Genomic DNA, 57350 nt, shown 5'->3' on the forward strand with positions numbered 1-57350 from the left:
TATGGCCCCTATTATCTTTGGACCAGAAAAGTTCGCGGAACAACCGTTACGCGTGCGCTGGACGCCCAGACGGCCAACGTCGTTCGTGATGCCATTCGTCGCTATCGCGAATTGGCGCGAAAGCTGGATCAGACGCGCGTCTTGTCTGAACGCATCATACTATTTTTCGGCTCAGGGGTTCCGAAACGAAAGAGCGGGTCATAAAACCGCTGACTGTTACGTGCGGATGGGATGATCGAGGCAGGAATAATCCTGCGCGCGGATAGACGGCTTGCCCTTTTCTTGCTATACATTGACACAGTGATGGTTATGGCGGGTTATCATGGGCTAAGTAAGCGCCATTCAGGTCTGGCCCTGAATATTAACGCATGATTCCTCGGACTGTGTTGCACAGCATTGATCATGGTTGTTGATCAAGGGTGATGTCGGCATCGTCACCTGTGATCTTAATCTGGGCGCTCTTTTTTCAGGTATGACTAGCTTTACACTCTTCTGCTTTAGTTGGATATCAACGTTAGGCTTATCGATCTTGCCACTGCTCTGACCGGTACCGATAGTGTGCAGTGTGATCACCCCGAGCAAGACAAGTGCGCACACGAAGGAAAGAATCTGTAGCACAGCAAGCCACTTCAGGATGCCCGTGTATACATCATAATTATGGTGCTGATTTACATGAGCGACTACGCTCCCGAGATACAGCAGGCCAAATCCTACACTAGCTATCAGAAACCCACTAGCCCAATACCAAGAGACATTTACTGTGCACTGCGACTGCAGTGCCATACCAACAACAAAAGCAACACCGGCCGAGCCTAACGTCAGAAACTGCTTGGCAATTTCAACGCTGTATGCACAGGAATCTCGATGATGTTGTCCATCTTTTATTGATTTTGGAGAAACGTCAGTCATCTATCACTTCCTCTAACCACAGAGAGGCCAAACCATGCAAAACTTGCTACTATGCGCCTGCTGCATATCTTCTATCTCAATGGCCTTGCTACCACGGGCTCTTGCATATCTGGCTGCCTCTTTAACTAGCAAATCTACAGAAGCAAATGCATCCGATTGAGTCCTTCGTTCAGAAGTCCTTTTAACCAATTCAGACTGTTTGCTCTTTTTGCGGTACCTCTCTAAGTAGACGGTCAAGAGAAACGGAACATCGCTCTCCATATCTAATCCTTCGTTTCTAGCATTTTCTTTCACCCTTTCCCACATAAGTTGCACGAACTCCTTGGTGCTCAGCCAATCATATTCAGGCATTGTACACCTCCTCTAGTTGTACTAACTCTGGTATATAGATTCTTCATGACAATTCTTATAATTTTAACATCTCATTGCTAATCTATCAATTAGCAATGAGATAAAAACCATCATGCCATATCATGGTGATTATAAGATCGCTTGTTCTGATCCACGAGGGATGATCCTCTTCTCAGATAGATAATGTCATCGGGGTCGCACCACGATATCTCTTTGCAGTGGAGAATGATACGGATATTTAGGGCTTGGAAAAAGGTATTAGGAGCGATTATGGGGCCTATTATCTGCCTTTAAGATTTGAAATAACGTTGGATCGTTCTCTTTAGTTTCGGAAGATCGCGCTGGATTGCCTCCCACGTCAAATCGATATCGATATCGAAGTAATCGTGTACCAGAATATTTCGCATGCCTATAATGTCCGACCAAGGAACCTCCGACATACGGTCACGCACATCCTGCGGAAGTGCGCGTGCGGCTTCACCGATAATCTGCAAGTGGCGAACACACCAGCTTTGAATGAGCTCGTCATTTTTGAATGCTTCTGGCCCACGCTTCGCATATCGCTCGATGAAGCTGATCGCATCGAGAATATCTTTTAGCCTTTCTTGCGGCTCTCTCATAAGGCAACAGCCTCACTGATAACACGATCCCGGATACGTTGCTTCAGGCCGCGCGGAGTGACAACGTCTACCTTACGGTGGAGCAATGTCTGTAGATCAAATGAAAGCCCGCCCATGTCAAACAGGCTCCTGCCAGGCTCCATTTCAACAAGGAAATCGATATCGCTCTTCTCATCCGCATCTCGTCGAGCGACCGAGCCGAAAACCTTGATCGTTCGCGCTCCATGCCGGGCGGCTATCCGAAGGATCTCCTCGCGCTTTTCTTTCAATATCTTTTCCGTTTTCATAAGTGAAATACCGCTGCTCATTTTATCATTAACTCACTCTATTATAATATTAGCTTAGTCTATCACATGGCACATATCCAGGCCACCACAACCAATGACCCAGAGTAATGCGTCAGTTATGGGGTGCTTCTACCCCCCACCCCGACCCTCCCCCTCAAAGGGGGAGGGGAATAGTGAAAAAAAGATTCGGGGTCTTCTACTATGCATTGAGAATCGCGGTCCTGCTTAACGGAGGATATTTGTACCAAGATTTCATCATGGATATTGTTGAGTTATGAAGGACTATCGGCCACATGCGTGACTTGTTAAACGAGTTTGACCAGATTGTCAGGATGCTCCACGAGAACCGGATCCGCTATGCCGTCGTGGGCGGGCTGGCGGTTGCGGTGTACGGGGGCATCCGGGAAAAATCAGGCCTCATCTATTGACAAGTCTTGACCTTGACACTGTACCATTCGCCTGCGTCATACGCCATATTGATTGCCGGATGATACTATGATATATTGGCATCGATAATGGGAGATGTGGTTATGACCCAAATATTGATAAGAGAAACAAATCTTGGCGGGAAATATGTTGCGCTTAAAGAGTATGGAGATCACAAAGTTATCGGCTCCGGCGCAACCCCTCAAGAAGCACATGCCCAAGCCGCCGGGAAGGGCTGCAAAAATCCCGTTATCACTTTTGTGCCTACAAAAGACATGGTGCAGATTTATTAATGGCTATACTCAAATTCCCCTTCCTGAGACTGCACAAATACGATCTGCCGAGACCGTGGCTGCCGATTGTTATAGAGAATCCTCACACCGATCCTCCCAAAATAATCAGAACATACGGCTTGATAGATACCGTCGAATAACGAGGCGCACTGGGGTCAGGCCTCTACGGGCTGTTGCCCAAAGGGCAGAAACTAAAAACTCGTCATTTCGAGGAGTCCCGTTTAGCAGGACGCCGCGGCAATCTCACTCTAAATGGCATAAAAAGCGAGATTGCTTCTCCCACCCTCCGGGCGGGATCGCAATGACATGCTGATCGGGATTTGGGCAACAGCCCGTCTACTATACACTGAGAATCGCGGTCATGTTTAACGGAGGATTTTATACCAAGATTTCATCATGAACCTGATTAAGACATGAGGAACTATCGGCCACATGCGTGACTTGTTAAACGAGTTTGACCAGATTGTCAGGATGCTCCACGAGAACCGGATCCGCTATGCCGTCGTGGGCGGGCTGGCGGTTGCGGTGTACGGGGGCATCCGGGCGACGAGGGATATGGACTTTCTGGTTCACCCGGATGACATGGCGGGACTGGCCAATGGGCTGGAGCAATTGGGGTATCATAAGGGGGAATTATGGAAACTCAAGGATTCCCCCCTGATACTCCACCGGTGGTGGAAAACCCGGGGAAGGGGGGAGGACCTATCAATAATAGATATCCTGGAATCCGGTTCTCGAAAATACACGGGCATGATCAGTCGTGCGTGTGTTGAGAAATGGCGGGCAGGCCTCACCGTGCGTGTCGCGCAACGGAAAGACCTTATCATGATGAAAACCGACCGCAAGTCACATGTGGATCAGGCGGACATCGAATTCCTCAAGGAGTCCGGAAGCGATGAGTAAAAGCAGGGCCTGGCGTGCCATAGAGAAGGTGGCCGGACTGAACGAGCTGGTCTACGCGCTGAACCGGTTCGGCGAAAATTCCGGTCTGAACAAGGGTGAGTACCGGTCTGTGAATGGGATTGGGATTGTGGGCAAGGTTATGGAGGGGAAGGGAGCATGGAAAAAGAGACTTTCCGCCCGCAGCCTTAAAAAGAAGTAGAAACATTGTAGACGCTTTACGTATCATGTTGTGAATGAGTAAATTACGGCTTAAATATTCTCAGGCCAGGGAATTAGAAAGATCGGGTTTATTCAGGGATGGGGATAATTAAGTCATAACAAACTTGCCGGCAAGGTATTATCTAAAACGTCTGTGCGCCGTAATGGGTTCTTAAAGAAGAGTGGAGCGGGTGAAGGGAATCCTAGAGATTCAGCGACTTAAAGGAGCGAAGCGACATTAAGTCGCATGAAGCTCTTGGGGCCTGAGGCGTAGGCCGAAGGCTCTTGAACCCTCATAGCGCAGCCTTAAGGGTGCGCTACACCTGGATTCAGCAACTTGTGGAACAAAGTGAACGCACATTGCATGAAGTCCTTGGATCCCGAGGCGAAGCCGCCGAGGGAGAGAGATACATAAGTTATCCAGGAGAAAAGAGTGGAGCGGGTGAAGGGAATCGAACCCTCGTGGCCAGCTTGGGAAGCTGGAGCTCTTCCATTGAGCTACACCCGCTTGAACTACAGTGACTCGTCGCGCGTCACTCGTATCTCGGAACAAGAAAGAGGAAAAACCATTTACTGAACGAATAATACCACATCCACACGATCGCCCGCAATCGCGCTCACTCGAAATGCGAGAGGGGCATGAACTCGCGGTAGCGCTCGCCTATCGCTTTCTCCGTGAGCGTCTTCATCCTGTCGAGGCTGAAATCCTCGACGTTGAACGAGGCCATCACGCTCCCGTAGATCACCGCCTGGCGCATGGTATTCCATTCAGTGTTCCCCGCCCGCGACAGGTGCCCCATGAATCCGCCGGCGAATGTATCGCCTGCCCCCGTGGGATCAATGATGTTTTCCATCGGGTACGCGGGCGCCGCGAAGATGTGGCCGTCGCCGAACAGCAGCGCGCCATGCTCGCCCTTCTTGATGACCACCCACTCCGGACCCCACTCCCTGATCATCCTTCCCGCACGCACGAGGTTCGGCTGGCGCGTGAGCTGCCTCGCCTCCGCCTCATTGAGCACGGCCACATCCACCATGCCCAGGAGCTTGAGGAGGGTATCCCGCTTCCCGTCGATCCAGAAATTCATGGTATCGCACGCCACGAGCCTAGGCCGCTCGATCTGCCCGAGCACTTCCATCTGGAGATCGGGATCGATGTTGGCGAGAAAAACGCACTCGCTCTTCTTGTATTCCTCGGGGATCTCGGGCTTGAAATTTTGGAACACGTTGAGGCATGTCGAGTGGGTTATCGCGGTGTTCATGTCATATCCGTAGGCTCCCACCCAGTGGAATGTCTCGCCGTCCAGCACCCGTAACCCCCGCGTATCTATCCCGCGGGATTTGAGGAGCTCGATGTGCTCACGGGGGAAATCCTTGCCCACCACCGCGACCATATTGACCCGGTCAAAAAAGCTCGCCGAGAAAGAGAAGAACGTCGCTGAACCGCCGAGCGTGCGCTCCCGCTTGCCGAACGGGGTTTCCACCGTATCGAGGGCCACGGAACCGACCACGAGAATGCTCACTCAACCTCCTCAGTTTGGGATTTGGGACCCGCCTGAGGCGGGTAAATTTGGGACTTGCCCGCCGAATGGCGGGTTTGGGATTTTTTAAAATATTCCTCGACCAGCTTTATCGAGCAGTAGTCACCGCACATGGTGCAGACATCCGAGCTGCGCGAAGGGCTCGCTGCACGTATCGATTCGGCCCTGCGCGTGTCCAGGGCGAGCGCAATCATCCCCTCCCAGTCCCTCTGCTTGCGTTTTTTTGCCATGGCCAGGTCCCAGCCGGCCGCCCCGCGGATGCCCTTGGCGATGTCCGCCGCGTGCGCCGCGATTCTCGTCGTGATGACTCCCTCCCTCACATCCGCGGGCCCCGGCAGGCCAAGGTGCTCCGTGGAGGTTACGTAGCAGAGGTAATCCGCGCCGGCACTCGCCGCGATCGCTCCGCCGATGGCCGAGGTGATGTGATCATACCCGGGGGCCACATCGGTCACCAGCGGCCCGAGGACGTAGAACGGCGCGCCATGACAGACCTCTTTCTCGAGCTTGACATTTTCCTCGATCTTCCCGATCGGCACGTGCCCCGGTCCCTCAATCATCACCTGCACGCCCTCCCTCAGCGCGTACGTTTGGAGCTCCCCCAGCGTGATCAATTCCTGAAACTGCGCCCGGTCGTTGGCGTCCGCGAGGCAGCCGGGCCTCATCCCGTCGCCGAGGCTCAGCGTCATGTCATGCTGCGCGGCGAGCTCGACCAGGCGGCTGAAATCGCTGTAGAGCGGGTTCTCTTTCCCATTGGCGATCATCCATGTCACAAGAAACGCTCCCCCGCGGCTCACCACGTCCAGGATGCGCCCCTCTCGCTTGAGCCGCTCGAGGGCCGAAAGGGTCACGCCGCAGTGGACAGTGATGAAATCCACTCCATCCACCCCATGCTCCTCGATGGCGGCGAACATCTCGTCAGCGGTCATGCTCCCGATGCCGCCCCCGGCCCTGGCGCGACGTACCGCCGCCTGATATATGGGGACCGTCCCGAGCGGAACGGTGCACGCGGCGAGCAGTTTCCTCCGTATCCCGGGCAGGTCGCCCCCCGTGGAGAGATCCATCACCGTATCGGCGAGCGCGTCGAGGGCCGCGTCGAGCTTCTCGCGTTCACGCGCCTCGTCCGCAACATCCATCGAGGTGCCGATGTTCGCGTTGACCTTCGTCCTCAACCCCTTCCCGATTCCGCACTGTCGGGCGATCCGATGGCGTCGGTTGTGGGGTATTACCACCGTGCCCCCGGCGACGGATTCCATGAGGGCCTCTGGAGGCACACCCTCGATCTCGGCCACCGCCCGCACCTCCTCGGTCAGATTGCCGCGCTTCGCCTCGACAACCTGCAGGATTTTTTTGTTCTTCATATATCAATTTTCACCACGGACCTGCCTGCCGGCGGGCAGGGACACGGAGTGCACGGAGAAGTAGAATTTAAGATGTTTTTATCTCCGCGTCATTCGTATCTCCGTGGTGCATATTATTTCTCTCTAAATGCTCTTATTTCTTCCAGGAGGGCGCGGGCGACCGCAGCGGGATCAGGGGCGGATAGTATTGCCGAAGCCACCGCGATTCCCGTCGCGCCCGCACCCAGGACGTCGCTTACCCGTGGGCGCGTGATGCCCCCGACGGCGATCACCGGGAGCTTTACCCTCCGGGTTATCTCGGCGAGCCTCGCCACTCCGACAACGCGCGCATCCGGCTTCGTGCGCGTTTGATATATCGCGCCGACACCAAGATAATCGGCCCCCTCGGCCTCAGCCCTCTCTGCCTCTTCCACCAGCCGCGTGCTGCAACCGATGATCTTATCTTTCCCGAGGGTGCGCCGCGCCGCGACGACGGCCATATCGCCCTGGCCGAGGTGAACCCCATCGGCGCCGAGACGTGATGCGATATCCGCGCGATCATTCACAATGAGCCGAGCGCCAGCCTCTCGGCAGAGGGGGAGCATGCTGCTGACCGCGCGAGCGATTTCACCGTCTCCCGAGCACTTGTCCCTGTACTGGAACCACCTCACACCGGCATTGATGAGGGAATAGACTAGATCCTCTAGTCCCTTTTTAATGTATATTCCCCTATCGATAATCACACATAGATTAAAGGAAGGCACTACTATCATATCTCGATTTTTTACGCGACACCGTTGAAGCTTTTTCACTCGCCTGTAGGGGCTTGATTTATCAAGCCCGTCACCCATATATAATGCGGGTTCGATAAATCGAACCCCTACAATGAGAGACATATAATTCTGAAACAATAATCCCTAATCTATTTCTTGGTTTTGATCACAATACCTATATCTTTAATTTCCTCTATGATACCTGTGGTGGACCGCCCTTTCACGAGAGGGATAATCGCCACGCGCCCTCCTGACGCTTCAACTATTTCTTTCCCCACGACTTCCTCCGCCCGATAGTCCCCCCCCTTTACAAGAATATCCGGCCTGAGTTCCGCGATGAGCTCTGCGGGGGTATCCTCGCCGAAAACCGTCACGTAGTCAACCATCTCAAGCGCCGCGAGCACCTCCGCCCGCTCACGCTCCCCGACAAGGGGGCGGCCTGCGCCCTTCAGCCGCCGCACCGACCTGTCGCTGTTCATGCCGATCACCAGGATGTCACCCAGCGCTCTCGCCTCACTGAGATAGCGCACGTGCCCCACGTGGAGAATGTCAAAACAGCCGTTGGTGAACACAACGCGCCTCCCCGCACGCTGGAGTTTCCGCACGATGGCGCGGAGCTTCGTCCTACTCGCTATTTTATCCTTCATGGGTTTATTACTCGGACACATGAACGCGCCTAGATAGCTGGAACACGATGATGCGGGTAACAGCGTGGCCACTCGTAGATTACAATCCCCGATGTCCCCCCTGTATCGTAGCGCACCCTTAAGGGTGCGCTACAGACTTAAACGATGTGAGAGCCCGCGCCTATCGATTCATGATCCGGGGCACCACCGGACATTTCTGCTTTTAGAAGAGCGCCTTCTCGATCAGGGAGCAGAGTATATGACCGATCGCCCCATGCACCTCCTGGATGCGGGGAGAGACGTCTGAGGGGACCATGACACAGAGATCGGCGGCCCGCGCGAGCCTTCCGCCGCCCTTGCCGCTCAAGGCGATCACCTTCATTTTCAATCGCCTGGCCTGCTCGACAGCCTTGAGGATGTTGGGAGAGTTGCCGCTCGTGGATATCGCGAGCAAGACGTCCCCCTCCCTGCCGTGGGCCAGCACCTGGCGCGCGAATATTTCCTCGTACCCGTAGTCGTTCCCGATGGCGGTGAGCACCGAGGTGTCAGTGGTCAGGGCGATGCAGCTCAGGGGCTCCCGCTCCTTGAGGAACCGCCCCACCAGCTCACCCGCCAGATGCTGTGCGTCAGCGGCGCTGCCTCCATTCCCGCAGATGAGCAGCGTGCCGTTCTGACGGTACGATTCGATTACGAGTTCGGCCATCCGGCAGATGGTATCAGCCGATTCCCGCGCCACCCTCGACGCGAGAGAAGCCGACTCCTCGAGCTGTGCCGCTATGTCCTTTTTCATCTCAGATGAAGAACATGCGCGCTTCGTCATAGAGCTCCCTTGGCACCGTCCTCAGCTTTGCAACCGCGTCAGCGAGGGGGACGGACACCACCTCGTTACCCCTCAGGCTCACCATCCTGCCGAACGCGCCCTGCATGATCAACCCGACGGCGTGAACCCCGAAGCGGAGGCCGATGAATCGGTCGAGGGCGGTCGGGCTGCCTCCGCGCTGGAGGTGCCCCAGGACCACGCAGCGGGTCTCGTACCCCGTGCGCTTCTCTATCTCCCATGCCAACCGCTCACCGATGCCGCCGAGCCTGACATGGCCAAAGGCGTCCCGTTCCTCGGTCTGCAGCGCCACGCTACCCCCGAGCTCAGCCCCCTCCGCGACGGCCACAATGCTGAAATCGGCGTAGTGCTCGTGCCGCTCCCTGAGCACGCGGCAGAGATCATCCAGATCGGCCTTGACCTCGGGGATGAGGATGTAGCTGGCGGCGCCCGCCAGGCCTGCCCAGATGGTGATCCACCCCGCGTGCCGCCCCATAATCTCAACAACCATCACGCGCTCGTGTGATTCCGCGGTTGTCTTCAAGCGGTCGCACGCCTCCATGGCGGTGTTGACGGCGGTGTCAAAACCGAATGTCCTGTCCGTCCCCGACAGGTCGTTGTCGATTGTCTTGGGCACGCCCACCGCGGGAAGGCCTGCCTCAGACAACCTCTTGGCGGCCCCGAGCGTGTCATCGCCGCCAACCGCCACGAGGGCGTGAAGCCCCATCTTCTTGAAGTTGTCCATTACCAGGCGAATCTGATCATCGCTCTCGCATGGATTGGTGCGTGATGTACGGAGGATTGTCCCGCCCTGGCACACAATGCCGAGGATGTCCTTCATCGAAAGCTCAACCCGGTCACACTCCAGCATGCCTCGCCAGCCGTGCCGTATCCCCAGAACCCTGTACCCCTCAACCGTGGCTCTGCGCACCACCCCCGCGATCACCGCATTCAATCCGGGGCAGTCGCCGCCCCCCGTCAGAATCCCTATTGTCTTCATGCCAACTCCCCCTACTGGATAATGACAGATGACAAAGCGCAAAGAACAAATATTATTTGATCCGTTGTTCTGTCGCTCGTCAGAGCTGCTCATCCGCTGATTCGGCTGCCTCTTCGCCGCTGCCCACGATCTTCCCTATGCTCACGCCCACATAGCTCACATTGATGCCCAGGGAGTCCTGAACCTTCGTCTTGACGGCATTCTGCATCTCCTCGCTCAGCCTGGGGATGTTCGTTCCCGCCCACACATCGAGGCGGATGTCGATGCCGATCCCCTCCGGCCCAGCGTGGATCCTCGGCACCAGACTCTTTATCCCATGGAACTCGCTCCCGCTGCGCTTGATAAAGTCCTCAACCGCATCCATCGAAATGGCCACCTCGCCTCCGGGGTTGTCAAAAGCGATGCACTGCTCCCGCCTGAGCTCCCTCATCTTCAGCATAATCATACCGGCACCGATCGCAAGGAGCGCCAGGCCCAATCGCCAGTTCCAGGGGCTAGAGCTGAAAAGCCGCACCGTGGCCACGAGATCAAAGGGCATCGCGACGATACCCTTCTCAGCGAGGAACGCCCAGATAAAAATGACGCCGAGGAAGAGTGAACCCGCGATAAATATCACCACAATGACCGGCCGTATCAGTTTCATTTCGCCTTCTCCCGTTGTATAGTATCACACACCAGAACGCCCGCGTGCCTGCCGCCGCGGTGCGCACGGAGTGCCCACGCGGCGAGACCACCTACGCCCTCTTCTTCTTCTGCACCTCAACAAGTTCGTCGACAAAATCCGTGTAATATTTGCCTCTGCGGAACCGTGGGTCGCTCAGGATGAGCCGGTGCAGGGGGATCGTTGTCTTCACTCCTTCAATGATATACTCGTCGAGCGCCCGCCGCATCCGGTTGATCGCGCTCTCCCTGCTGTGCCCGACGCAGATGACCTTGCCCACCATCGAATCGTAGTATGAGGGGATCTCATAGCCGGCATACACATGGGAATCCACGCGAACCCCCGGTCCCCCGGGGGCACTGTAGGCTGTTACCCTCCCGGCACAGGGAGCAAAGTCTCTCTCCCAATCCTCAGCGTTGACGCGGCACTCAATCGCGTGGCCGAAAAGAACCACGCCACTCTGCTGGAGCTTGAGCGCCTCGCCCTGGGCGATTCGCACCTGCTCCTTCACAATGTCAACCTGCGTGACAATCTCCGTCACGGGGTGCTCCACCTGAATGCGCGTATTCATCTCAAGAAAATAGAAATAGTCATCCCTGTCGAGCAGGAATTCAACCGTCCCCGCGCTCACGTACCCGATCGCCTCCGCCACGCGCACCGCCGCGCGCCCCATCTTCGCGCGCAGCCTGGGGGAGAGCCTGGGCGATGGCGATTCCTCGATGAGCTTCTGGTACCGCCGCTGAATGCTGCAATCCCTCTCATTGAGGTGAATCACGTTCCCGTGCGTATCCGCGAGAATCTGCACCTCTACATGCCGGGTACGATCGAGCCGCTTCTCGATGTAGACGGCGGGATTCCCGAAGCCGGCCTCCGATTCCGCCTGGGCAGTGAGGAACGCATTGGCGAGGCTCACGTCGTTATGAGCCATCCGCATCCCCCGGCCGCCGCCGCCGGCGACCGCCTTGATCATTACCGGATAGCCGATCCGCCTGGCCACGGCGAGCGCATTGTCGCGATCGCTCACCACACCCTCGCTGCCCGGCAGTATGGAGATGCCCGCTTTTTTCACCGTCTTGAGGGCTTCCACCTTATCGCCCATCAGCCGCATATTCTCAGGCCTCGGCCCGATGAACCTGATGCCGCAGCTCTCGCATATTTCGGCGAAATGCGCGTTCTCCGCCAGGAAGCCGTAACCCGGATGGATGGCTTCGACATCCGCGATCTCCGCGGCGCTGATGATCGCGGCGATATTCAGATAACTCTTCGCGCTCTGCGCCGGGCCGATGCATATCGCCTCATCGGCCTGCCGGACATGCATGGAATTCACATCCGCTTCTGAGTACACCGCCACCGTGCGGATCCCGAGTTCCTTGCACGCCCGGATGATCCGAAGGGCAATCTCGCCACGGTTTGCGATCAAAATCTTTTCGAACATACCCTCACCTCAGCGCGGCGCTCGCAGATTACTTCGAGCGCGCAATCGCGCTCATCCCACGCTGATCCTGAAGAGCTTTTTCCCAAACTCGACCGCCTCTCCGTTTTCCACGAACGCCTCGAGGATTTTACCCTTCCTCTCTGACTTGATCTCGTTCATGACCTTCATCGCCTCGATGATACAGACAACCGTCTCTCCGTCAACTTCCTGGCCGACCTCCACAAAGGGGCGGGAGTCAAGGGAGGGCGCAGAATAAAAAGTCCCGACCATCGGTGAGACGATGAACGCGCCCTCCGGTTCCTTGGTCCCCACGGTCGGAGGGGGGGGAGACGACACCCCCGGTGCGATCGGCAATGCAACCTGCGTGATCGCCGGGCCCTTTTCGAACTGCGGCCCCTTCCTGATAGAGAGCTTGAAACCCTCCCGCTCGATCACAAACTCGGTAATCTCATTCTCGTTCATGAGCGTGACAATATCCTTGATCTCTTTTATGTTCATAGCACACTTTCCTCTATCCCTTTCGCCGAGGACGTCAACACCCTGCAACCGCCTGCTTCAACCAGCACCATATCCTCGATCCTCACGCCTCCCCACCCGGGCATGTAGATTCCCGGCTCCACGGTGCACACCATGCCCGCCTCCAGCGTTTCCAGGCTCTTGCGGTTGAGCCGGGGGGCCTCATGCACCTCGAGGCCAAGGCCGTGCCCGAGACCATGCCCGAAATGGCGCTCGAATCCCCTCGAAGCGATGTGCTCGCGGGCGCAGGCGTCAACGGACGAGGCTGCTGCCCCTGGTCTAATTTCTTTCAGCGCAAGTTGTTGCGCTTCCAGCACTATCCCGTAGATCTCACGGTACCGTTTCGTTAATTTACCCAATTGAAATGTGCGAGTCAAGTCGGAATTATACCCGCCCACCTCGAGGCCGAAATCGATCAGGAGCGGCTTCCCCCGGCTCAGCCTGTACCTGCTGCATCTGTAATGCGGCATGGCGGCTCTCGAACCGGACGCGACAATAGGACGGAATGCCAGCGCGTCAGCGCCAGCTGTTCGGGCGTTGTATTCCAGGCGCGTCTCCACCTCTCGCTCCGTCATGCCTGCCCTGATCTCCCCGAGACAGCAGGAGAGAACATTGTCTGTCATGCGCGCCAGCCGGAGGATCAGTGCGATCTCCTCTTTGTCCTTGAGCATCCTCAGGCGCTCCACCATCGCCCCTGCGGGATAGAGCCGGCAGGCCCCTGAGAGCGCGCGTTTCATCTCACGGTAACTCCCGTAGGAGAGCGAGGCCGGTTCAAATCCAAGCTGCGTGAGATTAAGACTGCGCACCCGCGCGGCGAGCTGTGGGAACAGTTCACCGGCGCCCACCGTCGCCACGTCAAATCCCCGAATCTCTCCGCGGGCCTGAAGCTGGTAGCGGAAATCCGTAAAGAAGAGGCAGCCCGCTGAGGAGACGAGGCAGCTCGCCGAGCTCCCGGTAAAACCGGTGAGGTAGCGGATATTCGGGATGCTCGTGACGAAGAGGCTCTCCAGGCCGTGCGATTCCAGAAGCGCGACGAGGCTTTTGAGACGCCTATTGTGTGCCATGCGCACGATCTCTCAGGAGGGCCGCGGCGGCTCTAAATCCGAGGTAGTAGCTCAGCGCCCCGAATCCGGACACCTGCCCGACCGCCACAGGCGCGATGAGCGAGGTGTGGCGGAATTCCTCCCGCGCGTAGATGTTCGAGAGGTGCACCTCAACCGTGGGGATTTTTACGGAGAGAATGGCGTCCCTGATCGCGACGCTCGTGTGGGTGTAGGCCGCGGGGTTGATGAGAATCGCATCGCACGCGCCCATCGCCCTGCCGATTCTGTCCACGATTTCACCCTCGTGGTTAGACTGGAAGATTTCAACGCCAATCCCCTCCTCGGCGGCGATCTTCTCCAGCGTCGCATCGATCTCCTCAAGGCGCGCATCTCCGTACACGTCCTTTTCCCTCACGCCGAGGAGCTGGAGATTGGGCCCATGGATAACCAGAATTTTCATATCGTTCTCCCGCGTTTCGCTTCGGTAATGTCAAAAGATATTGTAAAGCAACCACAGATTTCTCTGATTATTTATGCCTTTTCTGAGTAAATCAGTGGTGATTCATCTGTGGTAACATCCGTATAATTAAGCCGCTGTATAGAAATTCTTTCCTTTCTCCATTTATGCTCGATCTCAGCCACCCGCTCCCTGACCATCGCGTCCAGCCTCTCGTACTCGGCGGGGCTGTGGCGGCGGATTCTCTTCGGTTTCTCACGCGCGACATGGATCAATCCCAACCCGCGGCGGTATTCACCCAGGGACTCCGCCGGTCTCCCTGTCGTTTCGAGCCAGTAGGCCAGCAGGAGGTGATAGTCAACATCGTGCGGACTGCACGCGATGGCCTTCCGGAGCTCATCCATCGCTGCGGCGGCTTTTCCCTTGTCAGAGCCGCCGCCCGCATGGCGCCAGTAGCAGGCCGCGAGACGGAAATGGTAGGCGGGGATGCCCTCCCCGCGCACCGCAGCCTGCCGATATGCGGCCAGGGCGCCCCCGACATTCCCTGCCCTTTCCAGTATTTCCGCGAGGGAGTTCCAGTAGACCGGGTTATCACCCTCGAGTGAAAGCGCCTTGAGAACCTCTTCGCCGGCCCGGTCCCGCATCCCCCGTGTTTCCAGTTCTTGAGACCTCAGGCGGTGCCACTCAGCCCCGGCACGCGGCCCGATCCAAAAAATCGCGGCCCCGAGGACGAGAAACCCCAGGAGCACACCGGACAACGCGGGCAGCCGGCGCGCGCGCGAGTGCGCCGTGGAAGCGCCGATTCCGAGCCCCGCGAGGGCCCAGAGCGTGAGACTCGTTTCCGGCACGCTCAGGTTCACGTCTATCGCGCCGTGCACCAGGAAGGCGCAGATGGAGATTGTCACTGCAAACGGGATAGCCTTTTCTGCCCGCGCCTGGTCGCATGAACAATTACTCTGGGATTTGGGATGCGCTTGTCCCGAGCGAAGCCGAGGGAAGATTTGGGATTTAATAAGTGCCCGGATGCAGGAAACCCAGAGGCATATGAACGCGGCGAGGCCGATGGCGCCCATTTCTGAGGCGAGCCCCAGGTAGATATTATGGGGTAACCTCCCCTCCTCGGACCCCGGCGCCCTGAAACGCGCGTACGCGCCCGCAAAGCCTCCCGGCCCAAGTCCGCGCACCGGATTCTCCCGCCACATCCCCAGTGCGGCCCGCCAATAGTCAACGCGCGCCCCGGCGCTGTCTTTCATACCGGCTGGAACCATGTCCGCGAGCACCGCGACCACCACCAGGGCGAGCACCACGAGTCCTATGGCAGACGCGATCTTGTACCTCCCCCGCAACAGGAGCGGGGTGAAAAGGACGGAAAATAGTAACGCGAGCCATGCCCCTTCGGACGCGGTGAGCGAGAGCGCCCAGAGGGGAAGGATCACCAGCGGGAGGGCGCACAGGTTCAGCAAGAGCCGGCTCCCTTTTCTCTCGGCGATGGCGAGCCCCGACAGGACGGTGCTCGCGGCGGCAAAGAGGCACACCAGGAGGAGCGGCCTGGCGCTGAGATCGCTGAAGAATCCCCAGGCGACCGATGCGGCCAGGAGCGCGCCCAGGTACGTGCCGTAGCACGCGGCCAGTGAATCCGCCCGCGGCCAGAAAAATATCGAGGCGACGAACGGGATCGCGATGATGAGGTACCCCGCAAGTGCGTTCGGATAGAAAAAGGTTGAAAAAATGGCGTTCGAAGAAACTCTGCTCACGAATGCCGAACTTTGGTCGCCGGCCATCATTGCCCCGCTCAGGAGCGCGCGGGTCTCGCTCAAACCATAGAAGTATTGATGCAGACCGTACAGCGACACAAGGATAACGCCGGAAGCCACGCCGATAGAGAGGGCAATCCTTGCGGGGCGCGAGGAGCCGAGGTTCTCCGCGAGGAGGTACGCGGCGGTACAGGCGGCGGTCTGAAAAAAGAAATCCCTCGCGAGCCACTGCCGGCCCGAGCACATGGAGAGCAGGAGTACCACAAGGAAATAGAGCAGGACAAAGGCGCCGGTACGGGTCACACGCCATGGTATTCCGCCCCTGAGGGCAGAGCTATACAGGGAGAAGGCGAGGAGCATGGCGAGGATGAGGAGGATGGCCACGTTGCTCTCGGGGTAGGTCACTCCAGACCAGAGGACCCTCAGGACAAGGACTGCGCCAAGCGCGATGCCCAGTGCGATCGGCGCGGCTGATCCACTTTTTCCCGCTTCGCTGCTCACCTCTTACCCCTGCCGAAGTATTCCAGTATCGCGATTACTGAAACGATGAGAATCGTCTGGGCGAACACAATCATTCCCCCTCCCCACCCCACCCGGGGGAGAAGCAGGGCCGATAACCCCGTGGCGAGCGTCACGAGATAAATGAAACAGACCGCCCCCCGCTGCGACATTCCCAGCGTGACGAGCCGATGCGAGAAGTGGCGCCTGTCCGCTGTGAATATGCTCTCGCCGCGCGAGATCCTGATCGCGACCACCGAGAGGGTATCGTACAGCGGCACCGCGAGGATCACCAGCGGCATGAGCACGGCGAGCGGCCCGCCCTCCGCGGGACTGTAATAGGTCTGTATGACGGTCATGACCGCGATGAAGTAGCCGATGAACATGCTCCCGGCATCACCCATGAAGATTGTCGCCGGGTGAAAGTTATAGCGGAGGAACCCAAGGAGGCTCCCCGCGAAAACCAGGAGCATGACGGAGATGAAATACTGGCCCCTGGATGTCGAGATCCCCAGGAATACCGCAGACGCGACGAGCGCCACGCCCGCGCAGAGGCCGTCCATGTTGTCGAGGAGATTGAACGCGTTGGTGATCACCACGATCCATGCGATGGTGACTGCCGCGCTCAAATAGTAGTTCGGCATAAATAAGGTGACCCGTATGTCGAGGCAGACGAGGCTGATCGCCACGAGGAGCTGCCCGAGGAGCTTGACGCGCGGCTTTAGATCAGTCACGTCGTCCCAGATCCCGATACAGAAGATCGTGAAGCCGCCAATCAGGATAACCGCGAGTTTGGGAAAGACCGAACGTGCGCCGCTCAGGTACGCCGCGAGCGACGAGGGGATGAGCGAGGCGCGCGCAGCGCAGCGGGAGACCAGAAATACGAGCGCCGAGTTAACGAGGAGCGCAATGGCCACCGAGGTGAAAATGGCGGCACCGCCGAACAAAGGTATCGGGCGCTGGTGTGGCTTTCTCCCGCCGGGCAGATCCAGCATGCCCGCGCGTCCGGCGATCCTCCTGGCGATCGGCGTCAGGACGAGGCTGAGCGCCAGCGCGAGGACGAACACGTAGCAATAGACAACGATCCACATGGCGTGGATAAGTGTAAGCTCCGGGATAAAACTTGTAAACAAGGATTCGCACACGTGGATTCGCACACGCATTTCGTCGCTCGATAGAGGTGGTACACCCAATCCTACAAAGAGTCTACAGACGTCACCTTGAGGGAGGGAGTTGTATCACTGTTTGAGTCAAGGGGATACCCCCATCAGGATAATTGTATCTGAAAATAGCGTCTGTGGAATCCCCCTGTACGGAAGAGAATGCTCGGGAGCATCACGACGGCGACGAGCAGTAACAGCAGCAAAATGATGGCGATTCCTTTGCCCATCTCCCTACTATCCTTTCGCATTCTGCTTGAGGAAGAGGTACTCCGTGTTCGCCTCGCCCGTGCTGATATTGATCAGCTCCAGATTAAGTTTGTTGCGGCAGAATCGCAGCACGTCTTCGATCTTCGCATCCTCGTAAGGCCATCCCCCAAGCCAGTCTCTCAGATCCGTGAGATACGACATCCCCCGCATACTCTCGTAGTTTCTTATCCATCGCAGCGGATTCTTCCTGTGGAGGAGCTGCGGGAGGAAGGTGTGGCGCACGATGTAGCGCAACTCCATCAGCCTCTTCTGGAAAGCTTGAGCACTGTTGTATCGCTTTTTCACCTTCACCCAGTAATCGGACTTTGAGCTTCTCGTGTAGAGCGCCACATAGAACACTCCATGTTCCCTCATCAAACCCGCGGCATATTCAATGGCTTTCCACATCTGGCCGGTATGGTGCAGCACTCCCCACGCGTACACGATATCCGCAGGTTCAAGTGACGCAACAAATGCCTCATCGAGGATAGATCCACGTAACACGGTCCAGTGGGGCGGGCTCCCGCTCATCTGCCTGACCCTCTCGGTCGTCCTCACTGAATCGGGATCGCTGTCAAAACTCACAACTCTCTCCGCGCCTGCCTCGAGGGCCGCACGCGAGGAGAGCCCGCTTCCACATCCCACGTCTAAAAAGTATTTCCCCGCGAGATCCGGCAACTCTAGAAACTTGAGGATGTGCTCCCGTGAAATACGAATCCGCTCATCGCTCAGCGCGCGCCGTATGAACAGGTCCCAGTTTTTGCCGAATCTGAACGCGCGTCCGCTGTCATCCATGATTCACACCCCCTACCCTCTCCTTCACCACTTTAGTCACATAATTCAACTCTTCAACTTTCATGAGGAAACCGAGCACGCCGAAAATAAGGCAGCCTGAGACCACCGTGATGAGCACGCACACCGCGCCGCTCATCTCAGTCGGCTGTACCATCATCCGCCGGCACAGTCCGTATATCACGTGCATCCCCAACCCCATCACCACGGCGACCGCGACTACCTTAACAATACCGATCGCCACAGACCTTCCACTCATGGCGCCGATTTTCTTCCTCAGCGCCACGAAGAAGGCGGCCGTCATGATCATCTGCACGCATGAGGTGGACAGCGCGATCCCCGCAGCGGGTGGCCGAACCAGCCGTATAAACAGCACATTGAGCAGCACGTTCAAGAGCACTCCCGCCGATGCCACCTTCACGAGTATCGCCATTTCCTGAAACGCGAGAAATACCCTGATGATGATGATGCCCACGGTGTAAAAAAAGAGCTGCAATGAATAGCAGATGAGGAGTGCCGAGGTCAATTCCGTTGCGTCGCGCCCAAAGGCACCCCGTTGGAACACAAGCTGAATAATCGGTTTTGCCAGGACGATCAGCATCGCGGTCAGCGGTATGAAAATCAATCCTGATATCCGTATGCTCTTCGACAGCGAATCTTTCAGCTCCTCGATTCTTTTTTCCGCTACCTGACTCGAAAAAAATGGGTAGACCGCGGTGGCGAGGGAACCGGTGAAGATAATAATCGGGACCTGAATCAATTTCTCCGCATAGCCCAGCGCCGCGATGCTCCCGGGGGCGAGATATGAGGCCATCACACGGTCAACGAGAAGATTTACCTGCGCGGCGATAATCGCCCAGAAATACACGCACGAGAGGGAAAGCATTTCCTTCACCGCCGGATGACCCGCAGTGAGAGAGAGGGAGTGATGGAAGCCCTTCGCCCTCAGCATCGGGACGAGGAAAAGAAACTGGGCCACGAGGCCGGCGAGCAAACCATAGGGGAGCACGAGGACGCCCCATCGATTTACAAAAAGGACAATGCACAGGATCGCGCTCGCCGTAATCATCATATTTGAAAATGCGGGGGCAGTGAAATGCTCCTGCGCGTTGAGGATACCGGTCATGATGCCTATCATCCCGCTCAACACAACCGTAATACACAAGATCCGCAACATGTGCACGGCCATCGCGGCCGTATCCCTTGAGAGGCCGTGAAATCCGTATTGTATTATCCACGGTGCGCATAGTGCGAGGAAGAGTGCGGCGAATACCAGAAATATCACGAGGTAATTGATCGTGATCGAGGCAAGGAGGTTCGCTTCCATACGGTCTTTGAGCCTGTACCTGATAAAGAGAGGTATGAACACTGCACCGAAGGTGGTGAGGAGCACGTTATTGATCAGGGCGGGGAACGCAACCGCTGCGTAGAACGCGTCCATCGCCTTCGTGATGCCAAAGTAGTTTGCCACCATAATCTCTTTGACCAAGGAAAGGATATAGCCGAGACTGCTGGCGGTGATCAAAATGATCGAGGCCTTCGCGATTTTACGGTTTGTGCTCATGTCCATTGTTCGCGCCCCGACAGTTCGGTATAGAGGCGGGTAATATCGTTGAGGAGCCTCTGCTTCGCGTAGCGACCGCGCACGAACTTTTTCCCCGCCTCCCCCATGATCTCCGCGCGCGCCCGGTCTCCCAGGAGATCGAGCATCAGCGCCGCGATTTCCCGCGGATCGCGCGTTCGCGCGAGTAATCCGCTCACCCCATGCCGGACGACATCGCCCACCCCGCCGACATCAGTCGCGACGACCGCCCTGCCCGCGGCCGAGGCCTCGATGAGAGAAACGGGCGTCCCCTCGTTGAGAGAGGTGAGCGCAACCAGATCTGAATCCGCGTAGACCCGCTCAAGGTCGCTGTGCCACCCAAGGAAGAATATCCTATCCCCGAACCCTCGCCCGCGGGCAGTCTCCTCGAGTTCCCCCCTGAGCGGCCCGTCTCCCACCACCAGGAAAACGGCGTCCGGGCGCTCGTCGAGCACGCGGCGGGCCGCGCTGAGGAACAGATCGTGGTCCTTGATGGGGACCAGCCGCCCCACCGTGGATACGATTGGCGAGGTAGGGGGGATGGCAAGTTCCCGTCTCAGTTCGCCCCTCAGCGTCTGTGAGTGATCGAATCTCTCCAGATCAAAGCCGAGGGGGATAACCGCGTACTGCGATGCCCGGCCTATCCTGTACCGCCCCACGAGCTCTTCGCGCTGTGATTCGCTCAGGACGACAATCCTGTCAGTGTGTCGGGCGAGCCATCGCTCGAGGCGCAGATACAGGCGCGTGCGCGCGGGTGAGAAATAGCCGCTGAACACATGGCCGTGAAACGTGTGCACTGTTTTTACCCCCGGACAGAAAAGCCCCGCGATCCTCCCGATCGTTCCCGCCTTCGCCAGATGCGTGTGTATGATATCCGGCCTCTCCCTCCTCACAATGCCGATAATTTTAACGAGGCTCCTGATGTCGTCACACGGGTTGAGCTCGCGCTGGAGGGCGGGAATGACCACGGGCGTGACGCCCCGTTCCTCCGCGCGCGCGCGCATATCTCCCTCGCGCGGGCCCGGCCTGCCGCACACGAGCGTCGTCGTGAATTTATCCGCCGGCAGATCGGCGCTGAGCGCGATGGCGTGGATGGACGGCCCTCCGATATTCAGGCGCGTGATGAGCCTGAGTATCTTGAGGGGGCGGGAACTCACGGCAGCCCCCCGCGGTCAATAAACGCCCTGTGCCAGAGCTCCAGGACCAGCAGCGCCCAGAGTCGGGGCGCATGGTCCGTGATCCCTTTTTGATGTGCGTCGACAAGTTCCCTGACGCGCGCCGGATCAAAATATCCCCTCGAGAGAGAAGACGGGTCGAGGATGATCTCGCGGAGGTACTCCCTGAGCTCTCCCCTGAACCAGCCGCCGATCGGCACGCCGAACCCCATCTTCCCCCGGTGGAGGATACGCGGGGGCAGGAGATCAGAGAATGTCTCCTTGAGGATATACTTGCTCTTCCTCCCCCGGAGCTTCCATGCCGAGGGGAGGGACGCCGCGAACTCCACGACCCGGTGGTCAAGGAAGGGGGAGCGCGCCTCCAGTGACGTCGCCATCGTCGCGATATCCACTTTCACGAGAAGGTCGTCGGGCAGGTAGCTGTGGAGATCGACAAAGAGCAGCCTGGCAATCTCATCCTCGGAACGGCATGACCTGAACAGGCGCACAAGAAACCCCCCGGCATCATACCCATGGCTCAGCGCCCGCATCCCCGGCAGGTAGAGCTGCTCTTTCTCCTCGTCATCGAAAAAAACCATGTAGGTCAGGTAGCGGTCGGGCCCATCACAGATGAGCGAGGGCATAAAGCGCCTCACCTTGCCCAGGAATGAGCCGCGCCGTGAGGAGCGGAGGACACGCTTCCAGAACTGCGCCTGGCGCTTCAGGAAAGGGATTCTGTCAAGCCGGCCGGCGAGCGTGTAGGCGAGATATCGAGGATAGCCGGCGAAGAGCTCGTCGCCGGCGTCGCCGTTCAGCGCCACGGTCACGTGCCGCCGGCTCATCTCCGCGACGTAGTATGTGGGGAGGGCGGAAGAATCGGCGAACGGCTCGCCGTAATGCCATACAAGCTTGGGGAGGAGGTCAACGGCGCTCGGCTTGACGATAAATTCGTGGTGGTCCGTCGAATACCTCCGCGCGAGCGCCCTCGCGTAGGGGAGCTCGTTGTAGCTCTGGTCCTCAAAACCGATGGAGAAGGTTTTGACCGGTCGATCCAAAAGCCCGCTCATGAGGGACACCACGATGCTCGAATCGATCCCGCCGCTCAGAAATGCCCCCAGGGGGACGTCGCTGATCAACCTCAGACGCGTCGCCTCGGTCAGGAGATCGCGCAGCCGCTCCCGGGTCTCATCGTAGTCCATTGTCACGGTCCCGGGAGGATTGACCTCCCAGTAGCGCGTGATCGAGAGGCGCCCGTCTTTTAACAGCAGGTAATGGGCGGGGGATAACTTCTTCATCCCCTCAAATATTGACAGCGGCGAGGGGACATACTGATAGGTGAGGTAGAGATCCAGCGCGCGGAGATCAACGGCGCGCTCGAAACCGGGGAAGCGGAGGAGCGGGGCCGGGGTAGAGGCGAAAATGAAATCGCCGTTCGTGACGCTGTAGAAAAAGGGCTTCACCCCGAGGCGGTCCCGCGCGCAGAAAAGCTGCCGCTCCCGCTCGTCCCACAGCGCGAACGAGAACATCCCCCTCAGATGGCTCAGGCAGTCCGTCCCGTACTCCTCGTAGAGGTGCAGGATGACCTCGGTGTCGCATCGCGTGACAAACGTGTGTCCCCGCGCTTTCAGATCCCTGGTCAATTCCTGGAAGTTGTATATCTCGCCGTTGTAGACGAGCCAGAGCGAGCGGTCCTCGTTCGTCATCGGCTGGACGCCGGCCTCGACGTCGATAATGCTGAGGCGGCGGTGGCCGAGCCCCACGGGGCCGTTCAGATAGTACCCCTCACCGTCGGGTCCCCGGTGGGCCATCAGCCGGGTCATCGCTTCAAGTGCCTCTCTGTCAACAGGTCTTGAACGATCGGCGTATACAACTCCGCAGATACCACACATAAAAAACTCCGCTCAGGCAACACCGCCCATCATCGCCTTACAGCAGGCTAATTTCCCAAAAAACATATCCCCAGATTCCTAAAAATACGATACTGCAAGTGGTGTCTTCTGCAAAAGTATTTGAATGCGTTCTTCTTTAATGGAGGACAAAGAACATCATGAGATGACAGCATTCCATTAGGTTTGAGATAACCAAGTGCTGTCTCATATTCCCAGAGCATGTGATTAAATGTGTGGAGGCTATCATGATGAAAATGATCTATCTGGCTCAAACTCTCTAACAGATTAGGCAGCTCTACCTTGATGTCTCCAAGTAATAACCTCCACCTATCCATAACAATTTTTCTTACAAGAAAGTTCTGCGATGGCTTTCCTTCCTCACCGGGCAGGTCTATACTATACAACATGCCAAAGCCGTTTTCCCTCAACGCTTCGAGGATATGAGAACTGGAGGCGCCATACAGCACCCCTGTTTCAACAACTACTGATGGCTTCGCTGCCCTCACCAGTAGATACAGGGTATCGCAATCAAAATCAGAGCTCGTGCCAACGCCCCCTACGAGTTCTATGAGTCTAGATTTCTGAATGCCATACCATGACTTAAATTCCGAACTTAAATAATCTTTAAAAATAGAACCTATATCAATGTCATATTTTGCAGACAGAAAATCCAGCAGCATGCACCGTGCCCTATTGAGATCAATTAAAACCTTCCTTTTATTAATCAAAAAGTCGTTGAACTTTCTCATTATCAAGGATGGCTCATTGATTGCCCTTAGAATCTTATTCAACATGTTCATCTCAGCCGATGTATCTTAACATGCATATTTTGTCTCACCAGTAACCAAGGTTTTAAAAGATAGTTACATCACCGATTGCGCCGAGGCTCCCCCCACTCATCTTCTGGATAAGAGCGCATTGTATAAATTTATATATCTCGGAATAACATACTCGCTGGAATAGCACTTTCCGATCTTTTCCCTTGCTCGCCTTCCCAAAAGCCTTGCGCCCTGTTCATCATTCAATATTCCCAGGATAGCCTGCGCCAACTCCTCACTACTGCTTGGTCGCACCAGAATGCCATCAACGCCATCCTCAATCAGATCAGTATTGCCGCCTATCACTGTAGCAACACACGGGAGGCCGCAAGCCATAGCCTCCATAAGTGAGTTGGATAAACCTTCAGAGAGCGAGTGAAGGATGAAGATATCGCTGGCTTGAAAATAGGAGGAAATGGTGCTCGTCTTAGGTAAGAACAATACCTTCCCTTGTAAGTTTAAGTCGCATATCTGATTTTCTAAATCCGCTTTCAGCTTCCCCTCACCAATCAGCACAAGGATGGAATGCGGGTAGTGAAAAGATACTTCAGCCCATGCTTCGATCAAACACGAAGGAGTCTTCTGGGGAACTAACCTCCCTATAAACAATGCTATTTTGTTATCTGCGGGGAGGCAAAGGTCGCTCCGTAATCGCATCTTTACGCCATCTTGAACAGGATGAAACTTCTTCAGATCTACAAAGTTGGGTATATGGAATATTTTTCCAGGGCTCAAGCCAAGCATCCCTAACTCATATTCTATTTGCCTGCTAATAGCAATGAAGGCGTCCACTCGATTGCAGATCGCACTGAGAAGTCTGGTCCCTATTATCTTCCTTATCCTTGCTAATTCACCGAACTGTCCTCCACATGCGATTTTAACTACAACCTTTTTATTGAATAACCAGGAAATAACCAATGCAGACAAAGTGTGGTGATACAGAATATGAGTATGAATAACATCGTAATCATCCCTTTTTCTGTAGAGAAATACAAAGGTACTTAACAAATAGCTTATGCCGCATATAAATCTCCATCTCAAGGGCATGATATCTCTGTAAACAAGCAGGCCATCTAAATCCTCTACCCTTTGCAAACCCCTTATCCTCTCAGTAAGGACGAATACTTTCAGGCCGCCTTTTATCAATTCCCGGGCCAGGTTCTCCGTCTGTTTCTCTGCCCCGCCGATAACGGGATGGAACAGGGAGCAAATCATGCAAATCCTAGGACTCATATCAAATCTCGGATCATGTTCGATGGTCTGGGCTGCAGCCCGGACTTCTGCTCAGGATTAATCGGCATTCTGCGGGAAAAATCATTTGCTCTTTGCTTCCGGCACCTCGGCCTCGTCAATGAGCATTATCGGAATGCCGTCTCTTATGGGGTACCTGCGACCGCATTGTGTGCAGACGATCTTCTCGTCTTCGAGTTTGACATCCGCCTTGCAGGCAGGACATGCGAGAATATCTAATAATTCTTTGTCAATCATCCTTTGTCCTCCTCTCTCATGCAATCCGCAATCTTGCTATTCAGCAAATGCTTTCTCCCGCGGATAAACGCCTCTTTGAAAGATACTCTGATAATCCGCGATTATCCGCGCCTATCCGCGGATTAAATCATAATAAGTTATTCTCTGCAAAGCTGAAATACCCATCCCTGCCGACCACCAGATGGTCCAGGATGCGGATGTCCATGGTACGGCAGGCTTCTGCGATCGAACTCGTGATGGTTTTATCCTCCGCCGAAGGTTCCGGATGGCCGCTCGGATGATTGTGGACCAAGATCAGCCCCACCGCATGGTGCGCGAGGGCCGATTCGACAATCTTCCGCGGGTAGACCACCGCGCGGTCAACCGTCCCCTCATGGATGGTCTCGTAGTCCATCACCTCATTCTTGACATTGAGAAAGATGACCATAAAATCCTCGCGAGGGAGGGAGGCGAGCTTCATCCTGGCGAAATCCACGACCGCGCGGGGCGAGGAGAGCAGGTCCCGGCTCATCATCTTCTCTGCCATATACTCCGTGCAGAGCTCTTTGATCAGTGGGATGAGCAATGCCGACCGCGGCCCGATCCCCTTCACCGACTCGAGCTCGCGCGGGCTCGCGTCAATGACCGCCGAGAGGCTGCCGAATCGCTCGATGAGACTTTTGGCGAGCGGCTTGACGTCCCTTCGAGAGATCACATAGGTGAGGAGAAGTTCGAGCGACTCGTAGTCGTGCATCGCCACCGCGCCGCTCTTCTCGAACCGTTCCCGCAGCCGCGTCCGGTGATGGAGATAGTGTGGCATTTTTGAAAAAGGGGACAGGCTACTTTTTCTGTTGAGTTTATGCATCGGTAGTGCTTTTCATCTGTGTGAGAGAGTGATTTTTTCTTTCCTTTTGATTCTTATCCGAGGTGAAAAAGTAGCCTGTCCCCTTTTTCATGTACTCCCCTACCGCCTCTCTCCATTGCCGCATCGGGGCGCCAGTCAGCCCGGCGTAGCGTGAGCCATCGAGCGCCGAGAACGGCGGCCGCGGGGCGGGGCGAGAGAGGCGTTCGCTCGTGATCTCGTTCACCCTCACACCGCTGATCCCCCCGAGTTCGAGGATCGCGCGGGCGTACTCGCACCAGGAACAGACGCCGCTATTCGTCACATTGACGATGCCCCGGCAGTCTGTCATGAGCAGCGAGCCGATTGCCTTGGCGAGATCGCGCGCGTAGGTGGGGCAACCGCGCTGGTCTCCCACCACCTCAAGGACAGGCTGCCTGGCCGCGGCCCTGAGTATCGTGTCAACAAAGTTCTTCCCGTGCAGGCCGAAGAGCCACGAGGTTCTGACAATGATATAGTCGTCGAGGCCGCGCCGGACCGCCTGCTCCCCGGCCAGTTTCGATTTCCCGTATGCGCTCTGGGGATTTGTCGCCGCGTCCTCTCGGTAGGGCTTTTTCGCGCGGCCGTCGAAGACGTAGTCCGTGCTCAGGTAAATCATCCTGGCGCAGGCGGCGCGGCAGGCCGCGGCGACGTACCCCGCCCCCTGCGCGTTAACGGCGAACGCACCGTCCGGGTCACCCTCGCACCCATCGACATCCGTGCGCGCGGCCGCGTTGACGACAGCATGCGGCCTGAGCTCCCTGATATACGCCTCCGTGCCCTCTCTATCGGTGATATCAACCTCGCCGATGTCAACGCCGGTGAGCTCCCACGCGGGCGAGAGAATATCCATCAGCTCGTGCCCGAGCATGCCCGCTGCCCCGATCACCAGGATTCTCTCATGTGTGGCCATTGTTCAACCCTGAAGGCAATCTCTTGATCCGAACCGGCGAACCGGTGTATCGGCGAAAAGGAACGTTGATCATTGAACTGTGTATGCTATTGCGCCGTCTCGCCGATTCGCCCTGTCGCCGTTTCGCGGGCTATGCCTGCTCACGCTCCACGTACTGCTTCCGGTAGTACTCCCAGTACTCCCCGCTCTTCAGCTTATCCCACCACCACTCGTTGCGGGCGTACCAGTCAACCGTCTCCCCCATCGCCTTCTTGAAATCCCCCCGCGGCCGCCAGCCGAGCTTTTTCACCTTGTCGCAGTTGAGCGAGTAGCGCCGGTCATGCCCCTGCCTGTCCTTGACCTGTTTTATGAGAGTGCGGGGCTTTTTCAGGCAATCAAGAATGAAATGGGTAAGTTCGACATTGGGAATCTCGTTCCCCCCCCCGACGTTGTACACCTCGCCGTCAGTTCCCGCTTCGATGAGGAGCGCGACCGCGGCGCAGTGGTCCTCCACGAACAGCCAGTCCCGCACGTTCATGCCGTCGCCGTAGAGCGGGACGGGAATGTCCCTGAGCGCGTTGGTGACGAAAAGCGGTATAACCTTTTCCGGATACTGGTATGGCCCGAAGTTGTTGGAGGCCCTCGTGATGACCACCGGGAGCTGATAGGTCGCCCAGTAGGAATAGGCGAGCCTGTCGGCGCCGGCCTTGCTCGCGGCGTAGGGGTTCCTGGGCATGAGGGGATCGGTCTCCTTGAACGACCCTTTCTCGATGCTCCCGTACACTTCATCGGTGGAGATCTGTATAAACTTTTTGATCTTGTGCGCGCGGGCGCTCTCGAGCAGCACGAAGGCCCCGTAGACGTCTGTGCGGATGAAATCCCCCGCGTGGCCGATCGCGCGGTCAACGTGCGTCTCCGCCGCGAAGTTGGCGATCACCTCGATACCCTCACCCACTATCCTCCGCACCAGCGACGCGTCGGCGATGTCACCCTTGATGAACCGGTAGCGCGGATCCGACTGGATATCCTTCAGGTTGTCCAGATTCCCCGCGTAGGTGAGCTTGTCGAGGTTGACGATCGAGCAGTCCCTGTGTTTTGAGAGATAGTACCGTATGAAGTTCGAGCCTATGAATCCGGCGCCGCCGGTCACGAGCAGTTTCATGAAGTCACCATGTATTGTTGAGGGTTGGGAGTTGAGGACATGAGGCGTTATAACTCTCAACTGCTCACATATCCATCTTATTGGCCCCGCGTTCGTAGACGAGCATGTTGACCTTCATCAACCGATCAATGGAAGCCCCCGCGTCAGCCCACCATCCCTTCAGTATGTCATAGGTCATCTTACCCTTCTCGATGTACGCGTTGTTCACATCGGTGATCTCGAGCTCGGCGCGGCCGGAGGGAGTGATGGTTTTTATGATACTGAAAACATCATGATCGTACAGGTAGATACCGATCACGGCGTAGTTGCTGACAGGTTTATCAGGTTTCTCTACGATATGGACAATCCTGTCTCCTGTGACCTCCGCGACGCCATAATCTTGAGGGTTGTCGACTACCTTCAGGAGGATCTTCGCTCCGTCGGCCTGCCGCTTGAAATCACTCACCGCTTTGAGGATGTTCCCCTCGATAATGTTATCGCCCAGCATGACCGCGAGCTTTTCCCCTTCCGCAAAGTGCTCGGCGAGTGAGAGCGCCTCCGCGATCCCCCCCTCCCGCTCCTGATACGCGTACTGCAACTCCTTGAGGCCGAACTCCCTCCCGCTCCCCAGAAGCCGGAGAAAATCGCCTGCATTATTGCCCCCCGTCACGATGAGGATATCGTCGATTCCCGCGTTGACCAGAGTCTGGAGAGGATAATAAATCATCGGCTTGTCATAGATAGGGAGAAGGTGCTTGTTGGTGATTTTTGTGAGCGGCGAGAGCCTCGTCCCAAGCCCTCCCGCGAGTATCACTCCTTTCATGGTCACCCCCTTAATGTGCATGCCGCCACTATTATTCCGCAGCCCCTACCTACTCGCTACCAGCTGCTCACTACCGTACTACTTCTCCTTGATGCCCCACTCATAGGGAATGTCGTTCTCATGAGGGGGGATCCGGTACTCATCAGGTTCGCTCCTGTTGTAGCATCGCGTGGGCAAATTGATCAGGAGACAGGGTTCACCCCCCACCGTTTTATAGCCGTGCATGACGAGTTCGGGGATACGGATGATAATCCTGTTGTGCTCACCCACGAAAAACTCATTCACCTCACCATGCGTGGGGGAGCCCTCACGCCCGTCATAGGCCACGATCTTTGCCATCCCCTTGACCACCGCGATGAAGTCGACCTGCTTCTTGTGATAATGCCACGCGCGCACCACGCCGGGATAATTCAGGGATACGTAGAGCTGGCCAAACCCCTCGAAGAACTCTTCATCGCAGCGCAGGATCTCCTGCAGGCACCCCCGCTCATCGGCATGCGGCCTCAACTCTTTGATTTTAACTCCGCTGATCATTGCGTCTCTCCTTTCAGGTTACAGCTCACAAAATGGAAGAGAATCAGAGTTATTATATCACGATGCCGCGGAGATTCAGCACTGCTTTTCCCCTCACCCGGTAAGGGGTCACTTATAGAGGGGGGCCACGGATCCCGCTAAGCGGGACGGATTATGACGGATATTCACAGATGAAAAGAAAGCTTCATCTGCGGCCATCCGTGTGGTTATCCGTGAAAATCCGTGGCGAACATCATTTAGAGCATCCCGCCGATGAGGCTCCATGACATCACGAGGGCGCGTATGACCAGGTCAAGTGCCAGGGCTTGATCTGCGTGGATTCCCAGCGCGCCAAACAATTTGCAATACGCGACCTCCCCCGTCCCCCAGCCCGAGGGGGTAACGGGTATCGCGCATATTGTCCCGATGAGAGGAATGAGGAGGAGGAGGTGTCCATAGGTCACCTCCGCCATGCCGAGCATCTTTGCGATCCGGTAGACAATGGCGATCGTGACGAGCTGCAATACGAGCGAAATGAGCAGCGCCCCGCAGAGTGCGGATTTGTGCGTGCGATATGTGTACAGCGCGCGGTAGAGCCGGCGGACATTTTCCTCAAAGGGGAGCCGGCTGAGCGCTCTTTTCGCGAATGGAATTCTCCTGAGGATATCCTTACTGTAGAGCACCAGGAGACCGGCGCAGGTCACGAGAAAGAACGCGAGAAACAGACATGACGCCGCGCGGAGGCGGGGATTACGGCCATTGATCATAATGCCAGCGAAGCCAATGCCGAAGAACGTCAGGAATCCGACAGTCCTGTCTGCGATGACCGAGATGAGGGCGCCCTCCCCCCTCCCCGGAGCTGCCCGCGCTAGGTAATACGCCTTGAGCACGTCGCCGCCCATCGAGCCGAGCATGATGTTGTTGAAAAAGAGGCCGATAAAGCAGTATCGCAAGATATTGATATACCGAACGCCGATATCCTGGACCTTCACGAGCATCTGCCAGCGCCAGGCGCTCATCAGCCACAGGACTCCATAGGCCGCCCCGCAGGCAAGAATGCTCCCCCGGTTCACGCCGCGGAGATAGCCGGCGAGCTCATGCAGGTCCACCTTCCTGTAGATAACGAAGGCGACTATCCCTGCCGCCAGCCCGATCTTACAAAGCATGAGAAGCTTATTCCGCAGCGATATGTTCATATGGTGGACCAGGCACATCGATGTGCGAGCTGGCTGAGTGCGAAACTTTGTCGTGATACGCCTCGGCGCTTGATTCTGAGCTGTCGTTTGTGATAGTGTATTACTGTATAACAACTACGGACTGGGGAGAAGCACAATGGTGAAGAGATTATCGCTCGCGTGCCTGATACTGCTGCTCGCCGCGGCCCTTGACCGCGCGGCATGGCCGCAGGGGCCTCAACCGCTACGGCCACCGGACGCTCCCCCGATCGCATCGGCCGGCAGGATGGTCGGTGATAAGAGCCGTGATACCTTTCTCGCCGCCGGGGGGTTTTTCACGAAATTCGGCGCGACGGTAGCGCAGGAAAGCACACGTCTCTTTATCAAGCAGGGGAAGTTCTGGAAAAGGTTCGGTCAATCCTTCGCTGATTTTCAGGAGCAGCCGGTCGGCCAGCCGCGGAAGATCGATCAGCTATGAAGGGCAAGGGCCGTTCCCTTGCCGATTTGCCAGGCACGCCCTATTTCCCGGCTCACATACGCCTTGCCGGCGCGCACCGCTTTCCCGAGCGGCATACCCTTTGCCAATCCCGCAGCGATTGCGGCAGAGAGAATGCAGCCCGACCCATGCAATTTCCCGCGCGCGCTCCGCGGGGCGCGCAACGTTGACAATGCCGTGCCGTCGTAATACCAGTCTGTCGCTCCCCCACCGCCGTGCCCTCCCTTGATGAGCACCGCCCGCGGCCCGTGCGCCCTCAGACGTTTCGCCGCCTCAAGAATATCGCCCCTGCCCCTGATCGTTATCCCCGCAACCTCCTCGGCCTCAAGGAGATTCGGAGTCACCAGGTCCGCGAGGGGGAAAAGATGCCGCACGAGGGCCTTTTCAGCACGCCGTGACAGGAGGCGGCTCCCACCGTGCGAAGTGATAACCGGATCGATCACGAGATGCGGGATCCGATACTTTAACAGGCTGCGCCACACCGCAATGATTATCCCCTCGCTCCAGAGCATCCCTGTTTTTACCGCGTGCACGCGCATCTCTCCGAGGACCGCATTTATCTGCTCCGATACGATCCGTGGTGAGAGCGGCAGCACGTCCGTCACGCGCGCGCTGTCCTGCGCGGTTACCGCCGTCACCGCGCAGACGCCGTACACCCCGCACCGCTGGAATGTTTTGAGATCCGCCTGGATCCCCGCCCCGCAGGAGGAATCAGAACCGGCAATCGTGAGCACCGTACGCATCACTCTTCGCACCTCCGCCGTTAGCGCGCGTTGAACAGACAGTTGCAAACCTTTGCGACTATAGGAATGTCAGCTGCGGCAAAATCAAAGCGCCCTATTTCGCCGCTCCCCACCCACCTCAGGTCGTGGCACTCAATGGGGCGTGGCTGGCCGCGAAGGTAGGTGCAGAGATAGCAGAGCAGGAGCACATGGTACGTTTCGCCGCCCTTCTGGTAGTTGTGTGAAACGACCTCGAAAATGTCATTGACCTCGATATCGAAATCCATTTCCTCTTTGATCTCCCGGGCAAGACAGACCCGCGGATCTTCCGTGAATTCAATTTTGCCTCCGGGGAACTCCCACTTCAGCGGCTCGAGATTGGAGTCATGCTCCCTCTGGGCGATGAGGATCTTATCACCTCTGCGGATCACCGCTGCCGCACAGATGATCGGCTTCACGCCTTCTCCCTGGACTGCCTGATCAGCCCCAGTATCCGCGCTCCTATTTCCTCCCGGGCCTTCCGGTACGCGGCGTAGGGCTTGCCCGCGGGATCGGCTATGCCCCCCCAGTCCACGCGTCCTCCGGCACACAACGCGGCGGGGAGGTCAGCCTCCGGACAGCCGAAATGCACGCAGAGGTCAAATGTTTCATTGTGGAGCGAGTCCAGCCCCCTGGGCGTGAACTCTCCGACCTCAAAGCCGCGCTCTCTCATCGCCGCTTTCGCCATCCGGTCACCTTCCGGTGCCGGGTGAATACCCGCACTCCTGGCGTCAATGATCCCCTTGCCGAATCTCACCGCGAACGCCTCCGCCATCTGGCTGAGGCACGAATTATCCCTGCAGATAAATACAATCTTCTTCATCGGGATCTCTCCTCACGTACCAACACCCGGAATCAGGAATACTGAATTCAGTAACCAGAACCGGCGCTCTATGATAGCATAATGGCAATCAACCTTCACCTGTGCATGAAAACGCATTGGAAATCCCATCGGGACAAGCTCCTTGGAACAAAAATCAGCAGGCTTGGACTTAGCCTCGGCGCCCCGCCGCTCTCACGCTGCGTTGCCGCCCTCTACCGCGAGCTCGCGGATGCGGGCATTCGGTTTCGACCGCCCTGCTATCTCTCAGACGCGTGGGGGTGTCCGGACCTGACCCCCGTCATCAGCATTCCCTTCTACCTCGCACGCCCCGACCTGTCCCGCCTCCACAGGGAAATGGGCTATGACGTTGAGGATGCGCCGGCCATCATGAGGCTCCTGAGGCATGAGGCCGGCCACGCGCTCTGCTACGCGTACCAACTCCACCGGCGGCCGGACTGGCAGGAGCTATTCGGCCCCTTCCACAAGGCGTACCACGATCACTACGTCCCAAACCCTTTCAGCGGGCGGCACGTGACACACGCCAAACACTACTACGCACAGAAGCACCCCGACGAAGATTTCGCCGAAGCGTTTGCCGTGTGGGCCGCCCCCCGCAGCGGCTGGAGAAGAATGTATGCGGGCACATCGGCGATCCGCAAACTCTTTTACATCCATGATATTGTCCGGGAGATCGGCGCATCCCCCCCCACGATGCGCAGCCGGAAGAAGGATGTTCCCGTGAAGGAGATGCGCTTCACCCTTCTGGAATATTACGGCCTCACCCCTGAAGCGCACCGGCGAGAAATGGCCGCCTACAGAGATGAAATTTTAAGAAAGGTATTCTCTGCCGAGGCTGCGCCACGGTCCATGAGCGCGCGCGAGTTCATGCGCCTGCACAGCCCCATGCTCGTTGAGAGGATCTCGTTCTGGTCCGGTCTCGACCGGTCGGACGTAAAAAGACTGCTCCATGGCTTCATGCGAAGAGCCGCGCGCCTCACGCTCCGGGTGCCGCAGGGGCGCTCCCATTCAACACTGATAGATCTCGCGTCGCTCCTTACGTTCTTTGTCCATACGTACATTCACACGAAAAAAATTGCAATATATTAGTGTAGCGACTCGTACGTGTCTTCATATCTGACTATGTCACTCCTGCGAACGCAGGAGTCCAGCTTCTATTCCGGATCCCTGCCTATGCCGGAGCGGCTTCGCGCAGGCAGGCCCGCTTCCGCGGAAATGACAGACGCTTAAATTAAGGTTGTCGTATATAATTTTACTTTCAACGTTACGCCTTACACGTTGGGCTGTAGTTTATGTATGACCAACTGCCCATAGACAATAAACTGCTGGGGGATTTTCTCGCGCTTCCCCCGCAGGAGCACCTCGATCTGCGGGAGAAAATACTCCGGCGCTCGCTCACGCGCGGGCTCACCTACCAGAGGAAGGCCGGCCTCACCCAGGCAATGAACCTCATCCCCCTTCCCGCCACGCTCCCCGTCACGCACGCGCGCTACCTCGCATGGCTCTGCCGTGAGATTATCGCTCTCGTGAAGGGGATCGTACCACGCTATCTCGACACTCCCACGTTACGGGAAGCCCTGCCACTGCTTCCGCGAGAGGGGAAATGGCTCAGGGAATGCTGGCATCCGACACACGGGACCCGCCAGCCGATCATCTACCGTCTCGATGCGGATATGCCACTCGCATCACCGCGCGCCGGGCAGTCGGCGCGTTTCTTCGAGAACAATTCCGTCGCGGTGGGGGGCATGCTCTACGCGCCGGTGGCTGAGTCGATCATCGCCGACGTGACGCTCCGCGCCCTCTACGGGGCGAGAGGCATCTCCAGTCTCCAGCCCAACGAGGACACGCGGCTCATCATTCTCAGAGAGCTCGCCTCTCACGCCCGAGCCCTCGGCCGCCGAGGGCTCACGGTCGCCATGATCGAAAACAAGAGCTGGGATGTGGGGACCACTGAACTGCCGTCACTCGTCAAATTCTTCAGGCGCCACAGGGTCAGGGCATACCTCGCGGATCCCCGGGAGCTTTCGCTGCGGCGCGGCGAGGTCTGCTATCGGGGCCGCGTCATTGACATCGCCTACAGAAACGTTGAGCTCCGCGATCTGCTCGAACTGGAGGACCAAGGGGCGCGGCTCCCCGCGCTCAGGGAGCTCTTCAAACGAAATCAGATGGTCTCGAGCCTCAGCGGGGAGTTCGACCACAAGAGCCTCCTCGAGGTGTTCACCGATGACCGGTTCCACAAACTCTTCACCAGCCGGCAGCGGGCCCTCCTCGCGCGACACATCCCCTGGACGCGGCTCATCTATGAGAGAACCACCACCGATCGAAAGGGGCGGAAGATAGATCTCTCTCGCACCATCACCAAAAACAGGGAGCAGCTCGTGATAAAACCCAACAGGCACTGCGGTGGTGAGGGAGTTGCGATAGGCCTGGAAATGGCACAGGGGCAATGGGAGCGCCTCGTTCAACAAACGCTCAAGGAATCACGAGAGTGGGTCGTACAGGAGTGGATCGACAATAAGGTCAAGCGCCTGCCGTGGTTCGCGGGGAGGAATGGCTTTCAGGCGGTCCCCATGTATACGACGTATGGTTTCATCTCAACGCCCCACGGGTTCGGGATGGTGGGGCGCGCGTGCCGGGAGAGGGTGGTCAATATCGCGAGCGGCGGCGCCCTCCTGTCAGTGTTTAAGTCGCAGGGCTAGCCGCGGGGCTCAATGTGCCAAAAAGGGCGGAGACTTTGGCTTCAATCTCCGCGAGCTTGTTCGATGCCCCCGCCGGCTCCCCGCACATCAACGCGCGTGCTTCTTTGATCCCCGCCGCGATCTTTGTCAGGGCGTCTGCCTCAGCCTCATCGACCAGGTAGCTCCCCTTTCTGATTTTTCTCGCGCCGCGCCACAGTGCCCACCCTGCCCTGCAGCGCTTGCCGTCTCGCAGCATGAGGCGCGCGTGAGCGAGGATTATCTTCGCCTGTGCGAGCCTCGCCCCCAGATAGGCTCTGCGGAGTGAATATTTTGCTTCAACGATGGCCTTCACGGCGTCCATTTCATATCCCTTTGAGTGCTTCTCTCGCGCGACCTTCAATTGGGCGCCGGCACTATCGAGGCATCGCTGCAGCGGGTCGATCCGCACGAGGTCGGCGAGCGACTGTACGCCGGCGAGCGCCGTCTGAGCATCTCCCTTCTCCACAAGGGCGGAGAGCTCGCCCATCTTCGCCTCCTCGCCACCGACATCCCAGACGCTCGCGAGCTTGTGGAGTTCATCCGTCGCGCGTTTCACGCTCCAGGCTGCCTTCTTATTATTTTTTTTCTCAAGGTCCGCGCGAACCTGTGAAAGCCTTTCATGAAACTCGGCATTGGGCAAGCCGCCGCGCGCATCGGCCAGCATGCTCTGGGCAGATGAGAGCAGCCAGCGGCCAATGGTCTGGTGGTTGGTGTCAATGGCCTGCTCGGCCTCGGTCAGGACAGAGATGGTGTCTCTGATCCTGCGCGAGGCGGTGTCACCGGCGTAGCTCATGAAATATTGAGCACTCGCCGTGCCCGGCAGGACGAGCACGCTCAACGCCGCCATGGATGCAGCGGCACATGACCATCGCCTTACCGCGACTATGAACATACCCACCTCCTTGTCATGCAATCACGCCGCTCGCACAATTAAATTACCCGCATACATGCTTCATGCCCCCACACGATACGCACGCGCCCCATGCTACTGGTCTGCGAACCGACCGCTGTAGTGCCCCTTGCCTATGGTCTTTTCAAAGATGAACTGGCAGATTTTCGTCCCCGGATGAACGGCGAGCGGGATCGGGCTCGCATTATACATCTCCAGCACCTGATGGTTGGATATTCCGGGATGCATGAATGACGCGGTGATGTGCACCAGGAGGCCCAACCTCGAGAACCTGCTCCGGCCCTCGAGCCTTCCGCAGATGTCATCCGGGAGCGTAATTTTTTCAACCGTTTTCGCGAGCGCGGATTCGCCCGGCATGAGCACGAAAAAGTCGTGGACGCGTATCGTCTCGCTGATCATCCGGTAGTCGGTATCATCCTTGATATGGAAGACCTCCCGCACCTTCTTGAAGACGGTGAATTCATTCCCCAGGTGAAGGTCTATCGAGCCGGGGCCGAGCTGTTCCCGCGTGAACGGTTCGACCTTTATGATCCCTTCCCTCAGCAACTTCTCAAGCTCAGTCTGCGCGATAACGCTCATTGATCCTCCTCATCTATTTTCGAAGTGAACGTATCCTACCATATGGCGAGGGAACGGTCAATCGCCACCAGAGTCGTTTGAGTTCTCTACGGGCATATTTCCTGCTGACCACCAGAAGCGTTTGCATCACTTTGCGACTCTGTAGATACTCACTCCTCCCCCATCGTAAATCTTTTCGAGATAACCGGCTGTCTCCAGGCTGAAGGGGCCTTTCATGCGTTCGAAATTTCCAAAGTAGATATAACTGATGCCGTTCGCCTTTAAAAATTCTCGCTTCTCTCTCTCGGCCCTGGGACCGTAGAGCACCCAGTCCGCCAGCCGTGCTTTATCAGTGAACCTCAATGTCTCAGACCAGTGCCCCACATACACCCTGTTTCCGGTGTAGGCAGGCAGATAGAGGCCGCTCTTGTATGAAGAAATGACTGCAGCATCCTCATTATTGTTCTCCTTCATCCATCTCATTGCCGCGACATCTCCCTCATACAGGTAGAACTCGAGCGGCTTGGTTTTCATATCGGTGATGCAGCTCATGACCTTGACGATGTTGGAAGGGGTGGTCATCAGAAAGATGAGCACGAGGATAATCGCCTCCACGTGACGTCTCTTCCCCGTGTCGAGGGCTGTCACCGGGATAAATATGCCAGAGCACGCGGGCAGGAGGTACCTGAATGTCCCCCGCGCCGCAAGGATGCACAGCGGCACGTGGACGGCCGTTGAGAGCCTCCGCTGGAAGGAGAGTGGCGCGTAGAGGAGTATTGCCACAGCGATTACCCATACCGCAAGGAGCCAATCGTCGCGATTTCCCCTCCTAAAAATCCACGCCAGCTCAGGCATGGCGATGAAGAGCACGATGCCGTAGCCGATGACGTAGCTCAACGGGTGCGGGGACAAAAACTTCTCTTTCGACCACTCGATGAATACGGGCTCCGTCCTAAAGAGATAAAGCATGTAGAGGAAGGCGGGCAGCGCGACGAGAGCGATAACCGCAGAGGAAGCAAGGACGCGCGCGGCGTCATGCCGGTACTTGAAATACACCGTGATGCAATACGTCACCATAACTACCGTGATGGTCACCATGTCGACCGTGTGCACGAAGCTGAGGGCAACGAGCGAGAGCCCCCCATAGATACTGTTGACCAGTAGCCTCCCCCTGAGCGCCCTGAGCAAGAAGCCGAACCCGAGCAGCATCAGGGCCGCGGTGAGCGCGAATTGGGGGAATGAGAAAATCGTTTCAAACGTGATCGTCTCCGCGATCCAGTAGTCTATCGGGACGATGTTGAGCCTCGAGAAAAGCATCTCCCACTGGTGATCGGGGATCACCCAGCAGAGCCCCGACGAGAACGCGCACAGGGCGAAGGCAAAGGTGCGCTCCCGTTGATCTTCGATAAAAAAGCCGATAAACCAATAGATCACATAAAAGAGCAGCAGGGTGTAAAAAACCAGCGCGCCGTAGTAGACCGCGAGGGGGCTCAAACGCGAATAACGCGCCACGATTCCAAGCGTCCACGTGAACGGATTGAAAAAAAGCGGCCGCTGTTCCTCCAGCGTAAAATCGCGCCTGATGAAAAATTTTCCCTCGGACGCCTGCTGGATGCGGGAGAGGTAGCTGTTCTGATCATAGGGATGGTCGGGGAATCCCATGTACACCATCCCCGGAAGAGTATTGAAGTATCCCCAGGTATACGGGATGAACACAATCGCCACGACCGCGATTGCAATCGCCCTGACCACACATGCGTGTTTATCTGCGCTCATCTGCGGCTATTGTGGACCAATGAAGAAATTTTACTCAGTATCTTCTGCGACTATTTCCAAGACAATCCGTGTCTATCTGTGTTCATCTGTGGCTAATACTAATCATCGAATGTAATCATTTTTTCTCAGATAGTCAATCATCGCATCAGCAACAACCCTGTGGCCATAGCTATTCCAGTGCCCTACTTTCCTATGCACCACCGGGCGAATCCTGCCATGGAGACAGGGTCCGAGATCCACATACCCTATCCTTGCTCCCTGGCAGAAGCGCTTGAGAAGCGGTGAATAGACTGAGTGTATGTCAGCGATTATGAAGCGGGCGCTATTTTCACGGCAGAGATCGTCAATCCGTTTGAGGAGCTTTTCTGTCAATGCTAACTCACGCGCCAGTTTCTCCGGGTCGCCTTCTCCCGCAACAGGTTCCGATCCAGCCCATACAGGGTGCGCGAGTCGGAATGTGAGCCAGTTATACAGGTGGGAGTGGGTAAGAAGTTCTCTCTTCAGATAATCCACCGACCAGTGCGATTCGGACTCTCTACCGGGGATGCCATAGCTCTGGGCGAGCAGTCTCTTTTTTGCCCAGTATGCCGGCTCGAAGGGAACAGGCGTATTCTTCAACACCAGCCGGTCCCCCTCCCCGACAAAGAACGGCTTCGGCTGCATCCCGTCTATCACCTTTGCGTTATTCCCCTCAACCACGTCGTTCCGGTCGAAGAGGAGGATCACGATGTCCGGGCGATACTTAAGGCCTTCGGTTTCCAGGACGAGAAGCTCCTGATCCGTGGAGTAACCGGCTTGGGCGAGGTTGATCACCTCCCATCCGGGGAGCCGCCGCTCCAGGATATCTGAAAATCTCTCCAACGCCTCAACCCCCCAGCCCCACGCCGTCGAATCGCCGAGGACGACAATCCTCTTTTTGCCCCACTTTTCGTACGATCGCTCCCGCTCCCTGAATCCTCGCGAGTTATTCACGATTCTGTGCTTAAAATCGGGGAGGATGAACCACGTCTCAAGGTTCGGCACACCGGCATAGCCGAGGAGTGGATCGTATTGGTCGGGGAACGAATGAATTGTATCAGAGGTATAATCCGGGAATGGCGCGAAGAGGCGCAGGACTATCTCTGCTGCCGCCAGCGCAATCACAACGGCACCGAGCAGGGCGCACAGCCTCTTCGCCAGAGCAATCTTACCGCCAGTATCCATAATCCCGCCCGTGTCCACCTCGCAGGTGGATTTGAACACGTTTGTTCACCTACGATGTGGATTTCGGTCTGAGCTCGTAAAGTCTAAGACTCCCGTTATAATACGAAGTCACCGGCACAAAGTTAAAATCCTTTTCCAATGCCGCGCGGTACCGCGCCCACCAGTTGAACGTGAAACCGTCCATGTAGACCCTCTTCCCGCTGGCCAGGAGGCTCCTGATATACCCCGGGTTCTCCATGGCGACCTTGAGCGGAAGATCCCTCTGCCTGATATACTCCACCTCCCTCGATATAGGCATATACGTACGGTGGGTGCCCCCTATGAAATAATGAGTCACATACACCCCATCAATACCTGATATTAGAAAGGCATCATCCGGGGCGATTTGATTCAGCACCTTGAATCCCTCATACCACCACGTCGGGGCATGATGTGTGAGATCTCCGCCCATGAACGGCTTCGCGCAGCCCCACGCAGTGACCGCGAGGAGGATCGCCACGGGTACGCGCAGGAGAAGCCGGCGACTGACGCTCCCACCTCTGAATACGCCAAGGAGCATCACCGTGCCGTTTGCCGCGAGCATGCACACAAACGGCACGACCGGCAGGAAAAACTTGGCCATCTGGAAGGCATAGAAGAGGAGCATGAAAAGGGTGCCGAAAATGAGTGAAAGTATCATCACTGCAAAACTGAATCTCACCCCTCCCCTATTTTGTCTCACACAGCCAGCGACTCCGAATATCGCGAGCAGAAGCACGGCCGGGAAATATGGGGCGAACAGCGTCGGCCAGCTCAGGCCGAAGAAATGCCAGAGATAATAGACGATGTTTCCCCGTTGGTCTCCCCGTTCTGAAACGGCAGTGTTTCTGATTGCATAGTGCAGGGAGAAATAATCTTTACCTCCCTCCCATCGCTCCCAGTAGTAATAGCCAGTCTTGAATATATCGCCAAACGCCATACCGTTATACATAAGGACAGGTGAAATGCCAACAACAAATCCAGCGACAAGATACGCGAGAGAAATGGCTTGGCAACGGATATTCCTGCGGGAACCGATAAGGCACGTGGCGCATAGAGGCAGGAGAGTGATGATCCTCATTATATGTACCGCTGTTGAAAAACCACATAGCGCACCCGCAGCGAACCAGAGCCGCGACGTTTTCCTCTCACCGACTGCGGCCATCCACGCGAGCCAGAGGCCTGCGATCATAAAGGTGTTGGAGACCATATCACTGATGAGTACCTGGCTGTAACCCACATACGAAGGAGCTACCGAGAGAAAGAGGGCTGCAAGAAGAGCCGTCGGGCAGCCGAATACGGATCGCGCAAACAGGTACGCGAGCACTATGGAAGCGAGGCTAAATGCGAGAACCAGGTAAATCGCCGTGTGGAGTGCTGCCCCTGTCAGCAAGTAATAGAGCGCCAGTATGAGCGGAAAACCGCAGGGGTACATCAGCGGGAGCCTCAGATCATTTATATATATCCATAACCCCCTACCGTGTGCGAGATTATATCCCGCCACCGCGTACTGGGCGGAATCAGGAACGATCGCGAGATCGGCGAGGTAGTACGGCTCAGTATAGCGGAGCGCAAACGCCAGGACCAACACCGCAGCGAGTGACAGCACTTCAAGTGGTTTTTTCATTTCTGGGGTCAAACCCGAAGTTCTAAGTTATTGACTCCATTATTTTTCCTACGCGCTCTTCTAGCTGCTTGTTCTGCTTCAGCTCTATCTGAACCTTCTTATGAACCTGGTTGATTCGCTCACCGCTAACCCCACCCAATTCTTGGCCCATTTCTTTAAGACTCATAATCTTGAAATTAGTTCGATACGTTATATCGAGTAACACTTGCCGGGCTTCCTTATGTCTCGATCTACTCTTGCTAATTTCTTCCGCTTTGACTCCATATTCTTTTGCTACCGCTTCAGCCAATTCCTTAATTGGAATCGCCTTCTTAATCTCTTTTAAATGCGAGTAATCATAAACCAGCAATTCTCTTTGTTTCAAGATATTCGTAGAAACCCAGGTCACAAAATTATCAGTTCCCAACAAAGCATTTGCTCTTGCTTTTTCCAATGGATTGTTTAGATCCAATGCTATCCCCTTCAAAACAAAATCCCTATACGCCGCCCTGCACAGCTTATCATCCCCTCCCATATAGGCCAATACCATGTCATAACGCATAAAATCATCCCGTTCTCTTGACCTAATATAACCAAGAAAACTGCTCCAATAATACCCCCCCAATATACCAATCTTTTTTTCAAGCGGAAGATTGCGATACTTCTCTAACCGCACAGGATTTAAATGAATGTAGCGGCTCAGTTCCAACAAGTATTCATCTGCTTCGATTAGAATAGCCTTATATCGACCTTGATAGAGATGCCCCGCGCGGTGATGGCGCAGATTGTAATACGTGATATAGGTAGTGTTAAAGCGCTGCATAAATCTACTTAGATTTGCATCTAATGTCCTCAACAAAAAATGGAAATGGTTACCCATTAATACATAACCGTGCACTTCTATATTGAATAATGCTGCGCTTTCCCTTAGAATCTGAAGAAATTTGTTCCGATCTTTATCATCCCTAAAGATATTTGCCCTCTGGTTTCCTCGAGAGGTTACATGATACCATGCATTGTGATATTCTATTCTCAATGGTCTGGCCATGTTTAAAGAATATCATCAATGAGCACTATTGTCAATTTAGAACTTCGGGTTTGACCCTATGAGATTCATGAGTTATCTATCATCGGTTTATTCACATAACAAAATCATATACCTCTCTCCGGTATTCTTGATAGGCATAATTTTTGCCATACTCAATAAGCCACTTTTGCTCAAAGAGCCTCCGGTATGGCCCGACGATTCCCTCTTCGCAAGCCCTGCGTATATCCTCGCCACCCATGGGTATCTGGGATCAGAGCTCTACTATGGAATTGTGCCCGGCCTGGAGCGCTACACCTATTCCAATCCCCCCCTCTATTTCCTTTTCCTGGCCGGGATCATAAAATTATTTGGCATGAACATCCTGGTCCTGCGTTGGACCTCTGTCGCCTTGGGGATGTCGCTTTTTGTCCTGCTTTTCTTCCTTGCAAAAGCGGTGGCCCGAACCGGATGGGTCGGCATCCTCGCCTGCACCCTTCTTGCCATCGATCCGGAGTTCCTGCGAGGATGCCGTATCGCCCGCCCCGATATCTTGTGCGTGGTGCTGATAACCGCGGCATCGTACTTCTATGCGCGATGCATAAACTGTCCGGCACATAAAGTGAACCTCACTATGACAGGCCTCTGCATGGGGCTGGCGGTGCTCACCCATCCTCTGGGACTCATTGCCGTCATATCCATTTGCATCCATTATTTCATAAACGTCGCGCGCGGCAAAGCCAGGTTAAGCGGCACTGTCTATCTGCTCATCCCTTTTCTGCTATTGATTGCCCTCTGGGGGATATATATCGCACAGCACTATACATACTTTGAGAAGCAGATGCTTGGCCAATTCGGCCGTAAAATGGGTGTCAGATACTGGCTGTGGTCGCTTTGGGGGCAGAGCGGACGCCGGGTCTCATTGCTAATATATATCGCGGCAACGCTTGGCATATTTACAATATCATTAAGGGGAAAAGATAACTCCCTCTTCTTTCTCTCACTATTATGCTCCACGGCATTAATCATGGCGCTCAGCGGCAGAGAGATGTGGTACTCGATTTACTATGCGCCCTTTTGCGCATTCGCGGTGGCATTATGTGCAGGCCGGCTATGGAGAATACGCGCGCCGGTGCCATGCATCGCTCTGTTCTTTATCGGATTCCTCATATACAATAATGCGGCTGATTACCGATGGACCTATATCGCCACGATGCGCTATGACTACTCCGGCATCTGCGAGGATATAGAGAAGGAACTGCGCCCACATTCAACCATTTTCCTGCACTGTGTTCCCGACCCTTATTTCTGCCTGATAAATAGCCCTAAGAGCCTCACTATCCGGGAATTTCATCCTACCGCCCCCCTTGCTGACTTAAAGGCAGCCATCGCGCGTTCGGACTATCTGATCATCAGTCCGGGCGATACGTACCTGGTCAAGGACATGCCGCCGTGGCGCATCAAGCGTATTGTGCGCATCGGCGCCCATCAACCGGGGCAATATCAGTTGCTCTTAGTAGAATTTAGAAATATCCGGCGGGAGGAAGAATAAGGGTTTCTTTCAATCAGGTATTGGGTTGCCCTTTCGGACAAAATCAGCTTCTTTCAACACAAGTTGATCATTCTTGTATACCACTTTTACGCTCCGGGGATCAATCCGGATAAAGCTCTCATCTGACACATACACAAACGGAATGTGCACCGCACCTATAAAAAGTAGCTTGTCCATCTGTCCGCTGCTGGCGAGACCCATGATTTGCTGAGGGCTTTTGAGTTGCCTCATTCGATAATTTTTAGAATATAGCCTGAAGTACTTATCAATGATATCTGGCGCCCGGGGTTGCGACAACGATAGCGGCAACACGTATGTTTTAGCATCAAAATAATGATCCAGATTCACCGCCAAATTGTAAATATCCTTATGACTGAATAGCATAAAGCAGAAAGGCGGCCATCTCCATTTCTTGGAGCTTTTTTCGGCCTGCAGGTGACCTGTCGTTACATCAATCAGAAGACGGGTATTATTAATATTGGCCCACACCAATACCGAGAAGACAGCTATTGCCCCTGCAAGATAAGCCCTCTTCAATAGCGGATAACATCTCCGAATATGATTCAGGAGCAGTTCATCGCTGCACATACCTATAGTAAGAAACATCGGGATCAATATCGAGTCCCACCTCTCGTATACCCATGAGTCATATACCGATGAATGCAGGAAGTGGAGAAGAAAGAAGAAGAAAAGGATTCGACTCGCCCTTTGTGTTCTTGTTTTGAATAATGCGATCAAGTATAGCAGGAAAAAGGAACCTATCACTACGTGGCCGAGAATATCATGGTCCATAATATTCAAAAGAAACAGCTCAACTTCCGCATACAGAGACGATTTTATGCCCTGATACACAAAATCCACCTGCACAGAGAAAGGCTGGCTCCCCTGGATGAAAAAGAAACGCCCAGGCACACGGTGAAAAACCCAGAAGTCCGTCTTTGAACCAATCGGCTCAGCGCTGCTCTGATACCAGTAAATACAATACAGACTTCCCATACACAGCACAATGCTCAGTATTATGTGAGCCATCGCCTTCAGCCTTGTTTTCCGTGAGAAGTCCTTTAGGAAAAGCGGTGTCAGAATAAGCGGCGATGTAACGATACTCTTCATGTGTATTGCCAAACCAAGCGAAACAGAGACACCGATGAGCCATGCGGCCTTATAAGTATGATGTCTGGCCCAATCGCCGCCCAGAGCGCCCGCAAAAAACAAAAGGGCCATTATAAAAAGCAGATCGCACAGTGTTGCAATAACGTTATCGTCACAGGTGGTGATAAGCCAGCATGGCCCAAACGTCAGAAATGGAATAAGACTGATGACCAGGCCGATCCAAAAGTTATTAATCAACTTGCGACAGATATAATAAAGCAGGCCGAATGTGCCAAGGGCGGAGAGATACGAGATAATTTTGAACCCCATCAAAAAATCCCATCCGTTCCACAGCGAATATGCGCCCGTCACCAAATACACCAAGGGGAAAAACAGCAGATGGAACTTGGAAAACCAACCCGTCACCCCAAAGGTCTTGAAAAAAGTCAGTGTATCCTTCTTCCCATCGAGATCCATGACATAATTCAACGTGTCACTGTCAATGCATAGGTTGCCAAATATCCGCGAGTAATAAAAAATCGCCAGTCCGGAAACAGCAAGTAGGAATAGAAAAAGATGAAGATATTTACTGAAATCTTTATTCATACATGCATCCCACATTTAATGTCTTGCCTTGCACCATAGGATAAGAATAGCAAATCCTCCCAACATTGACACTACCACCCCCGTATAATAAAGTGGTGGTCTATAATACAAGGATACTTCCGCGTCAGAAGGGGCGATAGGCACCGAAAGGAGCCCATTCTTTGAAATTGCCTGCTTCCCTCCTTCCGTGCGCCAGCCTGGATCGTAACGCTGATTTATCATAAGCAAATCCCGCGCGGTACATCGAACTCTGTAGCACAGCCTGTTCGGGCTCCACATAACAGTTTCTACAGAACCGCTCCCATGAGCAAGCCAGACCTCGCCCCGGTAGCCTGGTTCATCGAAGGCATTCACGCCCACCAGCGGCAGATCGAATCCGTCGTAATTATTAATCAAGCCTTCGTTCTGAAGAAAACAGAGGAACGAGCGAGGTCCCTGCTGCTCTTCTTTAGGAAGTCGCACCTGGTGGAAGGGACCTGACCTTTTTGGCTCAAGCGGAGCACTGGTGGAGACGCTGGTGTAGATTGGGGCTGACACCACCATGAGGTCCGTCACCACAGCCACAGTAGCTATCCCTAATGCCATGGTGAGCGCCCATGGCCATTCTCCGTGAAGCACGCGCACCAATTCCTCCAATCGCGAAACGGTCATCGCGCTCATCAGCGCGAGACAGAATATCAATATCACCCGGAACCTAACCGGATCATGAAGGGATGTGAACATGGGGAGCAGATGTATCCAGTGCCATGGTGACATCATTCCGTAATCACCAAACATGAGGCAGAAGAATAGCAGTGCCATAATCCCCATGGGGAGCGCTCTTTTACGCGCAAGAAAAGGCGCGCTCACGGCGAGGAGCATCGGGAGCACCCCGACGTAGGCTCCATATTCCCACCATCCGAGCCAGGCACCCGTAAAGTTGGTCTCACTTATCTGGTCGCGCCCGAGAAACATGCGTGGTAGCGCCAACCAAGAAAGCACCGGCTCTCTCCAAAACGTCGGCCGAGGATTCCTTGAGAGAAATTCCGTCATCGGGACTAGCTTCACTCCGCTCAGTGCCAGGCCGAGTATCACCGTGATGAGAAAGACTCCAATCGGTAAAAGACGCTTTCTCATAACAGCCTCGATCAGCGCGTATAGCGAAAGGAAGAGAAGCGCGTACGGCACCGGATATATCCCGCCTTCGAAAATCATGAGCGCAAGCACCAGACCTCCTCCCGCGCACCAGCGCATATTCTCCAGCGCCTTTTCATAAAAAAGGATCAGCCATGGAAGATATGCAAAGGGAATAAATTCGTCATGCCAGTGCGACATATAGAGCGGGTACCAGCTGCTGAACATGTACACGAAGGCACATAGAAAAGGTGCGAATCGCCCTGGCGTAAAACGCCTTCCGAGCAGATATCCCCCGCAGAGCCCTACCCAGAGAACCAAGAGAATGCGCAGCTTCGACCCTACCACCGGTCCAAAGGCCACGGTGAGTATAAAGGCGGGAGAAAAAAATGAGGAAATGGGATACGCGAAAAATGGCACTCCTCCCGATGCCCATGGATTCCAGAAGGGGAACTGGTGATACCTCAAGAGAGTGAGCCGCGGCACGCCGGCAAGGAGAAAGGCCCGGTGCCACACGTCTATACCCCACCCCCCCAGCTGGAAGGCGACGGGAAGCCACATCACAACTGAGAGTGCCAGAAGCAGCTTTACCGCTGCCGACGTTTTCATAACTGGTTCACCACTACCGTTATCCCCTCCAGTCCCTCGTATCAGGGAGTCAGCCCTGGACTCACGTGCGACGCCGCCTCCCTGTCTCTTTGCGCAGCGGCGGAGCACCCCATCCTATCGAGGAGGGCGGCGCGTCCGAGCAGGAGTTCTCTCTGTTGAGGAGAAGAATCGATCACGTTTGAAACATCCACAATGCGCGCGAGCAGCGCTGCTCGTGCCTTTATTTCCTGCTCCTCTGGCCTCACCGCGAGCGCGCGGAGATGAATCTCGAGCGATTTCCGATACTCACCTCTCTCAATGAGAATCGCCGTGAGGTCGTTGAGCACGAGCGGATTCAAGGGATCCATTTGAAGGGACTTCTCAAAATAGGGGATCGCCGCCTCCCTGTCACCCGAATAGTCATAGCTGTGCCCGATCACCGCGTACCTGTAGGCGCTCTCCGGTGTCTCATAGAATATGAAGAGAAGAATCATTGCACATGTGATCAGAATACAGAGCCACAGAAAACACATGTCCAGCGATGTCAAAGGAGATCGTGCTCCCACTGTTCCCATTCTTTTCCCCGTGGCTAGGAACAAGGCGATACCTCCGCCAATGAGTGTGACCAACACCACGAGGCTCGCCCCGCGAGGACATCCCAGGAGTGTGAGCCAGTTCGGCCGCACATTACCCCTCAGGAAGGATGGCAATAAAAATTCCCTCACTGGATTATGCAGGTGCTCATGGGCAGATGCCCCCGCCGCGGTGCCAATAAAATTAAAGATTACCGAATAAATAACGAGAACGCTGAGCATCCAGCCGTACCCCTTGGGCTGCCGCGCCATGAGGGACGCGATCGGTACTATAAAAAACGGAATCACAGGGACTAAAAACCTCGGACCGTAACCCGCGCCGCCCGCCCACGCAGTGTACGAAGAGTTGAAGATGGCATAGCCGAGAACAGTGATAAGGCATAGCCAAAAAAGTCTCCCCCTGCCCAGGCCGACGACACTCTCCACCGCATCGTTATCTGTACTCCTTTTTGCGAGCGAATACAGCCCTGGCACTATCAGCAGCAAAAACGGCGAGACAAAAAATATGCCGCGAAAAGGGCTCACCATCAACATCAGGAACGGGATGAGTTCCGGCATTCTCACGCCGAAAAGACCCTGTGACTGAACCTCCCTCGCGATCGGCATCGCCTCGTGGGCATAGGGGAAACTGAGCATGTCACCAAAGCAGGCGTAGTTATACAAGAGGATTAAAAAAACACCGGGGATGCACCCGAGGGCAAAAATGATGGTATCTCCGATCCGCCGGAAAGAGAATGCAGTGAAGATGAATATCACGCACAGAATGAGCATCACCTGGTAGTCAGCCGCGACCGCGAGCCCGCCGAGCACTCCCGCCACCAGAAGCGACGAGCGGGCGAAACGGCCCCTCGACTCCGCTCGGGACAAGCTCGTCGGCGAAATGGCGGAAGCCAAGACTCTTCTCCATTTTAGCAATACTATAAAACAGCCGAATAACAGTACGGCAGCGAGCTGGTGTCCCACAAACTGAGTGCTGTATGGGAAGGCCATGGTCCCCAGGCTGTAGGCGACGACGAGCAGATCGGCATAATATTCAGATCGCACGAAACGGTTGAGAACATCGTGCAGGAGAAGGGCCAGGAGCACGCTCGGCAGGGCGATCACGCACACCTGAACCAGGTAGAGATAAACCCAGTCGGGAATGGCGAAATACCTTCCGACTGTTTCCCATGCCAACCAGTACACAGGAACGGCGAGGAACGATGTCGCGGGAGCCTTCCCGCTGTAGTAATGGCCCTGATAAAACGCGGCGTCTATTCCGCCGAGGTAATATTTCTCTATGGAAAAGCTCCGATCGAGCGCGAGGCTTTTGGCGAGATAGAACCTGACGCTGGTGTTCGTACCGAAATTTTCCGGGGACGGCGGCGGCACGAAAAAGGTGTAGGCAATCAGAATGGTGCACGTCAGCGCCGCGCAGTGCAGCATGCGATTGGACCGCTTGGCCATAATTCCCCTTATCCTCTCGGGAGAAAGAATGACACCCGCTAGCGTTCTCCTTTTCCCATCTTCAGTCGCCCGCCTACTACCGCGAAAAAGACTATTATATATAACAAGATTATGGTGAAGATATTGATGTATGAGGCACCCTTAAACTGGAAGTTCTTCGGCCTTATGGAAAGCCATACGCTGTCGAGCCATCCTGTGCGCTGGCCAAGCTCGACGCCATAATCGACCCCGTCAATGCGGCATCTGGTCACTTTGACCTTCCCGTCAAGCATGTGGCCGTACGGGTCCCAATCCCTCCCCTGTCCGATCAGGCGCGCCGTGATGGTATTGATCCCCCGTATCGAACAGAGATAATTTATGATGGTCACCTTGAATCCACTCTCCCGTAATGCCTCATAGGTGAGGGGGTATGAGATCCCCCACCAGAAGCTGTAGAGTTTATTCCCGTCACCCCGATAGGGGCCCAGGGTGTGATTCGCGAGTCGGATCAAAAAGTAGGAATCCCCTGACACACGAACTGCGTCACCCGGCCTCATGCCGGTGAATTGCAACTCATATTCCCCTCTGCCTCCATACCAATTCAGGGTAGATGGAGGTTCAAGCATGGTGTTGCAATTTACCGCCTCCGGGAATCCATTGTCAGGATAGGAGAAGGGATTCCCTGCGAAACGCATGCTGAAGAACGACAGCCCCCAGAGTAAAAGGAGCGCTCCGCAGAAAAGGCGTCTGAATGTCAGGCTGATTTCCCTTGAAAGGGCTCCGGCATTCTGCCTCCCACCTTGTGCTGGCAGATATATCCACACGAAGAGGAAGGACGCAATGAGATAGAGATATCCCCAGACGTACAGGGAGATAGGTTCCTTGAGCCTATCCCAGAATACCAAGGCTCCGGGACTGATCGACATGAAATTCAACACCCTGAGGAGACAGTAGCTACCGTTCATTTCCTCGTCAAGAAGATAAAAGAAGACCAAAATAATCGCATAGGCAGCATTGGCGAAGATGAGCGCCCCTTTTCTTTTGGCCAGCACTGCAAATGGGATTACGAAAATGAAATATTGCGGGGCATTCTTCACAGAGAAAAGCAGGAGAAGAGCGAAGTAGAGCCCCATCGAACGAAATAGTGTGATCTTGCGGAACAAAACGAGGAACCCTGCCACCAGAACAAGAACGATGGCAATCCATTGAAACGAAAAGTCCGCGCTCGTAAACAGCCGCCTGACGAACCAGGCATATAGCCCCTCTCCCTGTGCCGCCATCGCGATACGGTTCAAACCGAAACGGCAGACGTAGCTATGACCGATGGCATCGGCGTACGTCTTCGCCCACCCTATTGTGCACAGCCAGGGAATTTCCGGGATTATAAAGAAAAGGGCGACGCTCATATAAAAAATGGCCTTATCCCTCGTACGACTGCTCCTGTCGAAGATAAACAGGGGGAGCAGGAGGAGCGGGAAGGCCTTGATGCTCACCGCGACAGCCCAGCTCATACCCGCCAGGATTTTCGAGGGTGCCCCTTTTGCATTATAGAGGGCCAGCCCGGTGATCATCAGGAATAGAACCGTCGCGTCTGATTGCACGTGGTAATGGATGGCGAACATGGCAACCGGATTAAAGGCAAGCATGATAAACCACCATGGGGAGGACCCGGTTCTGCGGTTGTGAAAAATTGTCACCACAATATACGAACAGGCAATCCAGCTGAGTGCGTGAATACACTTCGCACACGTCGTGAGAGGGATATCACATAGACATGACAGCAGATGGGGGATGGCGAGGACACTGAACGACGCGCTGAAATAGTGGCAGCGCCCGCTCGGCATACCAAATGCATACTGGCTGTAATAGCTAAAAAAGTTGGCCCCATCGACACCGGTATAGTTATGGAATGCCATAACCGCGTGAACTACTATCGCACTCCAAACATACGGCGTCAAGGAAGCGCGCGCGTGTGCTACAGCCCGATTAGGATTCTCCGATAGCCCTTTCATAACACAGGGGATAAACGCACGACGCACCTATGAGTACCTATCCCTCCGACGGCACCTGAACAAGTATTTGCTCCCCCTCCTTCGAACATTCGCGCGGATTCCCCAGCGGATGAACTTTCGTCTTCCGCCCCACATCCTTTCCGTTATCCACCACTATGACGTGGAATGATACTATAGTGCGCCTCTTCCTTCCATAATATACGCGGTTGCCATAAGTCCTGATAAATAAGAAGTGCCTACGCCATCTCGCGGCGCACCATGAGGCACTCGAGATTAAGACCATACCGCAACCACCATTATCATTCTTCTGGCATGCCTTTCTTTTCGGCAAGCGCAATGAGACTGAGCCCGAATGGGAGTGTGCATCTCCGCAACAGAAACCGTTCTGCACCCATAATCCCCTCAAACATGCGATTAAAAGGTGGAGGGGGAAACCAGAAATCAGTTCTATAGCGCGCACCCTTCCGCAAGGGGAGGATGAGCTTTCTGAGCAGCCGAATAATAATCGCGGGGAGGCAGAGCAGTGAATTATAATACGAGATGTAACTGATTTCGAATCCAGATTGTGCCAGTTCCTTTTGAAGGCGGGAGCGATTATAACGCCTCAGATGCCCGAAGGCGAGGTCATGCTCGCTGAAGATGCATTGACCTGCGGGCACGGTGACGAGCAGGAGAGTGCCTGCGGCCACAGATGAAGAGAGCGTGGCAAGAAAGCCCACAGTATCTTTCAGGTGCTCCAATAGGTCGAGGAGGAGCACCCCCTTGATATCACCCTCCATCCCGATGAGGCCATCAAGACCATCTCCAAGAAATACAGGACACCCTGTGCGCTTTCGTGCCACGTCGGCAGCGAATTCGGATATCTCTGTGCCGACCGCCCGGTAATACTTATTGAGCTGTACAAGGTTGCCGCCCGTGCCACACCCAACTTCCACAACGGTGAAGCCCTTCTGCGGGGGGATGTATCTCGTGAGGAGGTCAATGATAATCCTTCTCCTGGCCAGGAACCACCAGTGTGTATCCTCTATCTCACGATGAAGTTCATATCGTGGCAGCGGCATCTCCCTCATGGAATGGTCCCCCGATCTCCTCGGCGATGAGGCTATGGGGCCGACGTTTGACCTCGATGTACACATGCCCCAGATAGCACCCGATGATGCTGATGTAAAGGGAGAGAAAGCCGCCAAGCCCGATGAGAAGGGTGGTATAGGTCGCCCACCCCGGTATAGCCCGACTGGTAAATGCACGGATGCACACGATCACCAGGATCGCGATCAGACTGAGCGCACAGCTTAAAACGCCTATACCGAGGCCAAATTGGAGTGGCGCGCTCGAAAAAGACGTGAGTGCCTCGATGGCCATCTGGACCAGAGTGAATAATGATTGCCTGGGAGTCGCATCGTAGCGCCTGTCTCGGGAATAATGTACCTCTGCCTGGGAAAATCCGACCCACGTCCGCAATCCGGGAATATAACGCACACGCTCCGGGAACTGTGCGATCACGTCGACGGCCCGTCGGTCGAGCAAGCAGAAAAGCCCTGACTGTGGAATCATCGGGGGAGACGCGAGTCGTGTGAAGAGCGAATAAAATGCTTTGAAAAGAAGGCCCTTGAGCACGCCCGCCCTTCGATCTTCTTTGACAGTGTAAACGATCTTTGCTCCATCCCGCCATTTCTGATAGAGCGTTGGAATGAGCTCGGGGGGATCCTCGAGATCGCCGTCAATGATGACCACCGCCCGTCCGCGCGCCTTTTGGAGAGCGGTGGTAACCGCCGCTTGGAGCCCGAAGTTTCGAGAGTGCCGGATGCCGCGGAGGTATGGCTTTTGTCGCGAAAGCCGCGTGATTTTCTCCCACGTCGCATCGCGGCTCCCGTCATCAACGATAATAATTTCAAATTCGCGGCTACAGCTTAAGGCAGCACGGGCGGCACGCTCAACAAATGCCTCGACAACACATTCCTCACACCACATCGGCGCACAGATTGAGAGATCAATCGGAATGCGTTGAGCGTTGAGCGGCGTTTGGCAGAACGGGCACACGCGAGCCACCGTGACACCCGCAGAGGCAAATACCTCCCTGCATTTATTGCACGTATACATTTTCATCATGCACCACACACCAATGCTAGCACGGAGCGATCGTAACGGCAAGTACCTCTCTATCCCCAAAGAAGGGGCGCAGGGAGGGGCTTGTTCATACCCTTCTTTGTTTCCACGGCATCGCCGTGAGTCGCGACGTCATGCCCGACATCCCTTCTCCTAAAAATGAGAAAATCCTCAATTCCCCTATCGAATATATAATTTCCCGCGATGAACTTCTCTATACCTGGATATCTCCCGAGGCTTCTCAGCGAATCGTCACGCGTCCCAGTCGCCCACCAGGCAGGATCGTTTCTCACAATGAGAATAAGCTTCGGCCTGCCCCGAACCAGGGACGCGAGAAGCTCATCACCATAGCGGTCAGGGGACCAGTTGCAACGCAGCGGGAAATTGTGAATAAAGCGCGAGACATGCGGCCTCCCGGCACAATAGTACACGAGTGTCTCGCACCCCCATATAAAAACCGTCTCGTCCGGTCTTGTAGTATGCTTAATGTAATCTGCCACGACCAGGTCTGCGGGCAGGGAGAAATCATCCGAGGTGAACCTCACGTTCATGTAATAATCGTTCAGATCCCTTCGTTTTAGCAACCGGTCTGCGAGCGCGCGCGCGCTGTCCCTATACACCTGCATACAATACACATTATACCGGCTGTTTACGGTAAGGAGCGGTATCGCGACGACAAGCACAAGCACCAGCACTGCCACGCGCCTGAGGGGCTGCGCGTGATGCTTCCGAAACGGGAACGCCAGCGCGGATGAAGCGCCTATCGATAGAGGCGCGGCAAGGGGAGCAAAATGGTAGATGTAGAACTTGTTCTGGATGTAAAGATTCATCAGCGCGGCAAGCGCCCAGAGGGCAATCAGGTTGATTCGGAGACCGGGAGATCTCGTCGTCGCCGCCCAGGCATAGCTGATCAGCGCGAGGATCGCGAGGCTCACAAAACTGAAATGCGAGCTGAAGATGTCGCCGAGATGCAACAAGCCGGACACAGTGTGCGGCGGGGCGCCGACACGGCCGTACTCCCTTGCCCAGGTGAATTCTGTATACAGGAATTCTCTCCAGGCCCCTGTCAAATAAAGATAGACGGCATAACTCCCCACACAGAGAACGAACCCGCCCACCATGCAGGCGAGGCCCCCGAACGTTCTCCTGCTCCTCCCTTTCCCTACCAGCAGCACCACCATGCAGACGGCGAGCATCAATCCCATGGGATACTTGAGATAAAAGGCCGCCCCTACAAGGATTCCCTCTGCGAACGACAGAAAGAGAATCCGCTCCCTGTCGAGGGAGCGGAGCAGCAGAAGAACCGCGAGCGCGAGCGGGAGATTGAGAAAATCGTCCGGCTGCGCGGTGTTCCACCATCCCCTGCTCGCGTAGGCACTCACATAGATAAGGCCGGCGATCACCGCCACGTCATCGCTCTTTGCGATACGCCTGGTGATCTGGAAAAGCACCGCCGCGGTTGCAACCTGCCAGAAAAGGTCCAGCCATCTTATTGCGTGTATTGAATAGCTGAACAAAAACTCACTCAACGCATAGATGTAATAAATCGCAGGGGGTTTCGTATCCCAGAAATCCCTGAAGGGGACCGCTCCTTTGAGCACGAGATGTCCCGCGTAGGCAAACATCCCCTGGTCCCTGCCTGGTGGGTAGATGAGGGTCGGGAGCATTACAAAGAGGGCGAGCCCAACCAGCAGGAGAAGCTTGACCGGCGAGGTATTTTTGCTAAAAATAATGTTCATGTGCGATAATCATTATATGACCTACCTTACAGAGAGCGGAATATATTTCCCGCTTTTTTCATCATAGGCCATGATGGGTTTTTCTTTAAGGTGGTTCCAGCACCGGTAGCCGGCCAGGGCATAGTAGATTTCTTCGTATTGATCAACCGGCCTTCCGAGCCCGTCGATGAGCATAAGTCCCTTGCCTTCCTCTGTGTGCTTCAACCAAAAGTCCAGAGATTCTGAAGGGGTGGACTTGACGTCATACCATACTATAACACGATAAATGCTGGGATTATCCAGATTAGAAAGATTTTCCGGATATGCCAGCAGATGATGGATCGGGAGGAGCAGGCAAATCAGTATGCCGGCCCATTTGAGCCCCGCAGGCCGGGTTTCCCGACCGGTCAGATAATACCAGACGATCGCGTAGACGGCATAGATTGCCGCTAGGATTCCCGTGCACCGGCGGATGCCCGGCGCGTTCATGTCCAGATTGGGAAGAATAAGATTGAGGACAAGCAACAACCAGCTGAGAAGCAGGACGAGCCGGAGCGACCTTCTTGTAAAAAACAAAACTATCCCTGCAATCATGACAAATGCAACCGGGATGATCCCCGTCGCGCCTGAAAATTCGGTGCGTGAGAGCTCGAAGTGATAACCCTGGCCCCGCACAACCAGTTCTCTGAAGACAACTTTCAGACATCCGGCAAGAGCGGACAGATCCGGCTTGATGCCGCCTCCGCCGCGGAATAAGCCCCTTGTCGTAACTGGGTCATAAACGAGAATACTTCTGTTCTTTACATACAGGAAGCCGACCAGTAAGGGCACCATGAAGGCAGCAATGCTTAAAAGCACATTTCCCGTTACATACAGGGCACCGCGCATTTTAGCCCGCTTCCCGAGCTGTCGAAGATACAGAATAATCAGAACCGGCAGGTAAAGGATAAAAACAGGATACGACGTGCACGCTATCATAACCAGTCCCCAGAGCGCTATTTGTATGATGGCAACCAGCCATTTCTTATCGAAATTGAGCTTCGTTACCAGAAAGAGACAAATGGGGAAGTACTGAAGATCGAAGCCGTAGCCGCCTTGCATCATGCTGAAATAGAGAAAAATCGGCGAGAGTCCTATAGTGATAAGGGGCAGCCAGGCCCTGCCTGCGCCCATCAAGTTCCGAAGCACGCCTGCCAGGCAAAAGATTGAAACGAGATGGATTGCCAGCCGGACGATCTTGGCCGTGTGAAGTCCGAAGCCAAAGCAGTTATAAACAAAAAGCAACAGACCGTACCACCCGATGTTGGTTGACGCCCCGTTGTAGACAATGCGGTGCTGTAGCAAATACACGTTGCGAACAGATTCCATCAGTTCTTCATAACGGATCTGATTCATGGAGCGGAAGGAGTAAACGGCCTGTAAGCCAAAAAGCAGCGCTGCAAGCCACCAGTAGAGTGAAACCGTAGCACCGGTTTTCCCTGAAATAGACTTGCTCGATAAGTTCTGCAAGAAATTGAACCCCTGAAATAGTTTTCCCGTAACCGGCGAGTAACCGACTCCAAACCTCATAATCCCTTACTGATTAAGCTAAATAAGGAAGATTGCGCCCAAGATAATCGAAAAGCTCACCTGAGCGGATGAGGCAGGGCGCCCCGCCGGCA

56 protein-coding genes, 1 tRNA gene and 2 pseudogenes (1 of these 59 running past the window's edge) are annotated in these 57350 nt (G+C 55.5%); 9 read left to right on the forward strand and 50 right to left on the reverse strand.

Translation table 11 applies throughout. The annotated features are described in order from the left end of the window. Positions 1–204, forward strand: a 204-nt coding sequence (locus NTX71_08660; GenBank protein MCX6339976.1) for a hypothetical protein, incomplete at its 5' end; no start/stop codon positions are given. Positions 205–342: 138 nt separating this feature from the next. On the opposite strand, the gene NTX71_08665 is transcribed toward NTX71_08660, so the two are convergent. The 4 genes from NTX71_08665 to NTX71_08680 all read right to left on the reverse strand — a co-directional run bounded on the left by NTX71_08665 (position 343) and on the right by NTX71_08680 (position 2167). Then, positions 343–909 (reverse strand): hypothetical protein, encoded by a 567-nt coding sequence (locus NTX71_08665; protein ID MCX6339977.1) that lies wholly within the window; start codon positions 907–909, stop codon positions 343–345. A 12-nt stretch (positions 910–921) separates the two neighbouring features. Next, the gene (locus NTX71_08670) at positions 922–1260 is read right to left on the reverse strand and encodes a hypothetical protein (GenBank protein ID MCX6339978.1); all 339 of its coding nucleotides are present in this window, start codon (positions 1258–1260) and stop codon (positions 922–924) included. A 290-nt stretch (positions 1261–1550) separates the two neighbouring features. Then, complete coding sequence (locus NTX71_08675; GenBank protein MCX6339979.1) at positions 1551–1880, reverse strand: DUF86 domain-containing protein; 330 nt, start codon at positions 1878–1880, stop codon at positions 1551–1553. After that, the gene (locus NTX71_08680) at positions 1877–2167 is read right to left on the reverse strand and encodes a nucleotidyltransferase family protein (protein MCX6339980.1); all 291 of its coding nucleotides are present in this window, start codon (positions 2165–2167) and stop codon (positions 1877–1879) included. Before NTX71_08680 ends, NTX71_08675 begins: the two co-directional genes overlap by 4 nt. 293 nt (positions 2168–2460) lie before the next feature. Here NTX71_08680 and NTX71_08685 point away from each other — a divergent pair, with 293 nt between their 5' ends. The 4 genes from NTX71_08685 (at position 2461) to NTX71_08700 (ending at position 3988) form a co-directional block, all read left to right on the forward strand. Next, positions 2461–2595 (forward strand): hypothetical protein, encoded by a 135-nt coding sequence (locus tag NTX71_08685; GenBank protein MCX6339981.1) that lies wholly within the window; start codon positions 2461–2463, stop codon positions 2593–2595. A gap of 102 nt (positions 2596–2697) precedes the next feature. Beyond that, positions 2698–2886, forward strand: coding sequence for a DUF5678 domain-containing protein (locus NTX71_08690; GenBank protein ID MCX6339982.1), 189 nt, complete (start codon positions 2698–2700; stop codon positions 2884–2886). 432 nt (positions 2887–3318) lie between these two features. Next, positions 3319–3789: a nucleotidyltransferase family protein gene (locus NTX71_08695; protein ID MCX6339983.1), complete on the forward strand. Its 471-nt coding sequence runs from the start codon at positions 3319–3321 to the stop codon at positions 3787–3789. Beyond that, on the forward strand, positions 3782–3988 hold the full coding sequence (locus NTX71_08700) for a hypothetical protein (GenBank protein ID MCX6339984.1): 207 nt from the start codon (positions 3782–3784) through the stop codon (positions 3986–3988). Before NTX71_08695 ends, NTX71_08700 begins: the two co-directional genes overlap by 8 nt. A 433-nt stretch (positions 3989–4421) precedes the next feature. On the opposite strand, the gene NTX71_08705 is transcribed toward NTX71_08700, so the two are convergent. From NTX71_08705 to NTX71_08840, 28 genes and pseudogenes are all read right to left on the reverse strand, one after another. Further along, positions 4422–4495: transfer RNA gene (locus NTX71_08705), tRNA-Gly, on the reverse strand. A 109-nt stretch (positions 4496–4604) separates the two neighbouring features. After that, a complete protein-coding gene (locus tag NTX71_08710) occupies positions 4605–5507 on the reverse strand; it encodes a PfkB family carbohydrate kinase (GenBank protein ID MCX6339985.1) in 903 nt (300 codons plus the stop codon). 80 nt (positions 5508–5587) lie between these two features. Next, positions 5588–6883 (reverse strand): annotated as a pseudogene (gene thiC / locus NTX71_08715) (phosphomethylpyrimidine synthase ThiC). Positions 6884–6996: 113 nt separating this feature from the next. After that, entirely contained in the window at positions 6997–7605 is a 609-nt protein-coding gene (gene thiE / locus NTX71_08720) for a thiamine phosphate synthase (GenBank protein MCX6339986.1), read from the reverse strand. A gap of 179 nt (positions 7606–7784) precedes the next feature. Beyond that, positions 7785–8228, reverse strand: a pseudogene (rfaE2, locus tag NTX71_08725) (D-glycero-beta-D-manno-heptose 1-phosphate adenylyltransferase). Positions 8229–8484: 256 nt separating this feature from the next. Further along, entirely contained in the window at positions 8485–9051 is a 567-nt protein-coding gene (locus NTX71_08730) for a D-sedoheptulose 7-phosphate isomerase (protein MCX6339987.1), read from the reverse strand. A 1-nt stretch (position 9052) separates the two neighbouring features. Further along, the gene (locus tag NTX71_08735) at positions 9053–10078 is read right to left on the reverse strand and encodes an ATP-dependent 6-phosphofructokinase (GenBank protein ID MCX6339988.1); all 1026 of its coding nucleotides are present in this window, start codon (positions 10076–10078) and stop codon (positions 9053–9055) included. A 79-nt stretch (positions 10079–10157) separates the two neighbouring features. Beyond that, on the reverse strand, positions 10158–10721 hold the full coding sequence (amaP, locus tag NTX71_08740; protein ID MCX6339989.1) for an alkaline shock response membrane anchor protein AmaP: 564 nt from the start codon (positions 10719–10721) through the stop codon (positions 10158–10160). Between the two features lie 91 nt (positions 10722–10812). Beyond that, complete coding sequence (gene accC / locus NTX71_08745; protein ID MCX6339990.1) at positions 10813–12174, reverse strand: acetyl-CoA carboxylase biotin carboxylase subunit; 1362 nt, start codon at positions 12172–12174, stop codon at positions 10813–10815. Between the two features lie 51 nt (positions 12175–12225). After that, complete coding sequence (gene accB, locus NTX71_08750; protein ID MCX6339991.1) at positions 12226–12672, reverse strand: acetyl-CoA carboxylase biotin carboxyl carrier protein; 447 nt, start codon at positions 12670–12672, stop codon at positions 12226–12228. Continuing rightward, positions 12669–13754 (reverse strand): Xaa-Pro peptidase family protein, encoded by a 1086-nt coding sequence (locus NTX71_08755; protein MCX6339992.1) that lies wholly within the window; start codon positions 13752–13754, stop codon positions 12669–12671. Before NTX71_08755 ends, accB begins: the two co-directional genes overlap by 4 nt. Continuing rightward, positions 13741–14193 carry a type II 3-dehydroquinate dehydratase gene (gene aroQ, locus NTX71_08760; GenBank protein MCX6339993.1) on the reverse strand — a complete coding sequence of 151 codons (453 nt, stop codon included), beginning with the start codon at positions 14191–14193 and terminating at the stop codon, positions 13741–13743. The genes NTX71_08755 and aroQ overlap by 14 nt, the downstream gene beginning before the upstream one ends. Before the next feature lie 71 nt (positions 14194–14264). Further along, positions 14265–16445, reverse strand: a complete 2181-nt coding sequence (locus NTX71_08765) for an O-antigen ligase family protein (protein ID MCX6339994.1) — start codon at positions 16443–16445, stop codon at positions 14265–14267. Continuing rightward, positions 16442–17605, reverse strand: a complete 1164-nt coding sequence (locus NTX71_08770) for an MraY family glycosyltransferase (GenBank protein MCX6339995.1) — start codon at positions 17603–17605, stop codon at positions 16442–16444. Before NTX71_08770 ends, NTX71_08765 begins: the two co-directional genes overlap by 4 nt. Positions 17606–17709: 104 nt before the next feature. Beyond that, entirely contained in the window at positions 17710–17832 is a 123-nt protein-coding gene (locus tag NTX71_08775; protein MCX6339996.1) for a hypothetical protein, read from the reverse strand. 7 nt (positions 17833–17839) lie between these two features. Continuing rightward, entirely contained in the window at positions 17840–18646 is an 807-nt protein-coding gene (locus tag NTX71_08780) for a class I SAM-dependent methyltransferase (GenBank protein ID MCX6339997.1), read from the reverse strand. After that, positions 18639–20213, reverse strand: coding sequence for a murein biosynthesis integral membrane protein MurJ (gene murJ / locus NTX71_08785; protein ID MCX6339998.1), 1575 nt, complete (start codon positions 20211–20213; stop codon positions 18639–18641). The genes NTX71_08780 and murJ overlap by 8 nt, the downstream gene beginning before the upstream one ends. Beyond that, positions 20204–21382, reverse strand: a complete 1179-nt coding sequence (locus NTX71_08790; protein ID MCX6339999.1) for a glycosyltransferase family 4 protein — start codon at positions 21380–21382, stop codon at positions 20204–20206. The genes murJ and NTX71_08790 overlap by 10 nt, the downstream gene beginning before the upstream one ends. Next, the gene (gene asnB / locus NTX71_08795) at positions 21379–23268 is read right to left on the reverse strand and encodes an asparagine synthase (glutamine-hydrolyzing) (protein ID MCX6340000.1); all 1890 of its coding nucleotides are present in this window, start codon (positions 23266–23268) and stop codon (positions 21379–21381) included. The genes NTX71_08790 and asnB overlap by 4 nt, the downstream gene beginning before the upstream one ends. Before the next feature lie 47 nt (positions 23269–23315). Beyond that, positions 23316–24062: a class I SAM-dependent methyltransferase gene (locus tag NTX71_08800; protein ID MCX6340001.1), complete on the reverse strand. Its 747-nt coding sequence runs from the start codon at positions 24060–24062 to the stop codon at positions 23316–23318. A gap of 102 nt (positions 24063–24164) precedes the next feature. Further along, positions 24165–25319 (reverse strand): glycosyltransferase family 4 protein, encoded by a 1155-nt coding sequence (locus NTX71_08805; protein MCX6340002.1) that lies wholly within the window; start codon positions 25317–25319, stop codon positions 24165–24167. 81 nt (positions 25320–25400) lie between these two features. Beyond that, complete coding sequence (locus NTX71_08810) at positions 25401–25574, reverse strand: Trm112 family protein (protein ID MCX6340003.1); 174 nt, start codon at positions 25572–25574, stop codon at positions 25401–25403. Positions 25575–25701: 127 nt separating this feature from the next. After that, on the reverse strand, positions 25702–26373 hold the full coding sequence (gene radC / locus NTX71_08815; protein ID MCX6340004.1) for a DNA repair protein RadC: 672 nt from the start codon (positions 26371–26373) through the stop codon (positions 25702–25704). 37 nt (positions 26374–26410) lie between these two features. Then, positions 26411–27346: a dTDP-4-dehydrorhamnose reductase gene (rfbD, locus tag NTX71_08820; GenBank protein MCX6340005.1), complete on the reverse strand. Its 936-nt coding sequence runs from the start codon at positions 27344–27346 to the stop codon at positions 26411–26413. 130 nt (positions 27347–27476) lie between these two features. Continuing rightward, on the reverse strand, positions 27477–28487 hold the full coding sequence (gene rfbB / locus NTX71_08825; GenBank protein ID MCX6340006.1) for a dTDP-glucose 4,6-dehydratase: 1011 nt from the start codon (positions 28485–28487) through the stop codon (positions 27477–27479). 64 nt (positions 28488–28551) lie between these two features. Then, the gene (locus NTX71_08830; protein MCX6340007.1) at positions 28552–29289 is read right to left on the reverse strand and encodes a sugar phosphate nucleotidyltransferase; all 738 of its coding nucleotides are present in this window, start codon (positions 29287–29289) and stop codon (positions 28552–28554) included. A 78-nt stretch (positions 29290–29367) separates the two neighbouring features. Continuing rightward, the gene (locus NTX71_08835) at positions 29368–29823 is read right to left on the reverse strand and encodes a dTDP-4-dehydrorhamnose 3,5-epimerase family protein (protein MCX6340008.1); all 456 of its coding nucleotides are present in this window, start codon (positions 29821–29823) and stop codon (positions 29368–29370) included. A gap of 236 nt (positions 29824–30059) precedes the next feature. Beyond that, entirely contained in the window at positions 30060–30998 is a 939-nt protein-coding gene (locus NTX71_08840) for a lysylphosphatidylglycerol synthase transmembrane domain-containing protein (protein MCX6340009.1), read from the reverse strand. A gap of 136 nt (positions 30999–31134) precedes the next feature. Between NTX71_08840 and NTX71_08845 the strand changes: the two genes are divergently transcribed. Then, positions 31135–31455 (forward strand): hypothetical protein, encoded by a 321-nt coding sequence (locus NTX71_08845; protein ID MCX6340010.1) that lies wholly within the window; start codon positions 31135–31137, stop codon positions 31453–31455. On the opposite strand, the gene thiD is transcribed toward NTX71_08845, so the two are convergent. Genes thiD through NTX71_08860 form a run of 3 tightly spaced genes read right to left on the reverse strand, consistent with a single transcriptional unit; the run spans position 31446 to position 33057 of the window. Beyond that, positions 31446–32216 carry a bifunctional hydroxymethylpyrimidine kinase/phosphomethylpyrimidine kinase gene (gene thiD / locus NTX71_08850; protein ID MCX6340011.1) on the reverse strand — a complete coding sequence of 257 codons (771 nt, stop codon included), beginning with the start codon at positions 32214–32216 and terminating at the stop codon, positions 31446–31448. The genes NTX71_08845 and thiD overlap by 10 nt on opposite strands. A 20-nt stretch (positions 32217–32236) precedes the next feature. After that, complete coding sequence (locus tag NTX71_08855; protein ID MCX6340012.1) at positions 32237–32653, reverse strand: (deoxy)nucleoside triphosphate pyrophosphohydrolase; 417 nt, start codon at positions 32651–32653, stop codon at positions 32237–32239. Then, positions 32650–33057 carry a hypothetical protein gene (locus tag NTX71_08860; GenBank protein ID MCX6340013.1) on the reverse strand — a complete coding sequence of 136 codons (408 nt, stop codon included), beginning with the start codon at positions 33055–33057 and terminating at the stop codon, positions 32650–32652. Before NTX71_08860 ends, NTX71_08855 begins: the two co-directional genes overlap by 4 nt. Positions 33058–33138: 81 nt before the next feature. Here NTX71_08860 and NTX71_08865 point away from each other — a divergent pair, with 81 nt between their 5' ends. Continuing rightward, positions 33139–34164, forward strand: a complete 1026-nt coding sequence (locus NTX71_08865; GenBank protein MCX6340014.1) for a hypothetical protein — start codon at positions 33139–33141, stop codon at positions 34162–34164. 203 nt (positions 34165–34367) lie between these two features. Beyond that, the gene (locus tag NTX71_08870) at positions 34368–35774 is read left to right on the forward strand and encodes a hypothetical protein (GenBank protein ID MCX6340015.1); all 1407 of its coding nucleotides are present in this window, start codon (positions 34368–34370) and stop codon (positions 35772–35774) included. On the opposite strand, the gene NTX71_08875 is transcribed toward NTX71_08870, so the two are convergent. From NTX71_08875 to NTX71_08900, 6 genes are all read right to left on the reverse strand, one after another. Further along, positions 35758–36684 (reverse strand): hypothetical protein, encoded by a 927-nt coding sequence (locus tag NTX71_08875; protein MCX6340016.1) that lies wholly within the window; start codon positions 36682–36684, stop codon positions 35758–35760. The genes NTX71_08870 and NTX71_08875 overlap by 17 nt on opposite strands. A gap of 93 nt (positions 36685–36777) precedes the next feature. Beyond that, a complete protein-coding gene (gene dcd / locus NTX71_08880) occupies positions 36778–37281 on the reverse strand; it encodes a dCTP deaminase (protein ID MCX6340017.1) in 504 nt (167 codons plus the stop codon). A 126-nt stretch (positions 37282–37407) separates the two neighbouring features. Next, positions 37408–39036, reverse strand: a complete 1629-nt coding sequence (locus NTX71_08885) for a hypothetical protein (protein MCX6340018.1) — start codon at positions 39034–39036, stop codon at positions 37408–37410. A 102-nt stretch (positions 39037–39138) separates the two neighbouring features. Next, positions 39139–40239, reverse strand: a complete 1101-nt coding sequence (locus NTX71_08890; protein MCX6340019.1) for an SGNH/GDSL hydrolase family protein — start codon at positions 40237–40239, stop codon at positions 39139–39141. A gap of 49 nt (positions 40240–40288) precedes the next feature. After that, entirely contained in the window at positions 40289–41884 is a 1596-nt protein-coding gene (locus NTX71_08895) for a glycosyltransferase family 39 protein (GenBank protein ID MCX6340020.1), read from the reverse strand. Positions 41885–41906: 22 nt separating this feature from the next. Beyond that, complete coding sequence (locus tag NTX71_08900; GenBank protein MCX6340021.1) at positions 41907–42911, reverse strand: transposase; 1005 nt, start codon at positions 42909–42911, stop codon at positions 41907–41909. Positions 42912–43077: 166 nt separating this feature from the next. Between NTX71_08900 and NTX71_08905 the strand changes: the two genes are divergently transcribed. Next, positions 43078–44439, forward strand: coding sequence for a glycosyltransferase family 39 protein (locus NTX71_08905; protein ID MCX6340022.1), 1362 nt, complete (start codon positions 43078–43080; stop codon positions 44437–44439). Between the two features lie 9 nt (positions 44440–44448). Here the strand turns inward: NTX71_08905 and NTX71_08910 are convergent, their stop codons facing one another. The 9 genes from NTX71_08910 to NTX71_08950 all read right to left on the reverse strand — a co-directional run. Then, positions 44449–46134, reverse strand: a complete 1686-nt coding sequence (locus tag NTX71_08910; protein ID MCX6340023.1) for a hypothetical protein — start codon at positions 46132–46134, stop codon at positions 44449–44451. 15 nt (positions 46135–46149) lie between these two features. After that, a complete protein-coding gene (locus NTX71_08915) occupies positions 46150–47856 on the reverse strand; it encodes a hypothetical protein (GenBank protein ID MCX6340024.1) in 1707 nt (568 codons plus the stop codon). Positions 47857–47897: 41 nt separating this feature from the next. Then, positions 47898–49874 carry a tetratricopeptide repeat protein gene (locus NTX71_08920; protein MCX6340025.1) on the reverse strand — a complete coding sequence of 659 codons (1977 nt, stop codon included), beginning with the start codon at positions 49872–49874 and terminating at the stop codon, positions 47898–47900. Between the two features lie 38 nt (positions 49875–49912). Further along, the gene (locus NTX71_08925; GenBank protein ID MCX6340026.1) at positions 49913–51769 is read right to left on the reverse strand and encodes a glycosyltransferase 87 family protein; all 1857 of its coding nucleotides are present in this window, start codon (positions 51767–51769) and stop codon (positions 49913–49915) included. 395 nt (positions 51770–52164) lie between these two features. Then, positions 52165–52935 carry a class I SAM-dependent methyltransferase gene (locus tag NTX71_08930; protein ID MCX6340027.1) on the reverse strand — a complete coding sequence of 257 codons (771 nt, stop codon included), beginning with the start codon at positions 52933–52935 and terminating at the stop codon, positions 52165–52167. Further along, positions 52907–53965 (reverse strand): glycosyltransferase family 2 protein, encoded by a 1059-nt coding sequence (locus tag NTX71_08935; protein MCX6340028.1) that lies wholly within the window; start codon positions 53963–53965, stop codon positions 52907–52909. The genes NTX71_08930 and NTX71_08935 overlap by 29 nt, the downstream gene beginning before the upstream one ends. Positions 53966–54024: 59 nt before the next feature. Then, entirely contained in the window at positions 54025–55710 is a 1686-nt protein-coding gene (locus NTX71_08940; protein ID MCX6340029.1) for a glycosyltransferase family 39 protein, read from the reverse strand. A gap of 21 nt (positions 55711–55731) precedes the next feature. After that, on the reverse strand, positions 55732–57198 hold the full coding sequence (locus NTX71_08945; GenBank protein MCX6340030.1) for a hypothetical protein: 1467 nt from the start codon (positions 57196–57198) through the stop codon (positions 55732–55734). 116 nt (positions 57199–57314) lie between these two features. Further along, a protein-coding gene (locus NTX71_08950; protein MCX6340031.1) for a YfhO family protein crosses the window boundary here: on the reverse strand, positions 57315–57350 show its 3' portion. It continues 2379 nt past the right edge of the window; the window shows 36 of its 2415 coding nt (coding positions 2380–2415); its start codon lies off the right edge, out of view; the stop codon is at positions 57315–57317.

Source organism: Candidatus Auribacterota bacterium (assembly GCA_026392035.1).
Classification (GTDB): Bacteria; Auribacterota; Tritonobacteria; order UBA1439; family UBA1439; genus JAPLCX01.

What these genes read in the sequence shown, in the direction of transcription:
- NTX71_08665 (MCX6339977.1), bottom strand. Translation starts at nt 909, where the DNA reads ATGACTGACGTTTCTCCAAAATCAATAAAAGATGGACAACATCATCGA.
- NTX71_08670 (MCX6339978.1), bottom strand. Translation starts at nt 1,260, where the DNA reads ATGCCTGAATATGATTGGCTGAGCACCAAGGAGTTCGTGCAACTTATG.
- NTX71_08675 (MCX6339979.1), bottom strand. Translation starts at nt 1,880, where the DNA reads ATGAGAGAGCCGCAAGAAAGGCTAAAAGATATTCTCGATGCGATCAGC.
- NTX71_08680 (MCX6339980.1), bottom strand. Translation starts at nt 2,167, where the DNA reads ATGAAAACGGAAAAGATATTGAAAGAAAAGCGCGAGGAGATCCTTCGG.
- NTX71_08685 (MCX6339981.1), top strand. Translation starts at nt 2,461, where the DNA reads ATGCGTGACTTGTTAAACGAGTTTGACCAGATTGTCAGGATGCTCCAC.
- NTX71_08690 (MCX6339982.1), top strand. Translation starts at nt 2,698, where the DNA reads ATGACCCAAATATTGATAAGAGAAACAAATCTTGGCGGGAAATATGTT.
- NTX71_08695 (MCX6339983.1), top strand. Translation starts at nt 3,319, where the DNA reads ATGCGTGACTTGTTAAACGAGTTTGACCAGATTGTCAGGATGCTCCAC.
- NTX71_08700 (MCX6339984.1), top strand. Translation starts at nt 3,782, where the DNA reads ATGAGTAAAAGCAGGGCCTGGCGTGCCATAGAGAAGGTGGCCGGACTG.
- NTX71_08730 (MCX6339987.1), bottom strand. Translation starts at nt 9,051, where the DNA reads ATGAAAAAGGACATAGCGGCACAGCTCGAGGAGTCGGCTTCTCTCGCG.
- NTX71_08735 (MCX6339988.1), bottom strand. Translation starts at nt 10,078, where the DNA reads ATGAAGACAATAGGGATTCTGACGGGGGGCGGCGACTGCCCCGGATTG.
- amaP (MCX6339989.1), bottom strand. Translation starts at nt 10,721, where the DNA reads ATGAAACTGATACGGCCGGTCATTGTGGTGATATTTATCGCGGGTTCA.
- accC (MCX6339990.1), bottom strand. Translation starts at nt 12,174, where the DNA reads ATGTTCGAAAAGATTTTGATCGCAAACCGTGGCGAGATTGCCCTTCGG.
- accB (MCX6339991.1), bottom strand. Translation starts at nt 12,672, where the DNA reads ATGAACATAAAAGAGATCAAGGATATTGTCACGCTCATGAACGAGAAT.
- NTX71_08755 (MCX6339992.1), bottom strand. Translation starts at nt 13,754, where the DNA reads ATGGCACACAATAGGCGTCTCAAAAGCCTCGTCGCGCTTCTGGAATCG.
- aroQ (MCX6339993.1), bottom strand. Translation starts at nt 14,193, where the DNA reads ATGAAAATTCTGGTTATCCATGGGCCCAATCTCCAGCTCCTCGGCGTG.
- NTX71_08770 (MCX6339995.1), bottom strand. Translation starts at nt 17,605, where the DNA reads ATGCGTGTGCGAATCCACGTGTGCGAATCCTTGTTTACAAGTTTTATC.
- NTX71_08775 (MCX6339996.1), bottom strand. Translation starts at nt 17,832, where the DNA reads ATGGGCAAAGGAATCGCCATCATTTTGCTGCTGTTACTGCTCGTCGCC.
- NTX71_08780 (MCX6339997.1), bottom strand. Translation starts at nt 18,646, where the DNA reads ATGGATGACAGCGGACGCGCGTTCAGATTCGGCAAAAACTGGGACCTG.
- murJ (MCX6339998.1), bottom strand. Translation starts at nt 20,213, where the DNA reads ATGGACATGAGCACAAACCGTAAAATCGCGAAGGCCTCGATCATTTTG.
- asnB (MCX6340000.1), bottom strand. Translation starts at nt 23,268, where the DNA reads ATGTGTGGTATCTGCGGAGTTGTATACGCCGATCGTTCAAGACCTGTT.
- NTX71_08800 (MCX6340001.1), bottom strand. Translation starts at nt 24,062, where the DNA reads ATGTTGAATAAGATTCTAAGGGCAATCAATGAGCCATCCTTGATAATG.
- NTX71_08805 (MCX6340002.1), bottom strand. Translation starts at nt 25,319, where the DNA reads ATGAGTCCTAGGATTTGCATGATTTGCTCCCTGTTCCATCCCGTTATC.
- NTX71_08810 (MCX6340003.1), bottom strand. Translation starts at nt 25,574, where the DNA reads ATGATTGACAAAGAATTATTAGATATTCTCGCATGTCCTGCCTGCAAG.
- radC (MCX6340004.1), bottom strand. Translation starts at nt 26,373, where the DNA reads ATGCCACACTATCTCCATCACCGGACGCGGCTGCGGGAACGGTTCGAG.
- rfbD (MCX6340005.1), bottom strand. Translation starts at nt 27,346, where the DNA reads ATGGCCACACATGAGAGAATCCTGGTGATCGGGGCAGCGGGCATGCTC.
- rfbB (MCX6340006.1), bottom strand. Translation starts at nt 28,487, where the DNA reads ATGAAACTGCTCGTGACCGGCGGCGCCGGATTCATAGGCTCGAACTTC.
- NTX71_08830 (MCX6340007.1), bottom strand. Translation starts at nt 29,289, where the DNA reads ATGAAAGGAGTGATACTCGCGGGAGGGCTTGGGACGAGGCTCTCGCCG.
- NTX71_08835 (MCX6340008.1), bottom strand. Translation starts at nt 29,823, where the DNA reads ATGATCAGCGGAGTTAAAATCAAAGAGTTGAGGCCGCATGCCGATGAG.
- NTX71_08840 (MCX6340009.1), bottom strand. Translation starts at nt 30,998, where the DNA reads ATGAACATATCGCTGCGGAATAAGCTTCTCATGCTTTGTAAGATCGGG.
- NTX71_08845 (MCX6340010.1), top strand. Translation starts at nt 31,135, where the DNA reads ATGGTGAAGAGATTATCGCTCGCGTGCCTGATACTGCTGCTCGCCGCG.
- thiD (MCX6340011.1), bottom strand. Translation starts at nt 32,216, where the DNA reads ATGCGTACGGTGCTCACGATTGCCGGTTCTGATTCCTCCTGCGGGGCG.
- NTX71_08860 (MCX6340013.1), bottom strand. Translation starts at nt 33,057, where the DNA reads ATGAAGAAGATTGTATTTATCTGCAGGGATAATTCGTGCCTCAGCCAG.
- NTX71_08865 (MCX6340014.1), top strand. Translation starts at nt 33,139, where the DNA reads ATGGCAATCAACCTTCACCTGTGCATGAAAACGCATTGGAAATCCCAT.
- NTX71_08870 (MCX6340015.1), top strand. Translation starts at nt 34,368, where the DNA reads ATGTATGACCAACTGCCCATAGACAATAAACTGCTGGGGGATTTTCTC.
- NTX71_08875 (MCX6340016.1), bottom strand. Translation starts at nt 36,684, where the DNA reads ATGTTCATAGTCGCGGTAAGGCGATGGTCATGTGCCGCTGCATCCATG.
- dcd (MCX6340017.1), bottom strand. Translation starts at nt 37,281, where the DNA reads ATGAGCGTTATCGCGCAGACTGAGCTTGAGAAGTTGCTGAGGGAAGGG.
- NTX71_08885 (MCX6340018.1), bottom strand. Translation starts at nt 39,036, where the DNA reads ATGAGCGCAGATAAACACGCATGTGTGGTCAGGGCGATTGCAATCGCG.
- NTX71_08890 (MCX6340019.1), bottom strand. Translation starts at nt 40,239, where the DNA reads ATGGATACTGGCGGTAAGATTGCTCTGGCGAAGAGGCTGTGCGCCCTG.
- NTX71_08895 (MCX6340020.1), bottom strand. Translation starts at nt 41,884, where the DNA reads ATGAAAAAACCACTTGAAGTGCTGTCACTCGCTGCGGTGTTGGTCCTG.
- NTX71_08900 (MCX6340021.1), bottom strand. Translation starts at nt 42,911, where the DNA reads ATGGCCAGACCATTGAGAATAGAATATCACAATGCATGGTATCATGTA.
- NTX71_08910 (MCX6340023.1), bottom strand. Translation starts at nt 46,134, where the DNA reads ATGAATAAAGATTTCAGTAAATATCTTCATCTTTTTCTATTCCTACTT.
- NTX71_08915 (MCX6340024.1), bottom strand. Translation starts at nt 47,856, where the DNA reads ATGAAAACGTCGGCAGCGGTAAAGCTGCTTCTGGCACTCTCAGTTGTG.
- NTX71_08920 (MCX6340025.1), bottom strand. Translation starts at nt 49,874, where the DNA reads ATGGCCAAGCGGTCCAATCGCATGCTGCACTGCGCGGCGCTGACGTGC.
- NTX71_08925 (MCX6340026.1), bottom strand. Translation starts at nt 51,769, where the DNA reads ATGGCATTCCATAACTATACCGGTGTCGATGGGGCCAACTTTTTTAGC.
- NTX71_08930 (MCX6340027.1), bottom strand. Translation starts at nt 52,935, where the DNA reads ATGAGGGAGATGCCGCTGCCACGATATGAACTTCATCGTGAGATAGAG.
- NTX71_08935 (MCX6340028.1), bottom strand. Translation starts at nt 53,965, where the DNA reads ATGTATACGTGCAATAAATGCAGGGAGGTATTTGCCTCTGCGGGTGTC.
- NTX71_08940 (MCX6340029.1), bottom strand. Translation starts at nt 55,710, where the DNA reads ATGAACATTATTTTTAGCAAAAATACCTCGCCGGTCAAGCTTCTCCTG.